44 protein-coding genes, 1 pseudogene and 2 riboswitches are annotated in these 48174 nt (G+C 37.3%); of the genes and pseudogenes, 40 read left to right on the plus strand and 5 right to left on the minus strand.

Annotated features, from left to right (window positions below; genetic code table 11):
• Positions 1 to 557: 557 nt before the first annotated feature.
• Together JOC48_RS18795 and JOC48_RS18800 are read left to right on the plus strand one after the other, a co-directional pair.
• Complete coding sequence (locus JOC48_RS18795) at positions 558 to 1316, plus strand: transposase (RefSeq protein ID WP_204501947.1); 759 nt, start codon at positions 558 to 560, stop codon at positions 1314 to 1316.
• Between the two features lie 97 nt (positions 1317 to 1413).
• On the plus strand, positions 1414 to 2577 hold the full coding sequence (locus JOC48_RS18800; RefSeq protein WP_204501948.1) for an iron-containing alcohol dehydrogenase: 1164 nt from the start codon (positions 1414 to 1416) through the stop codon (positions 2575 to 2577).
• 149 nt (positions 2578 to 2726) lie between these two features.
• Here JOC48_RS18800 and JOC48_RS18805 read toward each other — a convergent pair whose 3' ends face one another.
• Positions 2727 to 3560, minus strand: a complete 834-nt coding sequence (locus JOC48_RS18805; RefSeq protein WP_204501949.1) for a YheC/YheD family protein — start codon at positions 3558 to 3560, stop codon at positions 2727 to 2729.
• 210 nt (positions 3561 to 3770) lie between these two features.
• On the opposite strand from JOC48_RS18805, the gene JOC48_RS18810 reads away from it, so the two are divergent.
• The 29 genes and pseudogenes from JOC48_RS18810 (at position 3771) to JOC48_RS18945 (ending at position 33073) form a co-directional block, all read left to right on the plus strand.
• Positions 3771 to 4421, plus strand: coding sequence for an SDR family oxidoreductase (locus JOC48_RS18810; protein WP_204501950.1), 651 nt, complete (start codon positions 3771 to 3773; stop codon positions 4419 to 4421).
• 392 nt (positions 4422 to 4813) lie between these two features.
• Positions 4814 to 5842: a PhnD/SsuA/transferrin family substrate-binding protein gene (locus tag JOC48_RS18815; protein ID WP_204501951.1), complete on the plus strand. Its 1029-nt coding sequence runs from the start codon at positions 4814 to 4816 to the stop codon at positions 5840 to 5842.
• 29 nt (positions 5843 to 5871) lie between these two features.
• The gene (gene phnC, locus JOC48_RS18820) at positions 5872 to 6666 is read left to right on the plus strand and encodes a phosphonate ABC transporter ATP-binding protein (protein WP_204501952.1); all 795 of its coding nucleotides are present in this window, start codon (positions 5872 to 5874) and stop codon (positions 6664 to 6666) included.
• Positions 6656 to 7441 carry a PhnE/PtxC family ABC transporter permease gene (locus JOC48_RS18825; RefSeq protein ID WP_204501953.1) on the plus strand — a complete coding sequence of 262 codons (786 nt, stop codon included), beginning with the start codon at positions 6656 to 6658 and terminating at the stop codon, positions 7439 to 7441. Before phnC ends, JOC48_RS18825 begins: the two co-directional genes overlap by 11 nt.
• A complete protein-coding gene (locus JOC48_RS18830; protein ID WP_204501954.1) occupies positions 7441 to 8298 on the plus strand; it encodes a PhnE/PtxC family ABC transporter permease in 858 nt (285 codons plus the stop codon). The genes JOC48_RS18825 and JOC48_RS18830 overlap by 1 nt, the downstream gene beginning before the upstream one ends.
• A 403-nt stretch (positions 8299 to 8701) precedes the next feature.
• Positions 8702 to 9427, plus strand: a complete 726-nt coding sequence (locus JOC48_RS18835) for a GntR family transcriptional regulator (RefSeq protein WP_204501955.1) — start codon at positions 8702 to 8704, stop codon at positions 9425 to 9427.
• 26 nt (positions 9428 to 9453) lie between these two features.
• Positions 9454 to 9891 (plus strand): phosphonate C-P lyase system protein PhnG, encoded by a 438-nt coding sequence (phnG, locus tag JOC48_RS18840; protein WP_204501956.1) that lies wholly within the window; start codon positions 9454 to 9456, stop codon positions 9889 to 9891.
• Positions 9878 to 10504, plus strand: coding sequence for a phosphonate C-P lyase system protein PhnH (phnH, locus tag JOC48_RS18845; protein WP_204501957.1), 627 nt, complete (start codon positions 9878 to 9880; stop codon positions 10502 to 10504). Before phnG ends, phnH begins: the two co-directional genes overlap by 14 nt.
• Positions 10505 to 11602 carry a carbon-phosphorus lyase complex subunit PhnI gene (locus JOC48_RS18850; protein ID WP_204501958.1) on the plus strand — a complete coding sequence of 366 codons (1098 nt, stop codon included), beginning with the start codon at positions 10505 to 10507 and terminating at the stop codon, positions 11600 to 11602. It begins immediately after the preceding gene.
• A gap of 36 nt (positions 11603 to 11638) precedes the next feature.
• A complete protein-coding gene (locus tag JOC48_RS18855; RefSeq protein WP_204501959.1) occupies positions 11639 to 12496 on the plus strand; it encodes an alpha-D-ribose 1-methylphosphonate 5-phosphate C-P-lyase PhnJ in 858 nt (285 codons plus the stop codon).
• Complete coding sequence (locus tag JOC48_RS18860; RefSeq protein WP_239584480.1) at positions 12496 to 13359, plus strand: ATP-binding cassette domain-containing protein; 864 nt, start codon at positions 12496 to 12498, stop codon at positions 13357 to 13359. Before JOC48_RS18855 ends, JOC48_RS18860 begins: the two co-directional genes overlap by 1 nt.
• Before the next feature lie 707 nt (positions 13360 to 14066).
• Positions 14067 to 15269 (plus strand): phosphonate metabolism protein PhnM, encoded by a 1203-nt coding sequence (gene phnM / locus JOC48_RS18865; RefSeq protein WP_204501960.1) that lies wholly within the window; start codon positions 14067 to 14069, stop codon positions 15267 to 15269.
• Entirely contained in the window at positions 15266 to 15886 is a 621-nt protein-coding gene (locus tag JOC48_RS18870; protein WP_204501961.1) for a DapH/DapD/GlmU-related protein, read from the plus strand. Before phnM ends, JOC48_RS18870 begins: the two co-directional genes overlap by 4 nt.
• Positions 15887 to 15906: 20 nt before the next feature.
• Positions 15907 to 16620, plus strand: a complete 714-nt coding sequence (gene phnL / locus JOC48_RS18875) for a phosphonate C-P lyase system protein PhnL (RefSeq protein ID WP_204501962.1) — start codon at positions 15907 to 15909, stop codon at positions 16618 to 16620.
• A gap of 22 nt (positions 16621 to 16642) precedes the next feature.
• Complete coding sequence (locus JOC48_RS18880; RefSeq protein ID WP_204501963.1) at positions 16643 to 17080, plus strand: GNAT family N-acetyltransferase; 438 nt, start codon at positions 16643 to 16645, stop codon at positions 17078 to 17080.
• Positions 17077 to 17928: a PHP domain-containing protein gene (locus JOC48_RS18885; RefSeq protein ID WP_204501964.1), complete on the plus strand. Its 852-nt coding sequence runs from the start codon at positions 17077 to 17079 to the stop codon at positions 17926 to 17928. The genes JOC48_RS18880 and JOC48_RS18885 overlap by 4 nt, the downstream gene beginning before the upstream one ends.
• A gap of 204 nt (positions 17929 to 18132) precedes the next feature.
• Positions 18133 to 19605 (plus strand): protein adenylyltransferase SelO, encoded by a 1473-nt coding sequence (locus tag JOC48_RS18890; protein WP_204501965.1) that lies wholly within the window; start codon positions 18133 to 18135, stop codon positions 19603 to 19605.
• Positions 19606 to 19965: 360 nt separating this feature from the next.
• Positions 19966 to 21441: a Na+/H+ antiporter NhaC family protein gene (locus tag JOC48_RS18895; RefSeq protein WP_204501966.1), complete on the plus strand. Its 1476-nt coding sequence runs from the start codon at positions 19966 to 19968 to the stop codon at positions 21439 to 21441.
• Positions 21442 to 21555: 114 nt separating this feature from the next.
• Positions 21556 to 22788, plus strand: a complete 1233-nt coding sequence (locus JOC48_RS18900; RefSeq protein ID WP_204501987.1) for a Bcr/CflA family efflux MFS transporter — start codon at positions 21556 to 21558, stop codon at positions 22786 to 22788.
• 229 nt (positions 22789 to 23017) lie between these two features.
• Positions 23018 to 23458: a MarR family winged helix-turn-helix transcriptional regulator gene (locus JOC48_RS18905; protein WP_204501967.1), complete on the plus strand. Its 441-nt coding sequence runs from the start codon at positions 23018 to 23020 to the stop codon at positions 23456 to 23458.
• A gap of 281 nt (positions 23459 to 23739) precedes the next feature.
• Positions 23740 to 24768, plus strand: a complete 1029-nt coding sequence (locus JOC48_RS18910) for an NADH:flavin oxidoreductase/NADH oxidase (protein ID WP_204501968.1) — start codon at positions 23740 to 23742, stop codon at positions 24766 to 24768.
• A gap of 76 nt (positions 24769 to 24844) precedes the next feature.
• Positions 24845 to 25501, plus strand: a complete 657-nt coding sequence (locus JOC48_RS18915; protein WP_204501969.1) for a type 1 glutamine amidotransferase domain-containing protein — start codon at positions 24845 to 24847, stop codon at positions 25499 to 25501.
• Positions 25502 to 25567: 66 nt separating this feature from the next.
• A pseudogene (locus tag JOC48_RS21715) lies at positions 25568 to 25645 on the plus strand (short chain dehydrogenase); the annotation flags it as partial.
• 501 nt (positions 25646 to 26146) lie between these two features.
• On the plus strand, positions 26147 to 26704 hold the full coding sequence (locus tag JOC48_RS18920) for a DUF5317 domain-containing protein (RefSeq protein WP_204501970.1): 558 nt from the start codon (positions 26147 to 26149) through the stop codon (positions 26702 to 26704).
• A gap of 110 nt (positions 26705 to 26814) precedes the next feature.
• Positions 26815 to 26901, plus strand: a riboswitch (cyclic di-GMP riboswitch).
• A gap of 150 nt (positions 26902 to 27051) precedes the next feature.
• Complete coding sequence (locus tag JOC48_RS18925) at positions 27052 to 29160, plus strand: HD domain-containing phosphohydrolase (RefSeq protein WP_204501971.1); 2109 nt, start codon at positions 27052 to 27054, stop codon at positions 29158 to 29160.
• Between the two features lie 127 nt (positions 29161 to 29287).
• Positions 29288 to 29388: riboswitch (cyclic di-GMP riboswitch) on the plus strand.
• A 74-nt stretch (positions 29389 to 29462) separates the two neighbouring features.
• Complete coding sequence (locus JOC48_RS18930; RefSeq protein WP_204501972.1) at positions 29463 to 29816, plus strand: STAS domain-containing protein; 354 nt, start codon at positions 29463 to 29465, stop codon at positions 29814 to 29816.
• On the plus strand, positions 29809 to 30597 hold the full coding sequence (locus JOC48_RS18935) for a PP2C family protein-serine/threonine phosphatase (RefSeq protein WP_338024350.1): 789 nt from the start codon (positions 29809 to 29811) through the stop codon (positions 30595 to 30597). Before JOC48_RS18930 ends, JOC48_RS18935 begins: the two co-directional genes overlap by 8 nt.
• Positions 30598 to 30655: 58 nt before the next feature.
• Entirely contained in the window at positions 30656 to 32740 is a 2085-nt protein-coding gene (locus tag JOC48_RS18940; protein ID WP_204501973.1) for a flagellar assembly protein A, read from the plus strand.
• A 21-nt stretch (positions 32741 to 32761) separates the two neighbouring features.
• On the plus strand, positions 32762 to 33073 hold the full coding sequence (locus JOC48_RS18945; protein WP_204501974.1) for an STAS domain-containing protein: 312 nt from the start codon (positions 32762 to 32764) through the stop codon (positions 33071 to 33073).
• Positions 33074 to 33185: 112 nt separating this feature from the next.
• Here JOC48_RS18945 and JOC48_RS21805 read toward each other — a convergent pair whose 3' ends face one another.
• Entirely contained in the window at positions 33186 to 33650 is a 465-nt protein-coding gene (locus JOC48_RS21805; protein ID WP_420829232.1) for a CBO0543 family protein, read from the minus strand.
• A gap of 269 nt (positions 33651 to 33919) precedes the next feature.
• Between JOC48_RS21805 and larE the strand changes: the two genes are divergently transcribed.
• Together larE and JOC48_RS18955 are read left to right on the plus strand one after the other, a co-directional pair.
• Complete coding sequence (gene larE, locus JOC48_RS18950; RefSeq protein WP_204501975.1) at positions 33920 to 34711, plus strand: ATP-dependent sacrificial sulfur transferase LarE; 792 nt, start codon at positions 33920 to 33922, stop codon at positions 34709 to 34711.
• A gap of 53 nt (positions 34712 to 34764) precedes the next feature.
• Positions 34765 to 35637, plus strand: coding sequence for an aldo/keto reductase (locus tag JOC48_RS18955; protein ID WP_204501976.1), 873 nt, complete (start codon positions 34765 to 34767; stop codon positions 35635 to 35637).
• A gap of 89 nt (positions 35638 to 35726) precedes the next feature.
• Here JOC48_RS18955 and thpD read toward each other — a convergent pair whose 3' ends face one another.
• Complete coding sequence (thpD, locus tag JOC48_RS18960) at positions 35727 to 36656, minus strand: ectoine hydroxylase (RefSeq protein WP_204501977.1); 930 nt, start codon at positions 36654 to 36656, stop codon at positions 35727 to 35729.
• 369 nt (positions 36657 to 37025) lie between these two features.
• Here thpD and JOC48_RS18965 point away from each other — a divergent pair, with 369 nt between their 5' ends.
• Positions 37026 to 37961 carry a D-2-hydroxyacid dehydrogenase gene (locus JOC48_RS18965; protein ID WP_204501978.1) on the plus strand — a complete coding sequence of 312 codons (936 nt, stop codon included), beginning with the start codon at positions 37026 to 37028 and terminating at the stop codon, positions 37959 to 37961.
• A gap of 68 nt (positions 37962 to 38029) precedes the next feature.
• Positions 38030 to 39478 (plus strand): uroporphyrinogen-III C-methyltransferase, encoded by a 1449-nt coding sequence (gene cobA, locus JOC48_RS18970; protein WP_204501979.1) that lies wholly within the window; start codon positions 38030 to 38032, stop codon positions 39476 to 39478.
• A gap of 13 nt (positions 39479 to 39491) precedes the next feature.
• On the opposite strand, the gene JOC48_RS18975 is transcribed toward cobA, so the two are convergent.
• Positions 39492 to 39785: a hypothetical protein gene (locus tag JOC48_RS18975; RefSeq protein ID WP_204501980.1), complete on the minus strand. Its 294-nt coding sequence runs from the start codon at positions 39783 to 39785 to the stop codon at positions 39492 to 39494.
• Positions 39786 to 40126: 341 nt separating this feature from the next.
• Here JOC48_RS18975 and JOC48_RS18980 point away from each other — a divergent pair, with 341 nt between their 5' ends.
• The gene (locus JOC48_RS18980) at positions 40127 to 41758 is read left to right on the plus strand and encodes an acetolactate synthase large subunit (protein ID WP_204501981.1); all 1632 of its coding nucleotides are present in this window, start codon (positions 40127 to 40129) and stop codon (positions 41756 to 41758) included.
• Between the two features lie 16 nt (positions 41759 to 41774).
• Positions 41775 to 43214, plus strand: a complete 1440-nt coding sequence (locus JOC48_RS18985) for an aldehyde dehydrogenase family protein (protein ID WP_204501989.1) — start codon at positions 41775 to 41777, stop codon at positions 43212 to 43214.
• Between the two features lie 216 nt (positions 43215 to 43430).
• Here JOC48_RS18985 and JOC48_RS18990 read toward each other — a convergent pair whose 3' ends face one another.
• Positions 43431 to 43910 carry a divergent PAP2 family protein gene (locus JOC48_RS18990; protein WP_204501982.1) on the minus strand — a complete coding sequence of 160 codons (480 nt, stop codon included), beginning with the start codon at positions 43908 to 43910 and terminating at the stop codon, positions 43431 to 43433.
• Between the two features lie 274 nt (positions 43911 to 44184).
• Between JOC48_RS18990 and JOC48_RS18995 the strand changes: the two genes are divergently transcribed.
• The 3 genes from JOC48_RS18995 (at position 44185) to JOC48_RS19005 (ending at position 48022) form a co-directional block, all read left to right on the plus strand.
• Positions 44185 to 45759 carry an alkaline phosphatase family protein gene (locus JOC48_RS18995; protein WP_204501983.1) on the plus strand — a complete coding sequence of 525 codons (1575 nt, stop codon included), beginning with the start codon at positions 44185 to 44187 and terminating at the stop codon, positions 45757 to 45759.
• A 252-nt stretch (positions 45760 to 46011) separates the two neighbouring features.
• Complete coding sequence (locus JOC48_RS19000) at positions 46012 to 46929, plus strand: CBASS cGAMP-activated phospholipase (protein WP_204501984.1); 918 nt, start codon at positions 46012 to 46014, stop codon at positions 46927 to 46929.
• Positions 46930 to 47170: 241 nt separating this feature from the next.
• The gene (locus JOC48_RS19005; protein ID WP_204501985.1) at positions 47171 to 48022 is read left to right on the plus strand and encodes a metallophosphoesterase; all 852 of its coding nucleotides are present in this window, start codon (positions 47171 to 47173) and stop codon (positions 48020 to 48022) included.
• The last annotated feature ends 152 nt before the right edge of the window (positions 48023 to 48174 follow it).

A 48174-nucleotide genomic window follows, 5' to 3' on the forward strand; every position in this document is an offset into this window, starting at 1 on the left:
TTATTATTAATTTTTTCAAAATCGAATAACTTTAGCTCCGATTCGGATGAAGAGTTAAAAGTTAGCTAAAAAAAGGTGACTTTTTCAGTGATCTCGGACAGGTTCCTTGTCCCAGTTCCCTATAAAAATAGGATAAGTAGAAGGATTTTCCCTTTGTGTGTTGAAATATTTATGTGTGTGTTGAAATATTTATATGAAAATAAAACCACTTATACCACTGACTCTCGGAAAGTCCTCTTTTATTCCTTTTAGAGGCAGTTCAAAAAGTCGCTAAATGATAAACGGTGAATTTGATCGTTGGTTTGTTTTCCAATCCTCATGCAGTAAACAGCCTACCTTTGGTCCATAAAACTACGCCGCCCCGACCTTCATGTTTCTAATTCGTCGACTTGTGGAACACGCACTTTTATGGGAAGCAAGACTTTTTTTCTCCAATACTAATTGGTTTTTAACGAATTATCTACCCCTTAAAATCTAATTTCAAACATTTCCTTTTATACAGAACCTGAGTGTACGGAAAAACAAATACTTAAAACTAAATAGAGGTGATTGAATTTATGCCAAGAAGCCCAAGAAGGAAAAGCCGCAATGGAATCTATCACATTATGTTACGTGGAATAAACAGACAAACAATTTTTGAAGATGAGCTAGATAAGAAGAGGTTTCTAGAAACGATAAAAAGGTTTAAAGATAGCAGTAAAATCCAGATATACGGTTATTGTTTGATGGATAATCACATTCATTTATTGTTAAGAGAGACGGAGGAGACCGTATCTAAAGTTATTCAGCGGATAAGTGCAAGTTATGTTTATTGGTACAACTACAAATACGAACGCAGCGGACATTTATTTCAGGATAGGTTTAAAAGTGAGAATGTAGAGACTAGCCGTTACTTTTTGACCGTACTACGATATATCCACCAAAATCCCCTCAAAGCTGGATTGTCAAACGATGTATTTACATGTGAATGGACTAGTATAGGTGAATATTATAATAATGCCAATCTAGTAGATGTTGAATTAGCGCTTCATTTGTTTTCCACAGATAGAACTAAAGCCACCCAATTATTTACGGATTATATGCAAATGGTAAACGAAGATCAATGTTTAGATGATTCCATCAAAGTAAGAATGTCTGATAGCGAAGTTAAAAACTATTTAGTTAATTTAGGAGTTAACAGTTCTACATTACAACAGATGGACAAGCAAACAAGAGATGCTATTATTTTGGAACTAAAGAAATTGAACGGTGTAACCATTCGGCAAATTTCAAGAATAACAGGTATATCGAAAAGTGTTATTGATCGAGTGCGCTAATGCGGTTGGGACAAGGAACCTGTCCCTATGTCCCAGAAACCGTTTTCTTTGGATTTGCTTTTATAAAAATAGTAAAATAGAGAAAGGAGGGGATAACATGCAGGATTTTGTTTTTGATAATAAGACGAAGATTATATTCGGTAAGGATAAGGAGCATGTAGTAGGTGAAGAGTCTGTCGTTTATGGGAAAAAGCTTCTTTTACATTATGGAGGCGGAAGCATAAAAGAAAGTGGCTTATATGACAAGGTTGTAGATTCTCTAAAAGAACAAGGAGTAGACGTACACGAATTAGGTGGAGTAATGCCAAATCCAAGAGTTAGTCTTGTTCGAGAAGGTGTGAACCTATGTAAAGAAAATAATATTGACTTTATTCTTGCTGTCGGTGGTGGTAGTGTAATTGATTCAGCTAAAGCCATTGCTGCCGGAGCAAAATATGACGGTGATGTGTGGGACTTTTTCACAGGAAAAGCGGCAGTTGAAGACTGTTTACCGCTTGGTGTCGTGCTGACAATTCCAGCTGCAGGAAGTGAATCCAGTGCAGGAACAGTTGTCACAAATGAGGATGGATGGTATAAGCGAGCATTTGGCCATATTAAATTGAGACCACAGTTTGCCATATTGAATCCGGTCCTTACATATACATTACCAGCCTACCAAACTGCTGCTGGTGTTACCGATATGATGGCACACATACTGGAAAGGTATTTCACAAACGAGAAGCATGTAGAATTAACCGATCGTTTATGTGAAGCTACCTTGAGAACGATTATTAATAATGCTCATACAGTGATAGAAGAACCGGAGAATTATGATGCGAGAGCAGAGATTATGTGGTCAGGAACGATTGCACATAATGATTTATTGAATACTGGCAGAATCGGTGATTGGGGAAGTCATGATATTGAGCATGAACTCAGTGGTATTTATGATATTACGCATGGAGCTGGCTTAGCAATTATTTTCCCAGCGTGGATGAAGTATGTTTACAAGCATGATATTAATCTATTTGCTCAATTTGCGAATCGTGTATGGGATGTCGAAATTGACTTGAATAATCTAGAAGCAACAGCTTTAGCCGGTATTGAGAAAACAGAACAATTCTTCCGTTCGATAGGAATGCCGGTCACACTAAAGGATGCTGAAATAGGCGATGAACATTTTGAAGAAATGGCTAAAAAGGCAACAGAAAATGGTCCGCGTGGTAACTTTGTTAAACTCTATCAGGACGATGTGTACCAAATTTATCAATTAGCAAAATAAACGGAAACTGCCATCAGTAGGAGCTTCATTCTCTACTAATGGCCTGTCTCCTAAGTATGTAAAATATCGCTATCTATTATTGGTAGCGATATTTTTTCTTAGGGTAAATTTGAGTACTATTAGAGGATTTCAAAAAATCCGGGGTTAACTTAGAAAATTTTTTTCTTCTTCCAGATTTTCTTTCTGCGTTTGTCTCTTGCAACCATTTGCTTATAGATGCTCTTGTTCGGTAATTTTTTAAATAGTTTGTAAGCCGGTTGGCCATTTCGATCGTTTGTATTTACTTCCAACAACCACAATTCACCTTCTAAGTCAATACCAAAATCTACTCCAATATCGATAAAGGCATAATAATAATCGAGCAGATGAGCAATTCCTAAAGCAGATGTTGCTAAATTTTCTTTGATCATGTTGGCATGAAAAGATGGAAATAATTTTTTTAAAACGAAATCTGTTTCTACAACACCGCCGCCATTAGAAAATAAGTTGGAAACAATTGATTCATTACCGCCAATACGAATTAAATCTCCAGCATGCAACCAATTACCATTTTCATCTCTTTGCACGTGGACGCGAATGTCAAAAGCTCGGTTATCGAATGTCAGGATTGGCGCGTGATCTTGAATAATCGCATGCGTATTTGTATATTGCTGCGTTAAGTATTGCGTTAACATTTCATGATTGGGGAAGAACTCACCAGACCCATTAGGATATTTCAGAACAAAGCCGCTATTAACGGGATTAACAAGCGTAATCCTAATACCAGACCACGTATCGACTGGCTTTATATAAAAAGATTTCTTTCTGTACGTGAATTCGTTTAACGTCAGTTGTGAAAAATAATTTGTATAAGGTATATGAAATGGAAAATCATACGGGGCTAACAATTTATACATTTCCCATTTATTAAAATATAGGCGATTTTTATCAAAATACACATTCGTGTTAATAGGTGTTCCATTGCCAATATTGTAGTTGTTCATAGGATGCCCCTTCCATTAAAAGTGATTAGTTATAATATATATATGGTGTTATTGGGCATTGGGTTACTAAAGTTAGCAGAGGTGCTTTTATTCAGACCTCTTCTGTGGACATAAATGTTTGTACGGTTTAGGATGAATATATAATACAATATATGGTTGAATGTCCAAATTCCAGGTAGTCATGTTTAAAATTTAGAAAGGGTGAAAAAGTTGAAAGTTCTTGTTGTTGGTGCAAATGGTCAAATTGGAAAACACCTTGTTACATTTATTAAGGATAGTGAAAAACTTGAAGCGAAAGCGGTGATTCGTAAACAAGAGCAGGCATCCTATTTTGAAGATTTAGGTGCGGAAACAGTAGTGGTGGATTTGGAACAGGGAATCGATGATATCGCAAAAGCGGCTGAGGGAGTAGATGCCATCGTATTTACTGCTGGTTCAGGTCCACATACAGGAAAAGATAAAACAATCATGGTTGATTTAGATGGTGCCGTAAAAACGATCGAAGCAGCAAAGCAAGCTGGTGTAAAACGATTTGTAATGGTTAGTTCCTTTGATACTCGCCGTGAAGCAATACTGGAAGCTTCTTCATCCTTTGCTCCATATGTTGCAGCAAAGCATTATGCAGATGCATGGTTAAGGTCAACGAACTTGGACTACACGATTGTCCATCCAGGAGGACTTACGAATGACAAAGGAACTGGAAAAGTAGAGGCAGCTACCGAAGTCGAGAGAGGACAGATTTCTCGAGAGGATGTCGCAAGCGTTATACTTGGCTGTTTAGAGGATAAGACAACAATCGGCAAAGAATTTCAATTAGTAGGCGGAGATACGCCAATTAAAGAAGCATTAAAATCCATATGAGGGACAGAGGGACAGGTTCCTTGTCCCTACAGATAGCACCTAGTACCATATAAGAAGCTTCAATTCCTTTATTAAGAAGGGGGTTGGAGCTTTTTTTATTTTACATCATTTTCAAAATGGGACAAGGAACCTGTCCCTCTGTCCCTCCCTCTGTCCCTCCCTTTTACAAAACTTACATATTTTTTACATGGGTTTACCTCTTTTTTACAGATAGTTTATATGTAATTAATTTTAGGAGCTTATAGTAGGTAACAGGAAAGACAAACAAACAGATTCTGAAAGTGGCTTGAAAAAGGAGGGAGATTTACTAAGATATAACACCAAACAGATTTTCTTACATAGTAAATTACCGAATTAAAAATTTCATCTATTAAATGGGGAGGATATTTATCATGAAAAAAGCTGCATTATTTAGCTTGACGATTTTAATGCTTTTGATAGTTACGGCTTGTTCTTCAGAGGGTTCAGCAAATACTGGTGATGATACGTTAACGATGGCATGGTATCCAAATGAATCAGGTGCAGATTTAAAAGATGCCCGGGAAGCGATTGGAAAAGTAATCGAAGATGCAACTGGGAAAAAGGTAGAACATCAAACTACTACAGACTACATTGTTGCTATTGAATCTTTAGCAAATGGAAATGCAGATTTAGCGTTTATGGGTGCACAAGGTTATGTACAAGCGCATGCCAAAAATGAAAAAGTCCTTCCAGTTGTCGTAGCAAGTGGTTCATCTGGAACATTGGATGACGCTGTTTATCACAGCTGGCTAAATGTAAAAAAAGGCAATGAAACAAATTATAAAGATGGGGAAGGCTTCTCAATCGATAATATAGTAGATAAAAAGTTCTCTTTCGTATCAAACAGCTCAACATCTGGTTTTAAAGTTCCTTCAGCTGGGATTGTTTCCTACTTTGGTGAAATGGACGAATTTAAGGATTTAACGCAAGAAGATTTGTTAGAAGGTGGAGCTTTCTTTAGTGAAGTGCTTTATGGAGGCTCACACCAAGGGTCGGCTGTTAACTTACTAACTGATAAAGCTGATGTTGCTGCGTTTTGCGATGTTTGTGTCAATAACTATGTAGAATTAGTGGATGGAACAGAGAATAGACCAGGTGCTGTTTATCGAGTAAAAGATGATGCTGCTGAGCCTTTTAATACTGTACCAGGAGAAGAATTTGTTGTTATTTCTGTAACACCTGTATTAAACGCACCATTTACAATGAACACAGAAACACTTAGTGAAGAGGATCAGGAGGCTATTCTAGAAGTAATGACATCGGATGAGGTTGCGAACAATGAAGAAATTTTTGTTCCAGAAGATGCGGAGAAAGGCGGATTGTTTGAAAAGTCTGCAGATGAACGATTCTTAGAAGTTGACGATTCTTGGTTTGATCCAATTAGAGAATTATCTAAATAATACATGCAACAGGGAGAGGAGTTGCGATAATGACTATGTTATTAGAACTACATGATGTATCTAAACAGTACGGTAATAATACCATAGCCTTATCAGACGTTAACTTCTCTGTGAGAGAAGGGGAGTTTGTTTCCGTTATCGGTCCATCTGGCGCGGGAAAGTCAACTCTCCTTCGCTGTATTAATCGAATGATTGATGCGAGTAACGGAGAAATAGTTTTTGATGGGGTAAATGCATTGGGATTAAAAAGAAAAGAATTAAGAAATCTTCGAACAAAAATTGGTATTATTTTCCAGCACTATAATTTGGTAGATAGGCTTTCTGTGATTGAAAATATTTTGCATGGACGATTAGGTTATAAGTCTGCGATAACTGGAGCGTTAGGAATATACAGTCGTGAAGAAAAAGAGCAGGCACTAAAACTATTAAATATTCTTGGTTTGGAAGATCAAGTGTATAAAAGAAGTGATCAATTAAGTGGTGGTCAAAAGCAACGTGTTGGGATTGCAAGAGCACTTATTCAAAATCCAAAGATGCTTCTCTGTGATGAGCCAATCGCATCCTTAGATCCAAATGCTTCTAAAGTAATTATGGATTATTTAAAAGATATTTCAAAATCAATGGGGATAACGGTGTTAATTAACCTCCACCAAGTTGATGTGGCGCTTAAGTATAGTGATCGGATTATAGGAGTTAGTAAGGGTAGTGTGGTGTATGACGGTTCTCCTAGGCATATAACAAAGGAAGAAATTCATCACATTTATGGTTCAGAAGCAGGAGACTTAATTATGGACCTTGGTGAGGATACGGATTATGCAGGATAAATTTTTTCTTAAAAAAAGACTGAACTCCATTCTACTTTTCTGTTTCTTTCTTGCGATTACTTATGGTGCCATTATTATTACTGAATACAATGTTATGGACGGATTTACTTCAGTACCGGAAGCGTTTAGATGGGGGATTTCAAACTTTTACCCTACACAAAGCTCTTTAGAAAAATTACCTAACATTATGGAGAAATTAATAGAGACCTTACTTATTTCGATTGCGTCCGCAACGATTGCAGGTATATTCGCTTTGATTTTTGCTATTTTTGGTTCGAATACGACTAAAATAAATACATTCTTTGCTACTATTAGTAGATTTATTGCAACGCTTTTCCGGAATATTGATGTTGCTGTTTGGTCCATGATTTTGCTGTTCTCGTTTGGACAGAGTGCTTTAACTGGATATTTTGCATTATTCTTTGTATCCTTTGGTTTTTTAACTCGAGCATTTATTGAAACCATTGATGAGGTAAGTAATAACTCAGTAGAAGCATTGCGGGCAACCGGTGCTAGCTATAGTTCGATTGTTATTCATTCAGTTATACCATCAAGTGCACCGCAAATGTTAAGCTGGCTTTTGTTCATGATCGAAACCAATATAAGAAGTGCTACGCTAGTTGGCATTTTAACCGGTACAGGGATTGGATTTTCATTTGACCTTTACTACAAATCACTAGACTACAATAGTGCGAGCTTAGTAGTCGTTACTATAGTGATTGCTATTTTACTACTAGAAAGCCTGTCAAATTACATTAGAAGGGTGATATTGTAATGAGTGTGGAAAATACAGTCACAACAAAAACTAGTAGCGAATTAGTGAATAGGGACAAACCGATCAAAGTGAAGCCATTAAACAAGGTAACAATAGTAATTAGGTTGACCTTGCTATCCTTAGTGTTACTGTCTATTTATGGTTTTTTGACTTTCGATTATAAGGATGTCGGTTTAATAGAAGGAATAGCAGCTAGTATTGCTAATTTTCGTGTGATGTTTACGGAGGCTCATTTTAGTCATTTTAATTTTCTTGAAGGATTACATCAAGTATTTATTACGATTGGTTTAGCATTACTTACTACGTTGATAGGGGCAATTATTTCTTTGTTTTTAGGGCTTTTTGCTGCTCAAAATTTATCAACAGTAAGAGTCTCTAACATGATCAAGAGTTTCGTTGCGTTCATAAGGGCGGTCCCAACTGTCCTATGGGTATTAATTTTTGCTGTATCAGCAGGACTTGGAAGTGTTGCAGCGGTAATCGGTATGACGTTTCACTCGGTAGGCTATCTAATTAAAGCCTATTCAGAATCTTTTGAAGAATTAGATGAAGGTGTGATTGAAGCACTTAGAGCAAGTGGGGCTAATTGGTGGCAAATTGTTTGGCAAGCGGTAATTCCTTCTACCATTACCTATCTAGTATCGTGGTCATTTTTAAGGTTTGAAATAAATTTTGGTGTAGCGGTCGCAATGGGAGCAGCAGCTGGGGCTGGAGGAATTGGATATGACATGTTCATGGCTAGTACCTTCTATCTTGACTTAAGAGAGGTTGGAACGATAACCTTCTACATCCTGATATTTGCTATTCTTCTTGAGGTTGTGGCGATTCGGATTAAGCGACATTTGAAAACAGTTTGAACAGTAATCTAAAAAAATCGTATGTGGAAGTTCTACATACGATTTTTTTTTCGTTTAACAGACGCATCAACACTAGAGGATGTTCAAAAAATCACCAAATGATAAGCGGCGCATCTCTTCGTTGGCTCGTTCTTCCGGTTCTCATGTAGGGAAAGCATCAGGGGAGCTTCTACTAAGAACGTGCACGTCCTGTGCACAACGTAGAAGTCAGCACATCCTGTGCAAGTCCGGTCCTCAGAAGCTTCGCCGCCTTGATCTGCTTGCTTCTAATTTACCGACTTTTTGAACACGCACTACTATGAACTTTACATTAATTAACGGTTTCTTAACACTGATTTAACCATCGTTACTTGTTAATAAGTTAGATTGAAATTGTAATAGGTTTTAGGAGGGAGAGGTGAAAATGAATAGTATCGATAAGCAAGAAGTGAATCATTTGGAAATTGCTGAGTATTTAATTCAAATGATCCGAAATGGTACGTATGCAGTGGGGGAAAAGATTCCATCCGAGCATATGCTTTGTGGACAATTTAATGTCGCTCGTCATGTTGCTAGACAGGCAATTGGGCGCATTACCAACCTAGGCTGGGTTACACCGGTGCAAGGAAAGGGTTGCTACGTGAATGAGATTCCTAAAACCATTCCATATGTCCTTTCATCTCGAACAAGGTTTTCCGAAAACATGGACAGTCAAGGGGTACAACACAAAGGAAAGCTTATTGATTGGAAAAAAAACTATCCAACGGAAAGAGAACAAGAGCAGTTACAGTTAACGGCTTCAGAAAAAATCTATCGGCTTGAAATTGTGAGATATATCAATGATCAAGCCATATCTGTAACTACAACGAGTTTACCAATGGATGAATTTCCATATTTCAATCGATACTTACAAGATTTTGATTCCCTATATCGAATTTTGCTAGATCATTATCACTTACGTCCAATTCGCTCTAAATCTATGTTTCAAGCAATTCTACCATTGTTAAAGGATGCCGCTCTGTTAGAAATACCTGAAAGCATTCCGATTATCCAAATGGAAAGCATTATGAATCATCCCAATGGTACACCTATAGAGTACAGCATTTCGCGAATCAGAGGAGATATGCAGCAATATGTTGTTGAATTTTAAATTCATAATAGTAGAAAGGAGAAATTATGAAAAAAGCGAGATTAACGAAAATATTGGTCGAGGGAAATCCTGCATTACTAACATCATTGGCTATTCAAGTAGAAGCTACTGTCTCGGTCCAGGTTGAAAAACAGCCAGCACCTGGATTAGTGATGGTAAAAGCGAAAGACTCCATATCAATGAACCCATTTTATATGGGAGAAGCACTAGTAACCGAATGTACGGTTTCCATTGATGGCGTGTTTGGTATGGGTGTCATTATGGGAGAAGAAGCAGAACGTGCTTATCAAATTGCTGTAGTAGATGCTGCTTTTAACTGTAAATTGCCAATGATAGAAGACTGGATTCCTGATCTTTTACAGGAAGAGATAAACATCCAAAACCGTCAACAAGAGGAATTAATTTCTGCAAATCGGACAAAAGTTCATTTTGATACGATGGAGGATTACAATGATAAAAGCTGATTATAACGTATTTGATACGACGCATGATACACAATATATTTATCGAAAACTATTAGATTGTATGGCAAGACCAGGAAAAATTCAGTCCATTCAATCAGTTACGCGCAAACTAAATGACTTTCCGGACGGGTTGTCAACACTACTTGCCATTGCGCTTACCTTAGTTGATCGAGAGGTGTCCTATCATCTTATTTCAGATCAGAGCAATCGCGTCCATAACTATTTAAAATGGAAGACATTTAGTGAACAGGCATCCATAGAAAATACCGATTACCTTTTTATCAATCAGAATTTAGGTGAGGACAAAATATATCAATTAATGAGTCTAGTAAAAAAAGGGACCTTAGAGGATCCACATCAAAGTGCGACCATCATTCTTCATGTCGATGAACTCTCAATTGATCAAAACAAAAGGCAAGCTTTTCATTTAAGTGGACCAGGAATAAACGGTGTAACAACGTGTTATGTCAAAGGCTTACCGATAGCATGGATAAAGCAACGACAAATCATCAATAGCGAATATCCTATTGGCGTTGATTTTATCCTAACGACCACAGCTGGAGAGATAATGGCAATCCCCCGCACTACGGTGATAGAAAGGAAGGAAGAATAAATGGGATATGTAGCAGTTACTGGTGGTAGAACAGCCATTGAAAATGCGAATAAACTCGTTCATTCCTATCGGTTGAAAGATGCAGAGCGAGCAATAGAGGTGAAAGAAATAGAAAGTCAAATGAGGCTGTTAGTCGACCGTGTGATGGGAGAAGGAGGACTTTATGCTCCAGAGTATGCTGCTCTTGCATTAAAACAAACGGAAGGAGACGTGCACGAGGCAGCATTTTTGTTACGTGCTTATCGTTCTACATTGCCAAGAAACCATTATTCTATGATAACTGACCCTGGTGAAATGAGGGGCATTCGAAGGATATCTTCTTCCTTTAAAGATATACCAGGTGGTCAAGTACTTGGCCCGACTTATGATTATACTCATCGACTGTTAAATTTTGATTTACGTAACGAAAGTGGAGCAGTGGAACAGTTTTTGGAGGACTTTGCACTGGAGCTTGATACGGAGATGGATACTCCTAGCTTTCCAAAAGTAATGGATTTATTAAGAGAACAAGGCTTGGTTGCCAACCGAAAAATAGACGAGGTAGAACCATTTGATATAACACGTGAAAAATTGGCATTCCCTGCACCAAGATCTGCTCGCTTACAGTTGTTGTCAAGAGGTGAAACAGGGGCAATGACAGCATTGGCATACAGTAGTATGCGTGGATATGGAGCAGTACACCCAACCATCGGTGAACTTCGTGTAGGTTATTCGGAAGTGCATATTCCTTATCCGTTTGCTGATGAGGAAGAGGATTCAATTTATATTGGCGAACTAAAGCTTACAGAAGTAGAAACCGTTAACTCTTTTACTCAAAATAACCAAGGTGACGTAGAATTTATGCTTGGTTATGGTTTAACGTTTGGTCAAAACGAGGTAAAAGCAATAGCAATGGCCATTTTAGAACGAAGCCTGGAAACACAAGGTCAATCACCAACTCAGGATGAAGAGTTTGTGCTACTACACATAGATAGTGTTGAGGCTCAGGGGTTTGTTTCTCATTTAAAGCTTCCTCATTATATTACGTTCCAGTCGATGCTAGATCGCATACGTCAGGCACAAAAGGAATCAAAAGTGGAGACAGGATCTAAAGGATAAACCGAATTATATATGACAAGGAAAGGATCGATTCTAATGAGTATCCAACTAGAACGTGAGTATAACTATGCTTTTTTAGATGAAGGGTCTAAAAAAGAAATTCGAAGATCCACACTAAAAGCTGTTGCAATTCCTGGCTACCAGGTTCCTTTTGCATCTAGAGAAATGCCAATTGGAAGAGGATGGGGGACAGGTGGTCTGCAGCTAACCTTATCGCTCATTGGGGATGAGGATAGTTTGAAGGTGATTGATCAAGGGCACGATGACAGCGTCAATGCGGTTAGTATTAAAAGACTAGTGGAAAGCTGTTCGAATGTGACGACAACAGATGATTCCGAACATGCAACTGTCATCCAAACAAGGCATCGTGTTCCTGAAATTCCGCTTAGAGACGATCAGATTCTCGTATTACAAGTCCCTTTACCAGAGCCTTTGAGACGAACAGAGGCAAAAGAAAAGGTTACGAAAAGGCTTCATGCGGAAATGGATTACAGCAGTATTTGGCTACGATTATATGAAGATATTGTAAAATGGAAAAAAATTACGATTGGCGCTGACTATCCAAGCATGGTTCACCATCGATACATTATTAATCCGAGTCCGATTCCTCGTTATGATGTGCCAAAGCTTCACCAGGCCGAGGGATTGTACTTATTCGGAGCTGGAAGAGAAAAGAAAATATATGCCATTCCTCCTTATACAGATGTAGAGCCATTGGAGTTTCTAGATTATTCGTTTGAAGTGGAAAATTTTGAACACTTCACCTGTCATTTATGTGGATGTACAGATTCTTTTTTAGATGAAATTTATGACGCGAAAACAGGAGAAAAGATTTATCAATGCTCTGACACGGGTTATTGCAATACGAGGCAACGAGAAAGGGAGGCATTGTAATGGTTGTAACGTCAGCTACGTACATGGAAGAGCAGCCGATGTTATCAGTAAGAAACCTGAATAAGCGCTATGGCCAAGGCTGCAAACATTGTGAAACTCCAGAAATGTTACCTGTAAATTCAAATAGATGCTCTCATTGTGGAAGTGTCTGGGCATGTATTGATGTTGGAATGGATTTATATAAAGGAGAAATTATTGGAATTGTTGGTGAAAGCGGCTCAGGAAAAAGTTCATTAGTAAAAAGCTTATACTTTGATGAAGAAATTGCATCTGGAACAGCTACTATTTCTGATTATAAGGGTGGAGAAGCAGATATATTCTCGGTATCAGCACAGCAAAAGCGGTATATCCGCAATTATTTAATGGGGATGGTGTATCAAAATCCTTGGATGGGTTTGAAAATGTCCTTTTCGAGTGGCGGGAATATTGCTGAGAAATTAATTGCTGCTGGAACCTATCACGTTGGAAATATACGAGACCGTGCTTCAGAGCTTTTGAATCATGTAGAAATTCCTATCTCGCGTATGGATGAATTACCTGAGAATTTCAGTGGTGGGATGCAGCAACGGGTTCAAATTTCTAAAGCTTTGGCGAATAACCCACCGGTGTTGTTATTAGATGAAGTAACAACAGGATTAGATTTGTCTGTACAAGCGAGAGTATTGGATTTGATTCGGAAAATTCAACGAGAATTTGGTGTTGGTATGATTGTAGTTTCGCATGATTTAGGTGTTATTCGGATGTTGGCAGATCGGACGATGGTGATGAGGTATGGGCGTGTCGTCGAGCAGGGACTAACTGATCAAATTTTGGAAGACCCCGGGCATGCATATACTCAGCAGTTAGTTCATTCATTATTGTGATTTCATAACCTTAAATTTCACAAACCCTATAATGTGCAGTATACGATTAATACGCAGTACAGTGAAATTAAAATAGTGCTGGGATATCGCTTCGGCAGAATACTTCGCTTTCCGCGGGCACGGCCTCAGCCTCCTCAGAAGCAAAGAACGCTTCTTGCGGGGTCTTCGGACACGTGCTGTTCCCGAAGGAGTCTGCGTATTCTGCCTACGCTAAAAGCGATTCTTCGATTAATCATATGTGTAAGTACTGGAATTCACATTACGTGGATGTCTTCTCCTCAGGCAAGCACCGACACCATTACATCTCACATAAGAAATTGGTTTATCTTTTCGATTACTCTACATGTGCTTCCACCGCTTGATCGTGGAAGTTTCATAAAATAACTAATTTTAATTAAAAGAAATGGTATCAAAGCTTCGTTACAGCAATTGGATAGTTCTCACTTATTAAAAAACAAATCCAAGCTGTGGAAAAATGCGAGACTCCTGTGGGAAAAGCAACAGGTGAAGACACCGCAGGAAGCGGTTTTCTTCCGAGGAGGCTGAGGCGTTGCCCACGGAAAGCGAGTGTTTTTCCACAGCGTCGGTTATGCACTCTTTTTTTCATTAGATTTATGATAAATCATCTTTTGTTGCGCATTATGTGTCAACTGCGTAGTAAAAAAATAAAGAATATGAAGAGCCAATTTTAAAAACAGAGGTGGATTATGAATAAACAAATAACCATTTACAATGCAAATATAGTGACACCGACAGAAGTTATTGAAAACGGAACGATTCGGATTGATCAAGGTAGGATAGTTGATATAGCTCGTGAAGCCCCGATGGAAATTCGTGAACAGGATATTAATGCGTCAGGAAAATGGGTGACACCAGGATTCATTGATTCGCACAGTGATGCGATAGAATTGGAATTAGAGCCAAGACCAGGTAGTAATTTTCCAGTTGAAGTATCCTTCTATGAATTAGAAAAGAAGCTGGTTGGGGAAGGTATTACAACGATCTATCACTCGCTTTCATTGCTGGAAGACCATGCAAGTAAATGGATTCGATGTACAGATACAGTTTTAGATGTCATTGATGATATTAAACGATTGGCGCTCGGGCAACATTTAATTCGACATAAGACACACCTGAGATACGAGATCACAAACGTTGCTGCGGTTGAAAAAGTACAAAAGCTGATAAAGGATAATAAAATAGACCAATTATCATTCATGGATCATACACCAGGCCAAGGACAGTTTAGAGATTTGGAGCTTCATAAGAAATTTTTAATGGAGCATCGCCATCATACAGAAGAAGAAGCAGAGCAACTGATGAATGATAGTGTTAAGCAAAAAAAACTAGAGCCCCATGTATTACAGGCTTTAGCGGATTTGGCACACGAGCGTCGTATCCCAATAGCATCGCATGATGATGATACAGTCGAAAAACTTGCTGTTGTGAAAGAGTGGAACACGAGCATTAGTGAATTTCCAATTGAATTAGACGTTGCAAAACAAGCAAAAGAGATGGGCTTATTTGTTGTGATGGGTGCACCGAATGCATTGCTTGGAAAGTCACATAGTAACAATTTATCAGCGATGGAAGCAGTTAACCACGACGTTGTCGATATTTTCTGTTCCGACTATTATCCGTCTTCTTTACTCCATGCTGTCTTTAAGTTATATCATCAAAACATGCCAATCTCTCAAGCAATCAATCTAGTTACATTAAATCCAGCCAAAGCATTAAATCTTGATGATGAAGTAGGCTCGATTGAAATTGGTAAAAAAGCAGACCTATTACTGATTAGTGAAGACGATCGACGTCCAGTTATTGAAGTGGTTTTGGTAAATGGGAATGTTGTTTGTGAAATGAATTACCAGCAACCCGTGCAAGCATTTCAGGAGTCTGAGGTCGGATGATGGAAGACAAAAAACTAAGCGAAGAACCAACTATTCATGAAACAGCCATAGTGAAGGATTGTTGTCTCGGGGAATGGACCGATATTGGATCAAACTCCTTTATTTATCAAACGAATTTTGGGGCTTACAGTTATACGGCTGGTGATGCCCAAATTATTTACGCGGATATTGGAAAATTTTGTTCGATTGCTTCTCATGTACGAATCAACCCAGGCAATCATCCGATGTGGCGAGTGACCCAACACCATGCTACGTATAGAAGAAGGTGGTATGGATTTGCGGAAACGGATGATACTGAATTTTTTGATTGGAGAAAAGAGCATCAGGTGACAATTGGTCATGATGTTTGGATTGGCCATGGAGCGGTTGTTATGCCAGGTGTATCAGTCGGAACCGGTGCGGTAATTGGGGCAGGTGCAGTCGTTACAAAAGATGTAGCCCCGTACACGATTGCTGTTGGTGTACCAGCCAAACCAATTCGGATGCGTTTTTCACAGCATATCGTGGAAAAGCTGCTACAGATTGCTTGGTGGAATTGGGATCGGTCAACATTAGAAGCGCGTTTTGCTGATTTAACGGATATTGAGACATTTGTAAAAAAATACGAAGATAGTTAGAGGATAGAGGAGGAAAACCGATGAAAGAGCTACTCGTTGTTGAAGATTTACAGAAGGTTTTTCACATGCATCACTTTAATGAACAACATATTGTAGGCTGTAATGGTATTAACTTTTCTTTAAAGAAGGGGGAGTTTATCGGGGTTACCGGTAAAAGTGGTGCTGGAAAATCTACGGTGTTAAAGAGTATTTATCGAACGTATACCCCTTCAGGAGGGAAAATCTATTATAGCTCATCTCAATTCGGCACAATTGACTTAGTTACAGCTACTGAGCGGCAAATGATTGCTATACGGAAAAATGAAATTGGTTATGTTTCTCAATTTCTTAACGTCATGCCTCGAGTTACAGCACTTGAAATTGTTGTGGATGCCATTATGGAAATGGGGGAGGAAGCTGAACCCGCAAAGGAAAGAGCGAAAGAAATATTGACGCATTTCCATCTACCGGAGTCCTTGTGGGATTCTTTTCCAAGAACGTTTAGTGGAGGAGAAAAACTACGTTTGAATCTTGCTCAAGCGATGGTGAAGCGTCCTAAATTACTATTGTTAGACGAGCCGACTGCATCTTTGGATAATCATTCGAAACAATCCGTAAAAGAAATGATTTTACAGCTCAAGGAAGCTGGAACAACGATGATTGGAATTTTTCATGATTTAGACTTTATGGAAACAGTTATTGACCACCATTACAATTTGTCTGAGGGCATGCTGGAAAAAAAGGTTAGTATTTAACGTAATGGTAAAGGAGAATGTTATGGAAATTCAGGAGTTAAAACAAAGTGAACTTAGGGATTATGTGATGCTTTTAAAGGAGTTAGACAAGGAGGATGTCATCTCTTTTAGGGATGCTGAATTGATGTTTGAACGTTTAGCAGAATACCCATTTTATAAAGTATTTACGGTACCCCATGAAGATATGATGGTAGGAACGTTCACTTTACTAATCGTTGATAATTTTGCTCATGGTGGATTGAAATTTGCGGTATTAGAGAATGTGGTGGTTCATCCAAGCTTTCAACGACTGGGAATCGGGAAGAAAATGATGGAGGAAGCACTTAGAATTGCTGGGCAAAATGATTGTTATAAGCTGATGTTATCCAGTAATGGTAAGCGAACAGAAGCCCATGCTTTTTACGAATCGTTAGGCTTTGAGCAGCATGGAGTTAGTTATGTAACGGAGTTGATCAAATGAAAATAGATTTGCACTGCCATACCAAAATCTCTGATAATTCATTTTCGACAGAAGAAGTAATTTTACAAGCAAAACAACAAGGGGTTACACATCTTGCAATTACGGATCATGATACAACGATTGGTTTACAACTGGCGATTGAAATTGGTAAAGAACAAGGTGTAGAAATTATCCCTGGAATTGAAATATCTGCATACGACTTTAAACGAAATCGACGCGCCCACATTTTAGGCCTATATGTGACACCAGGTCATGACGCCATTTACCAATTATGTCAGCCACTTATTGAGAAACGACATCAAGCATCTTATGAAATGGTTAGGAAATTGATTGAAGCAGGTTATTCGATATCATGGGAAGAGGTTTCACTTCACTGTGAGGGGGGAACAGGTGTATATAAGCAGCATATAATGCATGCCTTACTCGAAAAAGGTTATACGAACGAAATTTTCGGTGCATTGTATAAGAAATTGTTTTCTAGAGGAGGGCCAGGGCATGAGCCTGGCATTGCTTATGTTCCAATCACATATATCGATGTGTTTGACGCTATACGTGTCATTAAAGCGGCTGGTGGAATTCCTGTCTTAGCCCATCCTGGTCAATTTGACAATTTCTCTGCTGTTTCTGAGTTGGTAGAAGCGGGCCTAAAGGGCATTGAAATTAATCATCCACTTCACAATCATGAGAATAGAGTACGGGCACTGGAAATAGCGAATGAATATCAACTAATAAAAACAGGAGGCTCAGACTTCCATGGATTATACAGCGACACCCAATCCACCCTCGGATCAGAAACCACAGAAGAAGACTGGTTCATGAAGATAAAAGAAAAAATAGACCAAGGATAAATCATTCCAGTGTCCTCCACACACGGACAAATGTCCACAGAAGGGGTCAGACCCCTCACAGTAGGGGGGCTGACTCCTTAAATTGTTTGGATAATAAATTGACAGAAGCAGAGTCTAAAAAGGGAGCAATTTTTGTTACACTATACCCAGAACTGCACAATTTTTATCCAATAAAAAATAGGTAAAAAGAAAAGGAGGGAAACAATGGCAAATCAAGAGAAGCTAGAAACAGGATGGAATTTAGACAACAGTTATGCTCGTCTACCGGAGACATTTTTCTCGAATGTCGATCCCACCCCTGTCAGCTCACCAAAATTGGTTATTTTCAATGAAGAATTAGCAGACTCTCTAGGGTTGGATGTCTATGATTTAAAAAGTGAAGGTGGGGAACAAGTTTTTGGTGGAAATCAGATTCCTGTAGGTTCTTCCCCGCTTGCGCAAGCTTATGCAGGACATCAATTCGGACATTTTACTATGCTCGGGGATGGCCGGGCAATCCTGCTAGGTGAACAGATTACTCCTAAAAATGATCGGTTTGATATTCAGTTGAAGGGTTCAGGCAGAACGCCATACTCTCGTGGTGGTGATGGAAGAGCAGGACTTGGGCCGATGTTACGAGAATACATCATAAGTGAAGCAATGCATGCCTTGGGAATTCCTACCACTCGAAGTTTAGCAGTGGTGACGACCGGGGAGGACATCATCCGTGAAACCAAACTTCCTGGTGCAATTTTAACACGTATAGCTGCCAGTCATCTACGTGTTGGTACCTTTCAATACGCTGCAAGATGGGGGACATTAGAAGATCTCCGTTTTCTAGCAGACTATGCGTTAAATCGTCATTTTCCAGACGTAGCAGAGGATAAGGATCGATATCTTAGCCTGCTTCGAAAAGTGATTAAGCGTCAGGCTGCGCTAATTGCTAAATGGCAGTTAGTTGGTTTTATTCACGGTGTGATGAACACCGATAATATGACAATTAGTGGTGAAACAATAGATTATGGTCCTTGTGCCTTCATGGATACGTACGATCCGGAAACGGTATTCAGTTCTATTGACGTACAAGGGCGCTATGCCTATAAAAACCAACCACCTATAGGAGGATGGAATCTTGTGCGTTTTGCTGAGTCGCTATTACCACTTCTGGATGAAGATCAGGATCAGGCTGTTGAACTTGCTCAAAATGAGATTTCAACCTATATGGACCTGTATCAGTCTAATTGGCTTGCAGGAATGAGAGCGAAATTAGGGCTTTTTAATGAAGAAAAAGAGGATGAATCCCTTATTGAAGAACTTCTGCGGATGATGAAGAAATATCGTGCAGATTATACCAACACCTTCCGCGCTTTAACTTTTCATGCACCGGAGGATTTTGTCCTGTTTGGGACGCCAGAGTTTTCGAAGTGGAAGGAAAAGTGGCAGGCGAGAATAGATAGGCAGCAGGAATCTGACGCTGCTTCACATGAATTGATGCGGAACAGCAATCCTGCAGTTATCCCTCGTAACCACCGAGTAGAAGAGGCACTTGAAGCTGCCGTGGAAGAAGGGGATTATCGTGTGATGGAGCGGCTTCTTGATGTTCTTTCCAACCCATATGCTCACTCTCCTGAGCAGGAGGACTACTGCTCACCACCTCCGGCATCAGCTCGTCCTTATCAAACCTATTGTGGTACATGATTTAGATGTGAATTTAAATTAGTGGGTGTAACTATCCTAATTTAAATAGCCTTGAAGTGAATTTTAAATCATACTTAGTCAGAAACCCCAAAAAAGACACTTGTCTTAGTATGGTACCTGTCTTTTTCAAAAAGATATGAAAGCATATAATTTTGACACTACCACAGTTGTGAAAGCTGTGGTAGTTATCATTATTCACATCACGTAGTGAATAGTGATAACATTTACTTTACATAAGTTGCATTTCTATTCATGTCCTTTTTTTTGATAAAATGGACTTATGGTATTTTTTTATTAACGGAGAGTTTATATGTGAGGTTGGATGAAGTATAAACGAAAGTTAACAGCAGGAGGTACAAAATGTCGAATAAAAGTGAGGAGTTAGCACGTGCTACAGGAGATAGACGTGTACAAAAATTAGAATTTCGAGTAGGTGCATTTGGGGCAGTGATTCCGCTGCTATTTTTTGTTATCTGGGCTATTACAACAAGTGTTCTTCAAATGTCATCTGAAATTGGATTGGTGATGGGTGCCGTAATTGGTTTAGCTCTGGGTCTCTTTTTTTGTAAAAGTAAGTGGGAAGATTATGCCCAAGGACTATTTGACGGTTTAGCTCAACCAATTGGTGTTATTGCGATGGTGGCCTGGTTTTATGCAGGAATGTTTGCCCAGGTGTTGCAGGTCGGAGGACTTGTTGAGGGACTTGTTTGGATTGGAGCCATAACAGGACTAACCGGTGGGCTATTTGTTGCACTTACCTTTCTTCTAGCAGCAACGTTTTCAACAGCTGTTGGAACAGGGTACGGTACTACAGTCGCTTTTTGTACGTTAATGTATCCAGCGGGAATTGCAGTTGGAGCAGAGCCAGTTATGCTTTTTGCTGCAATATTGGCTGGGGCAGTCTTTGGAGATAACTTAGCGCCTGTATCCGATACAACGATTGTGTCTGCCACTACCCAAGATGCAGATGTACCCGGTGTTGTCCGTTCACGTTTTAAGTATTCGATTGTTGCAGCAGTCCCGGCTACTATTTTGTTCGCCATCTTTGGTGGCGGAGGAACTGCACAGACGACTGAAACTGCAATATCAGAAATGATCAAATCGACAAATCCATTTGGGTTGATTATGTTAGTTCCATTTGTGATTGTCCTTGTTCTAGCGTTGACAGGGCACCATTTGATTACATCATTGACGTGGGGAATAGTTACAGCCATCCCACTCATTGTTATGTTGAATTTAGGGGAGTTCAGTGATATTATCCGATTTAATCCAGATTCTGACGCTATTGTGGAAGGGGCTCTAATCAATGGAGTGTCTGGGTACATGAATATGGCGATTCTTATTCTACTTATTGTTGCCGCCGCTCATTTACTACGTCTAGGTGGAACAATGGAAGTTATCACAAAAGGCTTGGTAAAATGGATTCAGTCCTCAATACGTCGCGCTGAGCTTGCTATATGGGGAATCGTTGCTCTGTTGAACAGCGCAATTACGATTAATACAGCAGCAGAAATTGCAGCAGCCCCGTTCGTGAGAGAATTAGGGGAAAAATACCGTATTCATCGTTATCGCAGGGCGAATATGCTCGATGCGGTTACGTCAGCCCTTGGTTATATATTTCCGTGGGGAGCACCGGTATTATTAGGCTGGTCTACCATTAAACTGATGAAGGATCAGTATGAATGGTTGCCAGTAGTAGAGCCATTGGCCGTATTTCCATTTGTTTTTCAAGGGTGGTTCTTAGCTATTGTGATGCTAATTGCTGCACTTACTAGCTGGGGATTACGCTATGAAGGAAAAAATGGGGAAGAATCGAAAGAGCGGTCACAAGATTAAAAGAGGCTGTCCCTTTGCTTTTGGGGCCGCCTCTTTTTACTTACTGAATATAATCATTTATAATATATAAGGTTAGGGGAGGTGTTGGTTATTCACCAAGAGAAACGTGACTCCATGCTGCATAATCCAACAGGAAAACAGAGAGTAGGATTGGCCTTATTACTTGGTATGCTTTGTATGTTAGGGCCTTTCAATATTGATATGTATTTACCGAGTTTCCCAGAAATAGCAAATGATTTAGAAACTCGTGCTTCACTTGTACAGCTTAGTTTAACCGCGTTTTTGATTGGGCTTGCGATTGGGCAAATGATTGTTGGACCGATTAGTGATGCGAAGGGTAGAAGAAAGCCCATCTTGTTGTTCATCACCTTATTCTCGTTAGCATCGCTTCTCTGTGCACTTGCACCAAATATTACGGTATTAGTTGGAGCGAGGTTTTTGCAAGGTTTGACTGCTTCAGCAGGAATTGTCTTGTCCCGTGCTGTTGTTCGTGATGTTTTTAGTGGAAGCGAGCTTACGAAATTTTTTGCCTTTTTAATGGTGATAAATGCAACGGCACCAATGATTGCACCAATAGCTGGTGGATCAATCTTACTTTTGCCGTTTGCAACGTGGCATACGATTTTTCTCTTTTTATGTTTGTTCGGACTCGCTATTGTTTTAACAGTTGCTTTCAGATTAAAGGAAACTTTACCGGAAGAAAAACGAATACCGAGTTCGATTGGAAACTCAGTTCGGACGATGGGAAGTTTATTAAAGGATCGTTCTTTTATTGGATATGCCATCGTAGTTGGCTTTGTTCAGGGGGGAACTTTTGCGTATGTAGCAGGAACTCCATTCGTGTACCAGGACATCTATCATGTATCCCCTCAAGTATTTAGTATATTATTTGGTATTAATGGTTTAGCTATTATTTCAGGAAGTTTTCTTGTAGGTCGCTTAAGTGGTATTATTCATGAAAGAATCTTACTTCGCACTGGTGTTATTATTTCTTTAAGTGCGAACTCTTTACTGTTGATCATGACAATAATTGAAGGACCGCTAGCAATGCTGGTGATACCGATATTCATTCATATGTTTACAATAGGGATAATCCTAACAAGTACCTTTACACTCGCGATGAAACACCAAGGTCATCGAGCAGGTAGCGCAAGTGCTGTGTTAGGCATGCTTCCATTAATTGTTGGATCAATCATTGCTCCCCTTGTTGGGATTGATGAGACAACAGCAGTACCGATGGGAGCAGCATTATTTACTACTTCTTTTATCGGTTCTATCGCTTTCTTTACTTTAACAAAAGAAAAAAAGAGTCCATCAGAACAAGAGAAGTTAGTAGTGGAGGGTTAAGCCCCTCCCTTTTTTATGCGAAAACACCGTGACAATAAGGTAGTTTTATTTGGGCTTTATCATTACAGTGATTCCATTATATCGTTGGTGGTATAAAGGAATAAGCTGATAAGACGTGTAGATACTTCTATATAGCTGATATGAGAATTAGGTAAGTATGTTATTATTTCATATGTTAAAATTATAAACACGAATTCGAATCAATCGGCCATTACAGGTGGTGACTAAAATGGAGCAAAATGGTAATAGCAATCTTATATCTTCTTGGCTTACTTTAACGAGTACCTACACAACAATTTCGAATGAGCTAGAAGCAGCTATGCAACGGGAACATCAATTATCGTTAAAAGAATTTTATGTACTTCTATTTTTAAATAAAGCTCCCGAAAAAAAGTTGAAGTTACAACAATTACAAAATATGGTTGGATTAAGCCAAAGTGCTATGTCAAGGCTTGTTGCTAGATTTGAAGCAAAAGGCTGTGGGGCACTAAAAAGAGAAAGCTGTCCGCATGATCGTAGAAATATTTATACATCAATAACTGAAATTGGCAAAAACAAATTTGAAGGTGCATTAATTACATTTCAAAAAACCCTAGCAAGTGAATTACACCAAACGGATTTTCAAAATAAGCTAGAGGATTTACTTCTTCAAAATCAAAAAAATATGTAAACAGCTCCCATGATGCTTTTGACTAAGGGAGTTTTTATATTCAAAATTCGGTCGAAGCTTAAATGTTTGACGATATTTCGTATTTTTACTATTGTATGCATGTGCATGCATTGAATAAAAAGCAAAAAATTGTACATTCTTTTTCCCGTACATAACATTCTATTATTTGTCACGTTGAGTAACCGTCTGTAAAACCTCACTTCAAAAGTTCAAGCAAAGAAAAGAAGGGTTCATTTTACGAAAGAATGTTAATTGCTAATAAAAAGATAGGAGATGTTTTAATGGAACATTTATTTACCCCATACAAGATAAAAGGCTTAGAACTAAAAAACCGTGTTGTGATGCCTCCGATGTGTCAATATTCCGTGACAAACAAAGATGGAATTGCTACAGATTGGCACTTTGTACACTATGTAAGCAGGGCGATTGGGGGAGCGAGTTTCATTATTATTGAAATGACAGATGTTGAGCCTGATGGTCGGATTTCTGATTATGATTTAGGGCTATGGTCTGATGATCAAATACCTGCCATAGCAAGAATTGTTGAAGCCTGTCATCAACATGGAGCGAAAGTTGGCATTCAAATTGCACATGCGGGACGAAAAGCTGAAGATGCGGATGAGCCTGTTGCTCCATCGGCAATCCCTTTTGATGAAAATTCCAAAACACCTAGGGAACTCTCAACAGATGAAGTGAAAGAAATGGTAGAAAAGTTCCGTCGTGCTGTACAACTTGCTGTTAAAGCCGGAGTAGATGCCATTGAACTTCATGGGGCACATGGATACTTAATTCATGAATTTCAGTCTGCCTACACTAATAAAAGAACTGATGAGTATGGCAAGGATTTAACAAAGTTTGGCAAGGAAGTTGTTGAAGCGGCAAAGGGTGAAATGCCAGAGGACATGCCATTAATTATGCGTATATCTGCGAAAGAGTATGTTGAGGGTGGTTATGGTATTGAAGAAAGTATAGAATTTTCAAACGTTTATCAGGCTGCAGGTGTCGATATGTTCCATATTAGTGCGGGGGGAGAAGGGCCGATTGCAGCACATGGAAAACCAGGGACTCACGTTGCATATCAAGTACCATTAGCAAGAGAAATTAAGCATGCACTAAATGTTCCAGTAATTGCTGTCGGAAGATTAGATGAACCAGAATTGGCAAACGCCGTGATTGGTAACGAGGATGCAGGTCTTGTCGCAGTTGGAAGAGGGATGCTGAGAAATCCTTATTGGGCATTGGAAGCAGCTGCAAAGCTAAAAAAAGAAACTGCTATTCCGAAGCAGTATCAAGTTAGTTTTCCGAAGTAGAAGAAAAGATTGTAATGTTTATTAAAATTATCGTTAATAATAAATTTTGTATGTAAAGTAAAGGAGGAAAATAATCATGACAAAAAAAGTACTGATGGTAGTAACGAATCACACAACCATTACAGATGATCATAAAACAGGTCTTTGGTTAGAAGAATTTGCAGTTCCTTATTTGGTTTTTAAAGAAAAGGGATATGATGTCAAAGTGACGAGCATTGCTGGCGGTGAGGTAGCATTGGATCCGAATAGCATTGAAGAGAAACCTGAGTGGAAAGAAGCGGAGGCAGAATTAAAAAACACAGCAAAATTATCAAAAGAGGATGCCAATGGTTTTGATATAGTATTTCTGCCTGGTGGCCATGGAACGATGTTTGACTTTCCAGAAAACGAAACACTTCAATACGTATTACAACAATTTGCAGAAAATGATAAGGTTATTGGATCTGTCTGCCATGGTCCGGCTGGTTTAGTCAATGTTACTTACAAGGATGGAACTCCTTTAGTTAAGGGTAAGAAAGTTTCTGCCTTTACTGACGAAGAAGAAAAAGAAATGCAGCTGGATCAACATATGCCTTTCCTTCTAGAAACAAAATTGCGTGAAAAGGGTGCGGATTTTCAATCTGGAGAAAAATGGACAGATCACTCTGTAAGAGATGGGAATTTAGTGACAGGTCAAAATCCTCAATCAAGCAGAAGTACAGCAGAAAAAATCGTAGAAGCAATGGAGGGGTAAATACCCTATTATTGAATGTTCTAAGCCCAAAAGAGGTAACGGAAAATAAGTGTTCGTGGTAAAAGCTATATGGTAGCACAACTGAAGCTTCACCCACGGATTTTCATTAAACAGTCATTACAGCGGGCAACAAATCCGTTTTAAAACAGTGTAAGCATATAATCATGTAATCTTGCTTTATTTAAAAAATTGTTGTCATCGGGGATTTGGACGCTTATTTGTGATCTAGTATAAGAATCTGCATACCAATAGCTATCAGGATAAGAACAGTTAAAATAATCACGGCAATCCATGTTTTTTTATAACCGTCCATGAAAACACCTCCTTACTTCTATAAGTATTCCGGATAATAATTTTTATGAAGGTATTTGATGTAATTGTAAAAGGAGTATGTTGGACAAATTGTATTTATGAAATATGTGATGATTGAAAGTAAACGGAGTTTGTTCCACTATAGTTAAAAAAACAGGCGAATATGCCTGTTTTTTTAATGAGATAGATATAAAGTCCCTTGTTTAAAGTAAAAATATGGAATTTAGTGATTTGAAATGCCGTTTTTCGAAATATATTGACAAAAAATTCAATTTATTCTATTATTGACTAAAGCATTTCTAGTAAAATTGTTCTAGTTGAGGGAGAGACATTATGGTATACGAATATTTAGGAATTGCATTTTTAATTGCATTATTCAAAAAAGGTTCTGTTAATCGTTTATCTGAAACAAATTTTAAAGTCTCCTCCTTAATTATCTTTTGTTTATTATTACAGTTATTTGCTGTTTACGCGGGTGACTATTTTCCGATTATAGATCAAACATTTACATATATGATTATTTTAACTTATCTTTTATTAATTTTTGCATCGTATTTAAATCGTCATTTAGAAGGATTTAAATTATTTTTGTTAGGTTTATCGTTAAACGCTATTGTAATTATCATCAATGGCGGAAGAATGCCTGTGTCGGCTAAAGCATTAGAAACAGTAGGTATGAGTGGAGATATTCAAGTTTTATCGTCTGGCTATAAAAAACACGAACTAGTTGGAGACCAAACACTTTTGCCGTTCTTAGCTGATGTGATTCCACTACATTTTCCTTTTGTTTTAATGTCTATCGTTGTAAGTATAGGAGACATCATTATGACAATAGGTATTTGTTGGTTCATTTACCAAGGGATGACGAGAAATCAGCAATTATCTAACTAATCATTTTCCACAGCATTGTTATGTCGGGAAATTTCTACTATTAGCAGTAGAACCTAATATCAGGGGCAACGTAAAGTTTATATATATTATTTTTTTATTAATTGAAGACCTTTTCGAAATGGCAAATCTAACGAAAGTTAGGGACGCAAAGCCAAGGGCCTAAAGGGTAATATTCCCAAAGGTAGCCGGTTTCCGAAGAAGGGTGGTGGACATTTTGAAAACAAAAATTCTTTTCTGGTGTACTTTAGCAGCATTAGTAATTTCCGCGGTTGCAAAGCATCCATGGCATCCATAGAGTTTATTTAAACTTTACGGTGCCCCAATTACTTACAAGGGAAGGGTTTGGGATGCCTAGCAATCTAAGAATATATTTATATGCAGTAATTGTTGGTGGTATGTCTTTGCTTCCGTTTTCCATTTTTCAGATTGATAGTACTTCCATTCTTTTTATTGTAGTAATTGGTATTATCGCTGGATTATTGGATCGATTTCTAATCGAATTACCTAATGGTACTTTTTTTTCTGGAACATTAGCATTTACTGCTACTACGCTTATATATATTGGTATTCATGAGGCTATATTAGTCGAATTTATCGCTTTTTTAATTAGCACCCCATTTTTTAACAGAAATTGGATAAAGAGTTTATATAACTTATCACAATATATGCTGTGTACATGGGTAAGTGGATTAATCCTTTTGCTTATTGGTGGCCAAATCGGCATTTTTACCTTTTATGATATACCTCGAATTTTAATGATAATGGCTAGTTATCAAATTCTAAATACGGCCATGTTATCTGTTATATTATCCGTTTTACAAAAAAGACGTTTTACTGAAGTGTTTATTGCTACTATTGAAGATAGTTTTTTTGGATATATTTCTAATGCGATAATTGGTGTGTTTTTGTATTACTTGTATCCATTAGTTAACTTAACGACATTTTTTATAACGAGTCTATTTATTGCTATCACTTTATTAGTATTGAGATATTCTTTTGGCTTATTTATTAAGTTAAGAAAGACCTACTTAGCAACATTGGAAAAAATCACGTTTTTAAAAGAAATGAAAATGAATGCTGTCAAAGAAGGTCATGCCAACCGAGTTGGTCAGATCGCAAGAGAATTAGCAGAACGACTGAAACTTTCTCAAGAAGAAGTTGATAATATACATTATGCTGCGCTTTTACATGATATAGGGAAGGATTATTTAAGTGAAAGTCTTTTTAAAAAGAAATCAACTCGGACTTTAGAAGAGGAATCGGAAAATCAAAGGCATGTAGAAATCGGGGCACAAATGGTTCAAGAAATTCATGGTTTAACGAAAACCTCAAACTTTATTTTGTATCACCATGAGCATTGGGACGGTAGTGGATACCCATTAGGCAAAAAGGGTGATGATATCCCTCTAGGGGCAAGAATTATTTCCTTAGCTAATCAATATGATCATATCTTATCCGATAATAAGATTTTAGATAAAAAGAAAACCTTTGAAAAGAAAGCAGGTACTATATTAGATCCTACATTAGTTGATTTATTCGTATCTTACTCTGCTTTTTCTGTTGACGAACACTTTGTCAATAATGACAATCTACAAGATACTCTTTTAGAAAAAGTAGTAATTGAACAAACGAAGAAAAAATTTGAAGAGTCCATTCTTTTGAGAGAATTTGGTGATAATATTAATGGAAAATACACGAATGGGCAATTTTATGATCATTTAAATCAACCGATTAAAATTCCAGCACAACCCCTTGTTCTTCAGCTAATAGAACAATCGAATAAAACTCGGAATAAAGTACGTGATTTTATTGAAGATACGGAATCAGGAAAGATTTTTGATGTTTATTGTATACCTGTTGATGATGGGGTACATATTATGCTGTTTGATGTTACGCATATATTAGAATACGAGAAGGATCAAGAAAAACGTGTTCGAAAATTGTACCGTGATGTTATTTATTCAGCAACTCAAGGAAAATTACTAATAGAAGACTCAGATAATGTCAGTGACATTTCTGGAGAATTACTAATTGAACATAAAATTAAAGAACTACATGATGTAACACAGTCCAGAATGGAAGTTCAATCGGTTTTGGAAAAAGAAAATATTCCAAAAAAGGAAGCTTTCTCCATCCTACTTTGCTTATCAGAAGTAACTACTAATGTTTTGAAACATGCGAATGATGGCTGCTTGAAGCTTTACAAAGAAGGTAATTTACTTAAAATTCATGTAAAAGATACAGGGGATGGTATAAAACTAGAAGATTTACCTAAAACGACTTTATTAGTAGGCTATTCATCTAGAAAATCACTAGGACAAGGCTTTAATATTTTGTTAAAATTTATGGAACGTGTCATATTAAATACAAGTTCTCAAGGCACAACTATAATTCTGGAGAAAAAATTAGAACAAAATGAAGAAAAAGTTTTAGATAAAAATAATACTGTAAGTTGAGCAATAGGAGAAGGAAATCACTAAACAAGGATAATAAATAAGTTCTAGAAATTTTCCTCTTTTATTTATTTTGAGATCAATTTCATCTAAAATACTAACCATAGCATCATTTCCACAATTTAATACGTTTAGATAAAGGCAAACCATCTGAAAGGATGGGACGCAAAGCCCTAGGGTCTAAGGTTTACTATAGCTTATAGGAATAACTATGATCGCCTGGCTACCAAAACAGTTTTTTTGTCATGTTTGGCTATTCTATTTGATTTTAATAGAATAGCTTTTTTACATTGTCAGAATTAATAATGGGCCGATTGAAAGTATCCGTGACTGGGGGTAATGATATGGAAGTGAAAAAAGAACGAAGCAATAACATATGCACCCTATACGTAGATGGTGTATTGGATTATTCCACCATGGAGCCCTTTGTTGAAAAAGTCCGTTCCATTGAAGAAGGGATTGAAAAGGTAATTGTTGATTTCACTGACCTAGAGTTTATTGATTCTACGGGAATAGGTGCAATTATCAACTTGGTACATGAGGCAAACACTAAACAATTTGAAGTGGAACTCTGTGGGATTATTGACGAAATAAAGGATTTATTTGAAACCATTGGAGTTTTTCAAATTATGGAGGCACTTCAAGAGGAGAGTGATTAATTTGTGCTCGCGCGAGTTTATTAATGAACAGCCAAGAGAGATAAATAAAACCTTGGAACGAGAAATAAAACTGGCTCGCAATATTCAGATGAAATTGTTGAACGGGAAACAGCCCTACTTGGAGAACGGTGAAGTTCTAGGGGTTTCTATCCCAGCTCGTGTAATTGGTGGAGATTACTATGATTTTTATGTTCTTCCTGATGGAAAATTAAGAATTGTAATTGGTGACGTGATGGGGAAAGGAATCCCTGCGGCAATGCTAATGATTTTGACTCGTGGTGCATTTCGAAGTGCTGCAGAAAGCACCCACGGTCCAGGTGAAACTTTAACAGCAATGAATAATGCCATGTACAATGACCTACGCACGCTTGGTTCCTTTGTAACAGTCTTCTGTGCTGATTGGGATCCTAAGAACAACACACTGACGTATGCAAATGCCGGACATAACATTCCGTTAACCGTGACTTCGGAAGAGGATATAGCAGAATTCCCAAAAACAAAAGGTGTTATGATTGGTGGCTTGCCAGATCAAGAGTATTCAGAAGAATCTTTGGAATTAGATGATAGAGGTTTTGTTTTATTTTACACAGATGGTATCGTAGAAGCTCAAAATAAAGATGGAGAAATGTATCGTATGGAACGATTATGTGATGTTCTCCTTAAAAGTTATCAAAGTAATGTAAAGGATATTAAAGAGTCTATTGTTCAGTCACTTAATATTTTTACAGAGGGTGTCCCCCAAAGAGATGATATAACGATGGTCTTGTTAAAATCACGATAAAACGAATTCCAATGTAACTAGGTATAATTCCCCATTCAAATGGATAGGAGGGCCTGACATGCAAAGCATTATTTCTAAGGGGAAAAGTGTAAAAGAGGCTGTTGAAATGGGATTAAAATTAATGAAAGTTAATGAAAGTGATGTTAACATTGAAATTCTTCAACAGGAAACAAAGGGAGTTATGGGAATTGGCAGAAAAACTGCTATTGTAAAATTGTTTAGGCAAGAGAGGTTTGATTCCTATACAAAATCAGATCATTCAGACGACGATCTCTATGCAACGATGGATAAATTAATAGAAGCATCATCACTTGATCAAGATCAAGTACCTTTTGTTCATCACGAGCTACATGAAGATAAACAGTTGAAAACAAATCAATTAGAAGAGCTGGAAGGCAAAGCATGGGTCAAAAACGGAAAAATTTTCGTGAAAGAATCAGCTACTCAGTTTCCACTTGTGAAAATTAGTGAGAATGTCCAACTAATTAAAAATAATCAGATAGTGACGAATAAAAAAACGGTTGTTTCCGAAGCTGATCTGTTAGAAATAAAATGGGAAGAAGAACAAAAAAAAGAAACGAATTGGCAGGTTACCATCGATGAGCTTAAACTAAAGGTCATGCTTGAAGTCGAACCAGGCTACCGTTTAACCCGCGAGATTCGTGATGTGGAGCCAAATCAGCAAATTGAATTAGTAGCCGATGAATACTATGAAGCTATCAACACTCTGACCTATGAAGATGTAATAAATAAAATGAAAGAGCTACGAGTAACTTACGGGTTTAATCAGAATGAGATTTTAAAAGCGCTTGAGGCGAAAGAAAACAATACATATGAAATTGCAACAGGAAAACAAGCAAAACCTGGGATTGATGGTTGGGTTGAGCTGAATATTGATGTTGACCCCCAAAATGGGTTATTCGAGGATGAATCAGGAAAAGTAGATTTTAGAGAAATAAAAACAATCCCGACAGTTGACCAGGGGGCAATCATAGCTACCATCCATTCACCTACTCCAGGACAACCGGGAATAACTGTAATGAATGAGCCACTTCCTGCAAAACGAACGCATCCTATTATCATGAAGGCTGAAAAGGGTGCGATGGTGGTCAAGGATAAGGTGGTTGCTACAGAGTCAGGACGTCCTTTTGTTGAGAAGAGAGGACAGCTGTGTAAAGTGTCTGTTATTCCTAAATTAGTTCACCAAGGTAATGTAAATCTGTCTTCTGGCAATATTAGATTTAATGGAGATGTTGAAATAAGAGGCGAAGTTGAGGAAAACATGGTTGTTGAGGCTGGTGGAGATATTGTAGCATTTAAATCCATTAATCATTCAAATCTAATTACTTCAAAATCTATTGTAACATATGGGAGTGTCATTAGTTCGGAGTTGTCTGCTGGTAAAAATAATATGTTAATAGTAGAAATTGGTCATTTATTAGGAATTATTCATGCTCAGGTAGAGAAAATGATTATGCTAATTAAGCAATTAATGGTAGCGCCAGCCTTTAAATCCACTGACTTCTCTCGCACTGGTTTACAACCATTAATTAATATCTTACTTGAAAAAAAGTTTAATGGTTTTCGCCAGTATGTTAGAAGTTATGTAAAAGTTACAAATAAGGGAAAAAACTATTTGGAAGATGAATGTTGGTTACACGTATCTGCTTCTTTAAGTCGGATATTCTTAGCGTTATCTAATCAAGTAATCTCATTAGAAATGATTGTTAAACTTTCCGAAAAAATGAAAGAACTACATGAGTTCAGTAAAACACCTGTAGAGCCAGAAGCGTTTATAACTATTTCTAATACATTAAATAGCAGTTTGTATAGTAGCGGAAACATCATTATTATTGGAAAAGGTTCTGTCAATACAAAAATTCACGCTGGAGGTCTTTTGAAAATCTCAGGCATTGTGCGTGGAGGTGAATTGTACGGAAGACTAGGTGTAGATATTAATGAAGTTGGTTCTAATAGTGGTACAAAAACTTTTATTGCCGTTCCTAGTGACCAAAAAATTAAGATGAATAAAGCGATGGAGGGGACTGTCATAAAAATTGGTCATATCACCTATGTATTTCAACAAACGAAATATCATGTTGATGCGCATTTAGATAGTGAAGGACGAATGATATTTAATTAAAGTTGATTTGGAGGAAGGATAATGTTTAAATATTCAACCATTGAAAAGGAAAAAGATATTGAAGTTCATTTAGAAGGTGATTTAGATATCGATGGAACAGAGGTGGTTAAAGAGGAGTTAATCCCTATGTTACAAGAATATGAGCAAATTAAAATTAACTTTGAAAAGGTACTTTTTGTTGATTCTTCCGGAATCGGGTTATTGCTAGAGTTAGTTCAGTCTCTGCAAAAAAAAGAAAAAAAGGTATCGATAATCAATGTTACAGAAAATGTAGCTAATGTGTTTGAGCTGTTACAGCTTCCGGAAATTTTAGGGGAAGAAGTATTCTTATAAAGGATATACATCGGAGGTTAATGTCAAAAGTGTATTGGCCGAATATGTATTGTAACGCACTCAACTTCCCTTGATCTACTTGGAATAATAATTTATGCTTTTTTTTGAAGGGTTATCGAAAGAAAAATTTTAACCTTCTAAAAGTGCATCTCGATATAATTTTAACGACAAATACAAGAAAAAAAGAGTGAAACCATCTCCAGTTTCCTTTGAATTTTAGAGCATCGGTTTTTCGTTCTAGAAAAACTTCATAGATAGCTTGCGGTATTCCAAAAACAAGTAATTTAATAATGAGTCCGGAAAGTTTTGAATTGTAAGTGGATTGACAATACCACACAGATAAAAAAGGGCATACTAGAAAATCGTACACAACATTTATTTTGAAAATCTTAGGCAAGAATCGAATTGGATACATTACCTTCTTTGTTTTAACTAAAGCCATATCGAAGAGATAATTCACAATACAGTTGCACAAGTACAATGGTATCCAAATTTTTGCTGATGGTTTTCGAAATAAAGTTGGGAATGCTAAAACACCAAATACTATACCGAATTTAATAATTAGTCGTTCAATCATATAACACACTCCTTCGAGAATTTAATATTCCCATTATGATTAAATGAATGCATCTTTTAAAAAGGGTACATATAAACCGTTGAATAAATAGAAAAACATAGAGCGGAAGGTTTTGTTTACAATGATTTAGAGTTCCGTTCGTAATTAGCTGATACGTCAACGGAGACTTTTTAATGCATATCAGGGAGAGGAATTGTGTAACTATGATATACTAGCATAAGAAATCGCTTACTTTAACTGATACCTTATTGGAAAAGGGGGGATTTGGCATGATAAAAAATAAATTGAATGACTTGGAAGCTATTTTAAGAGAATTAGAGAGTGTAGTTGTTGCGTTTTCTGGTGGGGTTGATAGCACTTTTTTGCTTCAAGTAGCACTGAATGTTTTAGGACCTGAAAATGTACTGGCAGTAACCGCTGATTCAGAAACCTATCCTTCCACTGAACTAGAGGAAGCGAAGCGTTTAGCTAAAATAATGGGGGCACCTCATCAAGTAATTGAAACATCTGAACTTAATATCCCAGGCTATGCAGAAAATAATAAAAATCGTTGTTACTTTTGTAAACAAGGGCTTTTTGAGGAAATTAAACCGATTCTTGATCAAAAGGGATTTAAAAATGTCGTTTATGGGCTAATCGCAGATGACATGAGTGAACATCGTCCGGGCACACGTGCAGCAAAGGAACAAGGCGTCAGAGGGCCATTACAGGAAGCGAATTTATTTAAAGAGGAAATACGTGAATTATCAAAGCAAATGAATTTATCAACCTGGGACAAACCGTCTTTTGCATGTTTATCTTCCAGAATTGCGTACGGGGAGAGAATCACCATAGAAAAGCTCAATAAGGTGGAGAAGGCTGAAAGGTATTTAAAAGGGTTGGGCCTTCGCCAAATTAGAGTACGAACACATGGCGACATCGCCCGCATAGAAGTTGAACCGCATGAGATGGTGCTAGTACTTCCACATAATGATGAAATAACAAGTAAATTACGAAGCTTTGGTTATAAGTATATCACGTTGGATTTAGCGGGATATAAAAGCGGAAGTATGAATGCATAAGCCCGATCATTAGTTTACATATAAAAAAACTAAACTGGAAGGAAGGCGATACTATGTTAAAGCGACGTTTAGGTAGGATCGGTTATGAGAGTTCTGTTGTTATGTTTGGTGCAGCATCATTAGGAGCAGTGACCCAGGAGGAAGCTGATCAATCGATCTCTCATGCATTAAAAAATGGAGTGAATCACTTTGATACCGCTAGAGGATATGGTGATGCAGAATTAAGAATGGGACCTTGGATGCCTAAAGTACAGGACGATATCTTTTTGGCTACAAAGACAGGACAAAGGTCGAAAAAAGAAGCAAAGGAAGAAATACTCCAATCGTTAAAACGCCTACAAGTAGAAAAATTGGATTTGATTCAGCTTCATGCTGTTTGTAATATGGAGGATTTAGATCAATGCACGAGAAAAGGTGGAGCACTTGAAGCTGTCGTCGAAGCGAAAGAGGAAGGTTTAGTTGATCATATCGGCATTACAGGGCATGGTCATCTTGCACCTGCAACCCACTTAGAAGCCTTAAATCGGTATGACTTTGACGCAGTTTTAACTCCTTTTAATTACTATTTATACTCTATGCCTGAATACAAAGAAGATTTTGACGCACTTGTTAAGGAAACAACGAAAAAAGATGTGGCGTTACGTGTGATAAAGGCAATTGCTAAAGGACCGTGGAAAGAAAATCAAAAAAAGAAGTATGCAACATGGTATGAACCATTTGATGAACAAAAAATTATTGATGCATGTGTGCACTTTGTTTTATCACATGAAGGAATATCTGCCTTTGCAAGTGCTGGTGATGTTCACTTATTTCCAAAAATTGTGGATTCTGTATTGCGTTTTGGAGAAATGACAGATGATGAAGCGAATGAAATATTAAGCAATATTCCAGAGTACTATACACCATTTGTGAATATGCCATTTTAAAATGGATCTATGTGGGACATGAACATTTTTCTATGTCAAAAACGGGCCGACATCCTTATCATAAGGATGTCGGCCCGTCGTTTATATTTTTATGACAATGCAAAAGCCTTTTTGGTTAAATCAAAGGATTTTGGTTCAATCGGTTTTATATTCGTACGGTTAGCAAGAAACTCTGGACGAGGTGCAATATTAGCAAACGGCTCAACGAGTTTATTTTCGATACTATTAAATACAAAGAACGCATTGCTTCGTGGTAGTGGAGATATATTACTATTTGATCCATGCATTGTGTTGCTTTCAAAAAATAACACAGAACCTGCTGGACCAGTTGCACTATCAATTCTTCCACCTTTTTCTAGTAGCCAGTTAATACTGTCATTGTCTGGTACTCCGATATTTTGCATTTTTAAAGACTGTTCAAAGTGGTTTTCTGGTGTTTCACCAATACATTGAACATAATAATGATGTGACCCCGGAATGAGTAATAGAGGTCCGTTGTAGTGATAATTATCCGTTAAAATTATACTGCAGCTTACGGCACGCATGTTAGGCATACCGTCCTCCATATGCCAGGTTTCAAAGTCAGAATGCCAATAGAATCCATTCCCTTTAAAGCCAGGTTTCAGGTTAATTCGCGATTGGTTTATGTAAACCTGACTACCTAGCAGCTGTTGTGCGATGTTCACAATACGCTCATGGGAGGACAAGCGATTAAAAAATTCATCATTATTGTGCACATCAAAAACGGAACGAACTTGATCGCTTTTAGCTTCTCGAACGATATGAGGTTCGTTGGACGCTTTATTTTCATCCATGTTCCGCTTCAGTTCATTTTGTAGAACCTCGACTTCTTCTGATGAAAACAAGTTAGGAAATAACAAATAGCCATTTTCCTCATAGAAGTCTAGGTCATTTTTGTTAAGAGGACCATCTTGTGATGTGGAGTTGTGAATAACTGGATCTTTCCTCTTCGTAATAGAAGGATTTTCTTTTACTCTAGAAGGATATAAATCTAACATATTCATTCACTCCTTTTTAAAAGTTAACCATTACTTGATGGCAAGACCAGTATATTTTTTTAGCACTCAATAAACAACTCTGCTAATAATTGATGAGAACCCAAATAATCGTACAAAAATTGATTTGTAGAGTAGATTTCTAACTTATGTCATTTTACGTGTATTAACTTCTGCTATCACCTGTTTTTGGTGCCTAGTCATCACCTGGAATTTGTCGTTATTTGTCGGATGTTAGTTCCGGTAGTATGTAAGTTGCAAATCATTCAGTTATAATGGAAAGTAAGGTAGATAGTTGCTTCTCTTTGTGTTGGGAAGCTCCTGGTTTCTAGCGTGTAATCGAGAAATTTATCAAAAGGAGATACATATTATATGGAACTTAACAATTTACTAATTAGCGGTAATTTGATTGAAGAGATCCAATCAATACTAGATGAAAAGGATATATCTAAAAATGTCAGATATAAAGATGAAAATGAAGTCACAGAAGATGATCTAGAATGGGCGGATGCTTATGTTGGATTCAAACCGAAAGCCAGTCTTGATTTTTCAAAGGTGAAATGGGTGCATTCTACGGGCGCAGGTGTAGATCGATTTCTCGATGAAAGAAATTGGGATCCAGGTGTTTTGTTAACAAGAACGATAGCTTCATTTGGTCAAAAAATTGCTGAATATAGTTTAAGCTACATCTTGCGTCATTTACAAAAGCATAACCAATTTATTCAGTATCAAGCTAAGAAGGAATGGAATCCCGTCACACCAGGAATATTATCTGAACAGCGTGTTGTTGTATTTGGGACCGGAGAAATTGGCCAAGTTGTCGCCAATAAGCTAAGTAGTCTTGGAGTATCCGTGACAGGGGTGTCAGCAAGTGGTAGCGGTAAGCCTTATTTTGATCAAGTGATAGCACAGAATAAGGATTTAACCTCCTATTTATCAAATGCAAATTGGGTAATTTCTACCTTACCGCTGACGTCTGATACGAACGGAATGCTGGATGAAAAAATTTTCACTAAGCTAAATAGTGCAGGCTTTATTAATGTTGGGCGTGGAAAAACCGTTAATACCAATCATTTACTGAATGCTCTGGATGATGAGAAAATCCATACGGCTGTATTAGATGTGTTTGAGGAAGAACCACTACCGCAAAGTTCACCGTTTTGGGAGCATGACAATGTGATTATCACCCCTCATATTTCAGCGGAAACGACACCTGCAGAAGCGGTTGCATGTTTTCTCGAAACGTTAGAAAAAGTTGAAGCAAGTGAAAACTTTAAGAATCAAGTAGATATCGATAGAGGGTATTAAAATTTAAATTTTGGTACCAGGCCTGTATAGGACTGATTTAAATTACGTTTGGGAAGGGTGTCAGCATCATGAACAATGGTAAAGTTTATTTAGTTGGAGCGGGTCCTGGCGATAGTCAGTTGATCACAGTGAAAGGATTGGAGGCTATCAAGAAGTCGGAGGTTATTCTGTACGACCGTCTCGCTAATCCGAAATTATTAGATTCGGCTTCTCCTAATTGCCAGCTCATTTACTGTGGAAAACTTCCAAATCGTCATCTCTTGAGGCAGGAAGCGATTAATGAACTTTTAATCGAGAAGGCATTAGACGGTAAAATCGTCGTCCGTTTAAAAGGTGGAGACCCTGGTGTTTTTGGACGCGTCGGTGAAGAAGCAGATGCTCTTGCTGAACACAATATCGATTACGAAATAGTCCCGGGTGTTACATCTGGTATCGCAGCCCCTCTTTATGCAGGCATTCCTGTGACACACCGGGAGTTTGGGGAATCTTTTGCAGTTGTCACTGCTCACGATAAATCAACGAATGGAAAGCCAAAGCTTAACTGGAAAGGCCTTGCTCAAGGAGTTGACACGATCGCTTTTTATATGGGAGTCGGTAATTTGCCTTTTATTTGTGAAAGTTTAATCGAAAATGGCCGATCACCGGAAACACCTGTCGCTCTAATTCAATGGGGAACATTCGCACGCCAGAAAACATTACAAGGTACATTAGCGACGATTGAGCAGCAAGCAAGAGAGGTTCAATTTAGCAATCCAGCTATAATATTAGTAGGAGAGGTTATCTCGCTTCGTGAAAAATTAAAATGGTTTGAGAAAAAACCACTGCATGGGCGACATATCTTGTTAGCACGCACAAGTATTGGTGAAAGTAAATTAGCAAAAAAGTTAACAGAACAAGGGGCAGATGTTATTGAGTTTCCTAAATGGAAAAAGATGGATACACCCATTGATCGTACGATTCTAAAGCAGATTAAATCATACGAAAAAATTGTTTTCACTTCCCCAGAAAGTGTTAATGAATTCTTTGCAATTCTTCGTTCTGAAAAAATCGATAATCGTAACGTAAGAGCTAGTCTTTTTGGATGTTCGATCAAATCAATCAATGCCATTGAAAATAGAGGGTTTTTAGCAGATAAAGCGGAAGATATGCCTGAAGAAGGAAAACTGCTGATTGTAGGCGATGATTCACTGGTACAAAAGAAAGAACAGCTGACGCATCAATTTGGAATGGGGGACATGTTCATCACGTCAAAAAAGGTTGTAGATAAAAAATGCATTCCAATTTTTGAGCGGATGCTGGAAGAAGTAAGGGTTGATACTGTTGTTTTTCCAAGCAGTGCTTCGGTTGAGAAATTTTTACAAACTGATGTATTTAATAGTCAAGCGTTAAACAGCTTATCAATGGTATGTATGGGGGAAAAAACGTGGAAAACTGCTGAAGCCAATCAGTTAAAACCAAAACTCAAACCAGTAAAACCGACATATGAAGCACTCCTTGAAAGCTTAAAGGGATGGTAATATCGTTTTTTACTCATGCGCCAGGTCTAATATCAATGGTTTGCATATAGGTAGTGTGAACATTAGCAGGAAGTCGTTTTTTAAGCTCATCATACGCGTAGCTATTGTAATCCAAAAGAGATTTACACTGATATTTTTCTTTCATATGTAGCGTAAATGTAATCCTCATCTGATGCTTCTTTTCATTCGTATGGTGAGAAATAATTTTATATTTTTTAAAGTTTTTTGTTAGATAATAGTTGATATCTGATAGGAATGTAACATCACTATTAAAATAAAGATCTGTAGTACCAATTACTTGTATCATGAATATCACCTTTGAGTTTGAATTTTTTGTGTTTTGACTTCAGCTTTATTATTTCAGTGGCTTCCATACATCCACTTTTCATTTCATCTCTCAAGACATTTTATCATTTCTCAGTTCATTTAATATCTGGTTTATCACCCAATACAATTATAAAACATATCTCCCTACCTGTCTGTAACAAACCCCAAATAAGTAAGTGTCCTTCTCACGCGGACAAATGTCCACAAGAGGGGTCAGACCCCTACAATTAGAAAGTTGTAATTAATATACTGATTAGTTCATGAAATGAAGTTTTTTGCAGAGACTATATTTAATATAAATTATTTTTAAAGGGTGATTCAATGAAAGTTGCTGAGCTATTGATTAAATGTTTGGAACATGAAGGAGTGGAATATATTTTTGGTGTTCCTGGTGAAGAGAATATAGATATTATGGATGCTCTTCACGATTCAAACATTGAATTTATTTTAACAAGGCATGAAACTAGTGCTGCCTTTATTGCCGGTACTTATGGTAGGTTAACAGGTAAGCCGGGTGTGTGTTTAGCGACATTAGGACCTGGTGCAACTAACTTGTTGACTGGTGTGGCGAATGCCAATATGGATCTTTGTCCGCTTATTGCCATAACTGGACAAGCAGGGCTTGATCGCCAACATAAGGTTTCTCATCAATACTATGATTTAGTTTCAATGTATGAACCGGTAACAAAGTGGAATGCCCAAATAAAAAAAGGTGAAATTGTCCCCGAAGTAGTGCGTAAAGCATATCAAGTTGCTACACAAGATAAACCTGGAGCAACCCATATAGATTTACCGGAAGACATTGCTGGTATGGAAGTGAATGGAAACCCATTACAAATTGTTGAACATACGATGTCCGAGGCAGATGAGCCGGTTATTAAGCAAGCAGCAGAATTAATTGATCAAGCAGAACATCCGTTAATTTTAGCAGGAAATGGAGTCACAAGAGGAAACGCATCGCAAAACCTTCGCGATCTTGTTAAAAAGACGAACATCCCAGTTGTTCATTCCTTTATGGGGAAAGGTGCTTTGTCCTGGAAGGATGAGCATAGTTTGCTTACTGCAGGAATAGGTGGAAATGATTATATAACATGTGGATTTAATGAAGCTGATCTAATTATAACGATTGGTTTTGATATGGCAGAATATCCACCAAAAAACTGGAATCCAAATGGTGCTACACCAATTTTACATGTAGATACACAGGAAGCAGAAACAGATGCGGCTTATCCTGTCAAATTAAATGTTGTTGGTGATATTAAAGAAAATGTAAGGCAGCTAAAAGAAACACTTTCAAATAAGGAAAGAAAGTTGGACTGGGTACAAGCTGTTCGCAAAAATGCATTGGATGAATTGGCTACTTATAAAGAAGACAATAGCTTTCCTGTCAAGCCACAAAAAATTATTGCTGATTTACGTGATGCTTTAGATGAACAAAGTATTGTGATATCAGATGTAGGTGCACATAAAATGTGGATGGCTAGAATGTACCATGCTTATGAGCCCAATACGTGTTTAATCTCTAATGGATTAGCATCTATGGGAGTTGCCGTCCCTGGTGCAATTGCAGCCAAGATGGTTTATCCAGAACGGAATGTTGTTGCTGTATGTGGTGATGGGTCTTTTCAAATGACTAGTGCAGAGTTGGAAACTGCTAAACGTTTAAACTTGCCTATCGTTGTTTTGTTGTGGAGAGATGAAGGATATGGACTTATTGAATGGCATCAACTAAAAGCATTTAATCGTTCCAGTCACATTCGGTTTGGAAATCCAGATTTTGAACAACTGGCGAGATCGTATGGGTTCGAGGCAATGAAAATACAAAACGCGGAAGAATTAAGCTCTACATTGGATCGTGCCATTTCCCTTAATAAGCCAGTATTAATTGATTGTCCTGTTGATTACAGGGAGAATATGAAATTAACGGAGAAATTAGGAGATATTATTTGTTAAATGGAGGTTGGATAAGATGTTAATTGGCTCCATTATAAATGGGGAAGAACGGAAGGAAGAAAGCAGAAATTCTATGGAGGTGGTAAGTCCATACAATGAAGAGACGGTGGCAGAATTAAAACTTGCAACAAAAAAAGATCTTGACGATGCTGTGAATTCAAGCTTTGATATATATCACTCTACCATGAAAGTCATGCCCGCGAATGAACGGGCGGATATTTTAAGAAAAGCCGCTGATTTATTAGAAGAAAGGGTAGAGGATTTCGCAACCATTATTTGTAAAGAAGCTGGTAAACCAATTAAATATAGTCGAGGAGAAGTAAAGCGCTCCATTCAGGTACTTCGATTTTCTTCGGAATTAGCTAAAAATATTTTTGGTGAGGTTATTCCAATGGATGCGGCTGTCGGTGGAGAAAATCGAATGGGTCTTGTCAAAAGAATTCCGTTGGGAGTAGTTGGGGCTATTACACCTTTTAATTTTCCATTAAACCTTTCATTGCATAAAATTGCACCTGCGCTTGCAGCAGGGAATACTATCGTCTTTAAGCCAGCTGAAAAGACACCTGTTTCTGCCTACATGTTTGTCAAATTACTGGAAGAAGCAGGGCTCCCAAAGGGCGTAATTAATTTACTCATAGGTACTGGAGAAGAAATTGGTGCTCCTTTAGTGAAACAAGATAAAGTTCATAAAATTTCTTTTACTGGTAGCTTAAATGTTGGGAAAAAAATTCGTGAAACAGCTGGATTTAAGAAAGTTACATTAGAACTTGGATCAAATTCACCAAATATTTTATTTGAGGATGCAGATTTGGGCTATGCTGTTAAAGAGTTAGTGAAAGGAGCATTTGCTTTTTCGGGACAAGTTTGTATTTCAGCTCAACGAATTTATGTGCAACGAAATATCTACGATAAATTTCTCGAAGATTATATTAATCAAACAAATGCTTTGAAAATTGGGGATCCCCTTAACGAAGAGACAGATATAGGACCGATGATTAATGAAGAATCTGCTGAACGTGCAAAACTTTGGATTGACGATGCTGTTGAGAAAGGTGCAAAAGTAGAGGCAGGTGGAGACAGAAAAGGAACTATCCTTTCTCCTACCATCATGACAAACGTAGATGAGAATATGAAAATAATCGCACAAGAAGTTTTTGCACCAATTGTATCTGTCATCCCTTTTGACACAGAGGATGAAGTTATCCATTATTCCAACAATTCGATTTATGGATTGCAGGCGGGTGTCTTTACAAAAGATATCGATAGAGCATTAAGAGTTGCTGATAAATTAGAAATGGGAGGCGTATGGATTAACGAAATCTCAACCTATAGACAAGACAACCACCCATATGGCGGTGTTAAACAAAGCGGTATCGGAAAAGAAGGAGTAAAATATGCAATCGAAGACATGACAGAAATGAAATTCATCGGAATAAAACTAAATAACCAAGATTAAAGGGATCAGTTAAAGGGGTCTGACCCCCTTCGTGGACATTTGTCCGCGAGGGGTGGACAAATATAGAGAATTGATAAAACACACGGGAACTTAGGAAAATGAGTTTTCGTGTGTTTTTTTGAGTAGGAGCATAAGGTAAGTATAATAATCCGCTCAAATGAAGGAGTGTCAGGAACCCTGCATGGAATAACTATCCATCAAAGGGACCTGACTGGTTTAATTATTGTTGGATTTATTAATCCTTTCTATAAAATAACTAAGCATACCTATTGTAATTCCTAATACAGCACCGCCAGCCACTTCAATTGGCATGTGTCCAAGCTTCTCTTTTAATTCTTTTTCTCGTTTTTTGTAGTAAAACCCAGGGTGGTTGTCGGCTAGTTGTTCTAACTGTTCATACATATCGTTCACTGCTATAGCTGTTTCTCCAGCTTGCCATCTGATACCCATTGCATCATACATGACAATTAAACTGAAGATGCTGCTGACACCAAAATCTATCGAAGGAACACCTTTTTTCAACGCTACAAACGTAGTAAGTGACGTGACAGCAGAGGAATGAGAACTTGGCATACCACCTGAGCTAAATAGATTTTTCCAATCCCAGTTACCTGTTTCCGAGTAATGGAGTGGAACTTTTAAAAATTGAGCCGTACCTATACCTATTAAAGCAGTTGTAATCGCTCGATTTAACATATGGTCACCTCAAACTTAAGATGAGAAAAAAAGCGAGCTTTTATTCATCCTTAATCAAGAGGGGTCAGACCCCTTTTTTTCAAATCCATTTCTATTTACAATTTTAGTTAATTTGTGAATTAAGTGGAATGGATTGGGGAGATTAATATTGGGTGTTCATTTACTTGGTATACCATTTTCACTGTTCTTATTTGTGTAGTAAGAACAAAAGCTGAGGATCCGATGGTATTTATAATGATAAGTTCATTAGTAAGTTCTATTATGGGAGGTGAAAATGACTGTGTTCCTACTATCCATTTCTATTTTGTTGATTATTACGGTATTAATTCTACTTTATATCTATTTTTTTCAGCCTATCAATAAAATAAATCAATTGAGACAGCTGTCTACTTCTTCATCTAGACGGGTTGTTATGATTATCATCGACTCGATTATGAATAAACCGCTTCAAATTGCGATAAAAGAAGGAAAGGTACCGGCATTAGAGTTTTTCATGAACAAGGGCCGTTATTATTCTGAGATGGTAAGTAGCTATCCAACCATGTCCGTAACAATTGATAGTACATTATTAACTGGAACTTATGCTGATAAACATAAAGTCCCCGCACTGGTTTGGTATGATGAAAAAGATAAGCGTTTCATCAGTTATGGTAGTGCTCGTAAAGAAATTCAGAAGTTAGGGATGAAACAAGTTTTTAACAACAGTTTATTTCATTTAAATCACGAACATCTTAGTGGCCAAGTAAAAACAATCCATGAAGAGTTAGACGGGCAATCCGCGTCCATCAATACACTAGTTTATCGAGGTAACAATGATAAACGATTACAAGTACCAAGACTTTTAAACATGCTTAACTTTTTAGATAAAGAAGATTCAGTGAAAGCTCCTTATTACTTTTCATATGGCCTTTTATCAAATCTCAAACCTAAAAATAACTACACTCATATTTGGCAAGCTTTTGGTTTTAATGACAAATTTGCAACAGCAGAATTAAAATATTTGATAGAACAAGAAAAAATTCCATCATTTTCAATCGTTTATTTAGCGGATAATGATAAAAAGGTACATAAGAATGGTGTGGACGAAACGAAAGGGATTGAAGATGCAGATAAACAACTGCAGGAAATCCTTAATACGTATGATTCATGGGAGGAAGCGATAGAAGAAAATGTATGGATCGTAATGGGAGACAGTGGTCAAAGTAGAATTGGAAATGATAAAGATACATCGCTCATTGATTTAAGAAAATTGCTAAGTGACTATCAAATACATCAAATAAGTGGTCCTATCAAAGAAACAGACCAAATTGTTCTTGGTTTAAATGAACGGATGTCTTTTATTTATCTTTTAGATGAACAAATCAAAATAAAGAACCTAGCTAATAAGCTGAACAACGATGGACGAATTAATTTTATCGCATGGAAAGATGGGGAAAGGGTAATCGTTTTATCAGGAAATGAGCAGGATACTCTCTCATTTAAACCAGAAGGCAATTTTACTGATCAGTATGGCCAAACTTGGGAGCTGAAAGGGAATACGAATGCTTTGAATCTTTCAATAAATGAAGATAATCAAATAACTTATACTGATTTTCCAGATGCTCTTGCTCGATTATACAGCTCTTTTTATTCACATTCAGGCAGGTATCTTATCGTGGATGCAAAACCAGGCTTTGAATTTGTTGGAGAAGGGTCACCAACACATCTTGGTGGAGCTAGTCACGGATCACTGTATAAGGATGATACTTATTTCCCAATGATTGTTACTGGTACTAAATTAGAACCTAAGCATGAGCGAATGGTGGATTTAAAGAACTGGATTCTAAGAATTTTAAAGGAAGGTAACTAAAAATCGAGGAAGTAAAGTTTTTATCAGTGAAAAAATCGAAATACCGGATGTCAATGTCTTCGATTCCATCCTCCTGGCCTCAGATCATTTGCCTGTAGTTTCCGCGTTATCCATTTGAGAATTTATAAGATACTAGTACTTTTAAAAATGTGAAAGTTTAAGAAAAATTTCATCGTTTGATATAAGGACGAATCTGTATCTTTCTATGTACTTCTCAAAATGATCTGATACTAAAAATAATAAGGTGATGATATGAAAATATTATGTATTGATGGTGGTGGAATAAGAGGAGTTTTTGCCATTGCTATTTTACAAGCATTAGAAAAAGAATATGAAATCCCGGTCAATGAGCATTTTGATGTAGTTGCTGGTTCTAGTACAGGAGCGATTATTGCTGCATCAATTGTTTTGGAAAAACAGATGAACGACGTGATGACTTATTATAAAAAGTACGGAAAGAAAATTTTTAAACGTCAGGCAAAGGTTGGAATTTTTAAAAGTGTATACAGTGATAGGTATTTACGTCATTTTTTTCAAAAAGCATTTGGGGAATGCACACTTTCTGACATTAAAAAACCTCTCCTTATTCCGGCGGTGGATGTTACACATGGGAAGCCATATATTTATCGTTCAAATTATGGAAATTCAGGGGAAAGTGATTTATCCATAAAACTGTGGGATGCTGTCCTTTCTTCTTGTTCAGCACCCATTTACTTTCCTCCGAACAATATTAATAACAAGTATCTATCCATTGATGGTGGGTTATGGGCAAATAATCCTTCATTAGTCGGAGTTACAGAAGCGATACACCACTTCAAAACTGAAATGAATAATATAAAAATATTATCCCTCGGTACAGGTATACAAGCTATTGATTTTTCTATGGATAAAGATAAATATTGGGGGGTAAAGCAGTGGCTTCCTTTCCGTTTTCCATCGATGAAAGTAACACCGAAATTATTGGATTTAGCACTTCACCTGTCATCAGAGTCAACCTCGTATCATTGCAATTTACTTCTAGGAGATAATTATCTTCGAATAAACAAGGACTTAGGTGAGGAGGTTCCCTTTGATGAATTAAAGTTTATCAATAAGCTTAGTAATTTAGGAAAACAAGCTTTTAATGAACATGAACAAGTAATTAAAAAGTTTTTAAATGATAATAGGTAAATACGTATTAACGCAATGAATGATACTTGCAGGTTTCGGTAATAGAGGAAGAGTTATTAAAGCATCTGGCCTCACTTTGAGATTCAGAGTAAATAAGAAAAACTTATTATAGGACGAGATGAATGTCGATTTTTTCAAAATATTTGTCTAACATACCATTCTTAATATTTGATTCCACAAATTACCGGATCCATTCCTCCTGTTTATGCGGTATAATCGTGTATGGAAGGAGTGAGATTAAGTGTTTACTTTATACCTCTTATTTTTATCCGTTCCTATTTATTTTTTAATTAAAAAAGCTAATAACAATACGAAGGATATTGCGATTAACAATATTCAAATTAGCCAAAATAACGCAAGCCTTCAAGATCCTGTTTTAAATATTCTTCAACTTTCAGATCTACACCTTGAAAATATCTCGATCACCCCTGAACAGCTTTACAATAAATTGAAAGATAAAGATATTGATTTAATTGCACTAACTGGAGATTTCCTCGACCGTAAACGAACAATCCCTAAACTTATTCCTTATTTAGAAATTCTCAATAAGCTGAAGGCTAAGCATGGTATTTATGCCGTCCTAGGTAACCATGATTATGTTTTGCGTGGGGAAAACTTACAATTATTAAAAGAAACTTTACAACAATACAATTGCACGGTTATGCAGAATGAAAATGCTATTATTGATGTTCATGGAAGACCAGTAAATATTATAGGAATAGATGATTTTAGTACAAAACGTAGTGATTTACAAAAATCATATAAAAATATAAATCACGGTTTAAACTTAGTATTAACCCATGATCCAAATATTGTACTAGATATGAAAGAATTTCATTTTGATTATTTGCTAGCAGGTCATTTCCATGGTGGTCAGATTTGTTACCCTAAAGCTTATCACCTAGCAAAAATGGGAAAGCTTGCAAGAATGAATATAACAAAAGGACTTCATTTACAAGATGGTAAGCCATACTATATCAATGAGGGACTTGGTCAAACTGGAGTAAACATTCGAGTTGGAAGTAGACCAGAAATTACATTACACCAGTTAACAGTAACATCTGAAAAAGAAATAGCATTACCTGCAATGTAAAGTAAAACTCACAGAGCTGTCATTTGTTGACAGTCTATTTTTTGCAAATTTTTCCCAAAAGGGGTCAGTAAGCTTACCCCTGTCAAGTAGACACATAAGGTTTGGGGTCATGCTGCCAATTTACTTTTATATTGAACTGGAGCTGATGATCC

The sequence above is a fragment of the Aquibacillus albus genome (assembly GCF_016908325.1).
Lineage (GTDB): Bacteria > Bacillota > Bacilli > Bacillales > Amphibacillaceae > Aquibacillus_A > Aquibacillus_A albus.

What these genes read in the sequence shown, in the direction of transcription:
- JOC48_RS18880 (WP_204501963.1), top strand. Translation starts at nt 16,643, where the DNA reads ATGGAAATTCAGGAGTTAAAACAAAGTGAACTTAGGGATTATGTGATG.
- JOC48_RS18860 (WP_239584480.1), top strand. Translation starts at nt 12,496, where the DNA reads ATGGTTGTAACGTCAGCTACGTACATGGAAGAGCAGCCGATGTTATCA.
- phnM (WP_204501960.1), top strand. Translation starts at nt 14,067, where the DNA reads ATGAATAAACAAATAACCATTTACAATGCAAATATAGTGACACCGACA.
- JOC48_RS18985 (WP_204501989.1), top strand. Translation starts at nt 41,775, where the DNA reads ATGTTAATTGGCTCCATTATAAATGGGGAAGAACGGAAGGAAGAAAGC.
- phnC (WP_204501952.1), top strand. Translation starts at nt 5,872, where the DNA reads ATGACTATGTTATTAGAACTACATGATGTATCTAAACAGTACGGTAAT.
- JOC48_RS18885 (WP_204501964.1), top strand. Translation starts at nt 17,077, where the DNA reads ATGAAAATAGATTTGCACTGCCATACCAAAATCTCTGATAATTCATTT.
- JOC48_RS18890 (WP_204501965.1), top strand. Translation starts at nt 18,133, where the DNA reads ATGGCAAATCAAGAGAAGCTAGAAACAGGATGGAATTTAGACAACAGT.
- JOC48_RS18990 (WP_204501982.1), bottom strand. Translation starts at nt 43,910, where the DNA reads ATGTTAAATCGAGCGATTACAACTGCTTTAATAGGTATAGGTACGGCT.
- JOC48_RS18925 (WP_204501971.1), top strand. Translation starts at nt 27,052, where the DNA reads ATGCCTAGCAATCTAAGAATATATTTATATGCAGTAATTGTTGGTGGT.
- JOC48_RS18920 (WP_204501970.1), top strand. Translation starts at nt 26,147, where the DNA reads ATGGTATACGAATATTTAGGAATTGCATTTTTAATTGCATTATTCAAA.
- thpD (WP_204501977.1), bottom strand. Translation starts at nt 36,656, where the DNA reads ATGTTAGATTTATATCCTTCTAGAGTAAAAGAAAATCCTTCTATTACG.
- phnL (WP_204501962.1), top strand. Translation starts at nt 15,907, where the DNA reads ATGAAAGAGCTACTCGTTGTTGAAGATTTACAGAAGGTTTTTCACATG.
- JOC48_RS18800 (WP_204501948.1), top strand. Translation starts at nt 1,414, where the DNA reads ATGCAGGATTTTGTTTTTGATAATAAGACGAAGATTATATTCGGTAAG.
- JOC48_RS18940 (WP_204501973.1), top strand. Translation starts at nt 30,656, where the DNA reads ATGCAAAGCATTATTTCTAAGGGGAAAAGTGTAAAAGAGGCTGTTGAA.
- larE (WP_204501975.1), top strand. Translation starts at nt 33,920, where the DNA reads ATGATAAAAAATAAATTGAATGACTTGGAAGCTATTTTAAGAGAATTA.
- JOC48_RS18945 (WP_204501974.1), top strand. Translation starts at nt 32,762, where the DNA reads ATGTTTAAATATTCAACCATTGAAAAGGAAAAAGATATTGAAGTTCAT.
- JOC48_RS18835 (WP_204501955.1), top strand. Translation starts at nt 8,702, where the DNA reads ATGAATAGTATCGATAAGCAAGAAGTGAATCATTTGGAAATTGCTGAG.
- JOC48_RS18980 (WP_204501981.1), top strand. Translation starts at nt 40,127, where the DNA reads ATGAAAGTTGCTGAGCTATTGATTAAATGTTTGGAACATGAAGGAGTG.
- JOC48_RS18855 (WP_204501959.1), top strand. Translation starts at nt 11,639, where the DNA reads ATGAGTATCCAACTAGAACGTGAGTATAACTATGCTTTTTTAGATGAA.
- JOC48_RS18850 (WP_204501958.1), top strand. Translation starts at nt 10,505, where the DNA reads ATGGGATATGTAGCAGTTACTGGTGGTAGAACAGCCATTGAAAATGCG.
- JOC48_RS18830 (WP_204501954.1), top strand. Translation starts at nt 7,441, where the DNA reads ATGAGTGTGGAAAATACAGTCACAACAAAAACTAGTAGCGAATTAGTG.
- JOC48_RS18870 (WP_204501961.1), top strand. Translation starts at nt 15,266, where the DNA reads ATGATGGAAGACAAAAAACTAAGCGAAGAACCAACTATTCATGAAACA.
- JOC48_RS18815 (WP_204501951.1), top strand. Translation starts at nt 4,814, where the DNA reads ATGAAAAAAGCTGCATTATTTAGCTTGACGATTTTAATGCTTTTGATA.
- JOC48_RS21805 (WP_420829232.1), bottom strand. Translation starts at nt 33,650, where the DNA reads ATGATTGAACGACTAATTATTAAATTCGGTATAGTATTTGGTGTTTTA.
- cobA (WP_204501979.1), top strand. Translation starts at nt 38,030, where the DNA reads ATGAACAATGGTAAAGTTTATTTAGTTGGAGCGGGTCCTGGCGATAGT.
- phnG (WP_204501956.1), top strand. Translation starts at nt 9,454, where the DNA reads ATGAAAAAAGCGAGATTAACGAAAATATTGGTCGAGGGAAATCCTGCA.
- JOC48_RS18975 (WP_204501980.1), bottom strand. Translation starts at nt 39,785, where the DNA reads ATGATACAAGTAATTGGTACTACAGATCTTTATTTTAATAGTGATGTT.
- JOC48_RS18965 (WP_204501978.1), top strand. Translation starts at nt 37,026, where the DNA reads ATGGAACTTAACAATTTACTAATTAGCGGTAATTTGATTGAAGAGATC.
- JOC48_RS18805 (WP_204501949.1), bottom strand. Translation starts at nt 3,560, where the DNA reads ATGAACAACTACAATATTGGCAATGGAACACCTATTAACACGAATGTG.
- JOC48_RS18910 (WP_204501968.1), top strand. Translation starts at nt 23,740, where the DNA reads ATGGAACATTTATTTACCCCATACAAGATAAAAGGCTTAGAACTAAAA.
- JOC48_RS18895 (WP_204501966.1), top strand. Translation starts at nt 19,966, where the DNA reads ATGTCGAATAAAAGTGAGGAGTTAGCACGTGCTACAGGAGATAGACGT.
- JOC48_RS18905 (WP_204501967.1), top strand. Translation starts at nt 23,018, where the DNA reads ATGGAGCAAAATGGTAATAGCAATCTTATATCTTCTTGGCTTACTTTA.
- phnH (WP_204501957.1), top strand. Translation starts at nt 9,878, where the DNA reads ATGATAAAAGCTGATTATAACGTATTTGATACGACGCATGATACACAA.
- JOC48_RS18995 (WP_204501983.1), top strand. Translation starts at nt 44,185, where the DNA reads ATGACTGTGTTCCTACTATCCATTTCTATTTTGTTGATTATTACGGTA.
- JOC48_RS18930 (WP_204501972.1), top strand. Translation starts at nt 29,463, where the DNA reads ATGGGCCGATTGAAAGTATCCGTGACTGGGGGTAATGATATGGAAGTG.
- JOC48_RS19000 (WP_204501984.1), top strand. Translation starts at nt 46,012, where the DNA reads ATGAAAATATTATGTATTGATGGTGGTGGAATAAGAGGAGTTTTTGCC.
- JOC48_RS18915 (WP_204501969.1), top strand. Translation starts at nt 24,845, where the DNA reads ATGACAAAAAAAGTACTGATGGTAGTAACGAATCACACAACCATTACA.
- JOC48_RS18955 (WP_204501976.1), top strand. Translation starts at nt 34,765, where the DNA reads ATGTTAAAGCGACGTTTAGGTAGGATCGGTTATGAGAGTTCTGTTGTT.
- JOC48_RS18795 (WP_204501947.1), top strand. Translation starts at nt 558, where the DNA reads ATGCCAAGAAGCCCAAGAAGGAAAAGCCGCAATGGAATCTATCACATT.
- JOC48_RS18900 (WP_204501987.1), top strand. Translation starts at nt 21,556, where the DNA reads ATGCTGCATAATCCAACAGGAAAACAGAGAGTAGGATTGGCCTTATTA.
- JOC48_RS18825 (WP_204501953.1), top strand. Translation starts at nt 6,656, where the DNA reads ATGCAGGATAAATTTTTTCTTAAAAAAAGACTGAACTCCATTCTACTT.